Source organism: Thermomonas haemolytica, assembly GCF_004346265.1.
Taxonomy (GTDB): Bacteria; Pseudomonadota; Gammaproteobacteria; order Xanthomonadales; family Xanthomonadaceae; genus Thermomonas; species Thermomonas haemolytica.
The window spans coordinates 1-55461 of sequence record NZ_SMAP01000010.1; the positions used below are offsets into that span (position 1 = coordinate 1).

Annotated in this window: 51 protein-coding genes and 3 tRNA genes (1 of these 54 only partly in view); 8 read left to right on the plus strand and 46 right to left on the minus strand. The window is 71.2% G+C overall.

From position 1 onward, the window contains the following. Positions 1-273: 273 nt before the first annotated feature. The 11 genes from EDC34_RS10790 to uvrB form a co-directional block, all read right to left on the minus strand. Positions 274-350, minus strand: a tRNA-Pro gene (locus tag EDC34_RS10790). A 51-nt stretch (positions 351-401) separates the two neighbouring features. Further along, the gene (locus EDC34_RS10795; protein ID WP_114960886.1) at positions 402-758 is read right to left on the minus strand and encodes a MerR family transcriptional regulator; all 357 of its coding nucleotides are present in this window, start codon (positions 756-758) and stop codon (positions 402-404) included. Then, entirely contained in the window at positions 751-1053 is a 303-nt protein-coding gene (locus tag EDC34_RS10800) for an integration host factor subunit alpha (protein WP_114960885.1), read from the minus strand. Before EDC34_RS10800 ends, EDC34_RS10795 begins: the two co-directional genes overlap by 8 nt. A gap of 12 nt (positions 1054-1065) precedes the next feature. Beyond that, the gene (gene pheT, locus EDC34_RS10805; RefSeq protein ID WP_114960884.1) at positions 1066-3441 is read right to left on the minus strand and encodes a phenylalanine--tRNA ligase subunit beta; all 2376 of its coding nucleotides are present in this window, start codon (positions 3439-3441) and stop codon (positions 1066-1068) included. A 9-nt stretch (positions 3442-3450) separates the two neighbouring features. Beyond that, positions 3451-4461, minus strand: coding sequence for a phenylalanine--tRNA ligase subunit alpha (gene pheS / locus EDC34_RS10810; RefSeq protein ID WP_114960883.1), 1011 nt, complete (start codon positions 4459-4461; stop codon positions 3451-3453). Between the two features lie 146 nt (positions 4462-4607). Next, positions 4608-4967 (minus strand): 50S ribosomal protein L20, encoded by a 360-nt coding sequence (gene rplT, locus EDC34_RS10815; RefSeq protein ID WP_114960882.1) that lies wholly within the window; start codon positions 4965-4967, stop codon positions 4608-4610. A gap of 13 nt (positions 4968-4980) precedes the next feature. Further along, on the minus strand, positions 4981-5178 hold the full coding sequence (gene rpmI / locus EDC34_RS10820) for a 50S ribosomal protein L35 (RefSeq protein ID WP_027083463.1): 198 nt from the start codon (positions 5176-5178) through the stop codon (positions 4981-4983). Positions 5179-5497: 319 nt separating this feature from the next. Then, on the minus strand, positions 5498-6022 hold the full coding sequence (gene infC / locus EDC34_RS10825; RefSeq protein WP_240311128.1) for a translation initiation factor IF-3: 525 nt from the start codon (positions 6020-6022) through the stop codon (positions 5498-5500). Positions 6023-6112: 90 nt separating this feature from the next. After that, positions 6113-8014, minus strand: a complete 1902-nt coding sequence (gene thrS / locus EDC34_RS10830) for a threonine--tRNA ligase (protein ID WP_114960880.1) — start codon at positions 8012-8014, stop codon at positions 6113-6115. Positions 8015-8261: 247 nt separating this feature from the next. Next, positions 8262-8336, minus strand: a tRNA-Val gene (locus tag EDC34_RS10835). A gap of 82 nt (positions 8337-8418) precedes the next feature. Further along, positions 8419-10467: an excinuclease ABC subunit UvrB gene (uvrB, locus tag EDC34_RS10840; RefSeq protein ID WP_114960879.1), complete on the minus strand. Its 2049-nt coding sequence runs from the start codon at positions 10465-10467 to the stop codon at positions 8419-8421. Positions 10468-10643: 176 nt separating this feature from the next. Between uvrB and EDC34_RS10845 the strand changes: the two genes are divergently transcribed. Both EDC34_RS10845 and EDC34_RS10850 read left to right on the plus strand, forming a co-directional pair. After that, a complete protein-coding gene (locus EDC34_RS10845; protein ID WP_162797719.1) occupies positions 10644-11174 on the plus strand; it encodes a GspH/FimT family pseudopilin in 531 nt (176 codons plus the stop codon). A gap of 87 nt (positions 11175-11261) precedes the next feature. Next, positions 11262-11338 (plus strand) — tRNA-Asn (locus EDC34_RS10850). Positions 11339-11413: 75 nt separating this feature from the next. On the opposite strand, the gene recD is transcribed toward EDC34_RS10850, so the two are convergent. The 10 genes from recD to EDC34_RS10900 all read right to left on the minus strand — a co-directional run bounded on the left by recD (position 11414) and on the right by EDC34_RS10900 (position 27064). Then, entirely contained in the window at positions 11414-13312 is a 1899-nt protein-coding gene (gene recD, locus EDC34_RS10855) for an exodeoxyribonuclease V subunit alpha (protein WP_114960877.1), read from the minus strand. Further along, positions 13309-16935 (minus strand): UvrD-helicase domain-containing protein, encoded by a 3627-nt coding sequence (locus tag EDC34_RS10860; RefSeq protein ID WP_114960876.1) that lies wholly within the window; start codon positions 16933-16935, stop codon positions 13309-13311. Before EDC34_RS10860 ends, recD begins: the two co-directional genes overlap by 4 nt. Then, positions 16932-20600 carry an exodeoxyribonuclease V subunit gamma gene (recC, locus tag EDC34_RS10865; protein WP_162797717.1) on the minus strand — a complete coding sequence of 1223 codons (3669 nt, stop codon included), beginning with the start codon at positions 20598-20600 and terminating at the stop codon, positions 16932-16934. Before recC ends, EDC34_RS10860 begins: the two co-directional genes overlap by 4 nt. Positions 20601-20690: 90 nt before the next feature. Beyond that, positions 20691-20882: a DUF2065 domain-containing protein gene (locus EDC34_RS10870; RefSeq protein WP_114960874.1), complete on the minus strand. Its 192-nt coding sequence runs from the start codon at positions 20880-20882 to the stop codon at positions 20691-20693. Between the two features lie 3 nt (positions 20883-20885). Further along, entirely contained in the window at positions 20886-21749 is an 864-nt protein-coding gene (gene hflC, locus EDC34_RS10875) for a protease modulator HflC (RefSeq protein ID WP_114960873.1), read from the minus strand. Further along, on the minus strand, positions 21746-22816 hold the full coding sequence (hflK, locus tag EDC34_RS10880; protein WP_114960894.1) for an FtsH protease activity modulator HflK: 1071 nt from the start codon (positions 22814-22816) through the stop codon (positions 21746-21748). The genes hflC and hflK overlap by 4 nt, the downstream gene beginning before the upstream one ends. Positions 22817-22857: 41 nt before the next feature. Beyond that, positions 22858-24174, minus strand: a complete 1317-nt coding sequence (gene hflX, locus EDC34_RS10885) for a ribosome rescue GTPase HflX (protein ID WP_114960893.1) — start codon at positions 24172-24174, stop codon at positions 22858-22860. Positions 24175-24235: 61 nt separating this feature from the next. Beyond that, complete coding sequence (hfq, locus tag EDC34_RS10890; protein WP_240311126.1) at positions 24236-24511, minus strand: RNA chaperone Hfq; 276 nt, start codon at positions 24509-24511, stop codon at positions 24236-24238. Positions 24512-24653: 142 nt separating this feature from the next. After that, on the minus strand, positions 24654-25616 hold the full coding sequence (gene miaA / locus EDC34_RS10895) for a tRNA (adenosine(37)-N6)-dimethylallyltransferase MiaA (protein WP_114960872.1): 963 nt from the start codon (positions 25614-25616) through the stop codon (positions 24654-24656). An 8-nt stretch (positions 25617-25624) separates the two neighbouring features. After that, the gene (locus EDC34_RS10900; protein WP_114960871.1) at positions 25625-27064 is read right to left on the minus strand and encodes an amino acid permease; all 1440 of its coding nucleotides are present in this window, start codon (positions 27062-27064) and stop codon (positions 25625-25627) included. A 123-nt stretch (positions 27065-27187) separates the two neighbouring features. Here EDC34_RS10900 and EDC34_RS10905 point away from each other — a divergent pair, with 123 nt between their 5' ends. Then, positions 27188-28267: an alkane 1-monooxygenase gene (locus EDC34_RS10905; RefSeq protein WP_114960870.1), complete on the plus strand. Its 1080-nt coding sequence runs from the start codon at positions 27188-27190 to the stop codon at positions 28265-28267. A 4-nt stretch (positions 28268-28271) separates the two neighbouring features. Here the strand turns inward: EDC34_RS10905 and folP are convergent, their stop codons facing one another. The 3 genes from folP to rlmE all read right to left on the minus strand — a co-directional run bounded on the left by folP (position 28272) and on the right by rlmE (position 31813). After that, on the minus strand, positions 28272-29165 hold the full coding sequence (folP, locus tag EDC34_RS10910; protein ID WP_114960869.1) for a dihydropteroate synthase: 894 nt from the start codon (positions 29163-29165) through the stop codon (positions 28272-28274). Between the two features lie 67 nt (positions 29166-29232). Beyond that, complete coding sequence (ftsH, locus tag EDC34_RS10915; RefSeq protein WP_114960868.1) at positions 29233-31125, minus strand: ATP-dependent zinc metalloprotease FtsH; 1893 nt, start codon at positions 31123-31125, stop codon at positions 29233-29235. Between the two features lie 25 nt (positions 31126-31150). After that, positions 31151-31813, minus strand: a complete 663-nt coding sequence (gene rlmE, locus EDC34_RS10920) for a 23S rRNA (uridine(2552)-2'-O)-methyltransferase RlmE (protein ID WP_114960867.1) — start codon at positions 31811-31813, stop codon at positions 31151-31153. A gap of 71 nt (positions 31814-31884) precedes the next feature. Between rlmE and yhbY the strand changes: the two genes are divergently transcribed. Together yhbY and EDC34_RS10930 are read left to right on the plus strand one after the other, a co-directional pair. Continuing rightward, on the plus strand, positions 31885-32190 hold the full coding sequence (gene yhbY, locus EDC34_RS10925; RefSeq protein WP_114960866.1) for a ribosome assembly RNA-binding protein YhbY: 306 nt from the start codon (positions 31885-31887) through the stop codon (positions 32188-32190). A 3-nt stretch (positions 32191-32193) separates the two neighbouring features. After that, positions 32194-32565 (plus strand): Mth938-like domain-containing protein, encoded by a 372-nt coding sequence (locus tag EDC34_RS10930; RefSeq protein WP_114960865.1) that lies wholly within the window; start codon positions 32194-32196, stop codon positions 32563-32565. 93 nt (positions 32566-32658) lie between these two features. Here EDC34_RS10930 and recO read toward each other — a convergent pair whose 3' ends face one another. The 9 genes from recO to rpoE all read right to left on the minus strand — a co-directional run bounded on the left by recO (position 32659) and on the right by rpoE (position 41511). Continuing rightward, positions 32659-33402, minus strand: coding sequence for a DNA repair protein RecO (recO, locus tag EDC34_RS10935; RefSeq protein WP_114960864.1), 744 nt, complete (start codon positions 33400-33402; stop codon positions 32659-32661). 60 nt (positions 33403-33462) lie between these two features. Next, positions 33463-34386, minus strand: a complete 924-nt coding sequence (era, locus tag EDC34_RS10940; RefSeq protein ID WP_114960863.1) for a GTPase Era — start codon at positions 34384-34386, stop codon at positions 33463-33465. Next, positions 34383-35036, minus strand: a complete 654-nt coding sequence (rnc, locus tag EDC34_RS10945) for a ribonuclease III (protein ID WP_240311125.1) — start codon at positions 35034-35036, stop codon at positions 34383-34385. Before rnc ends, era begins: the two co-directional genes overlap by 4 nt. Before the next feature lie 10 nt (positions 35037-35046). After that, positions 35047-35430, minus strand: coding sequence for a DUF4845 domain-containing protein (locus tag EDC34_RS10950; RefSeq protein WP_114960861.1), 384 nt, complete (start codon positions 35428-35430; stop codon positions 35047-35049). 100 nt (positions 35431-35530) lie between these two features. Next, positions 35531-36316: a signal peptidase I gene (lepB, locus tag EDC34_RS10955; protein WP_114960892.1), complete on the minus strand. Its 786-nt coding sequence runs from the start codon at positions 36314-36316 to the stop codon at positions 35531-35533. 145 nt (positions 36317-36461) lie between these two features. Further along, entirely contained in the window at positions 36462-38270 is a 1809-nt protein-coding gene (gene lepA / locus EDC34_RS10960; RefSeq protein WP_114960860.1) for a translation elongation factor 4, read from the minus strand. A gap of 138 nt (positions 38271-38408) precedes the next feature. Continuing rightward, on the minus strand, positions 38409-39968 hold the full coding sequence (locus EDC34_RS10965) for a DegQ family serine endoprotease (protein ID WP_114960859.1): 1560 nt from the start codon (positions 39966-39968) through the stop codon (positions 38409-38411). A 92-nt stretch (positions 39969-40060) separates the two neighbouring features. Continuing rightward, complete coding sequence (locus tag EDC34_RS10970) at positions 40061-40888, minus strand: sigma-E factor negative regulatory protein (protein WP_162797716.1); 828 nt, start codon at positions 40886-40888, stop codon at positions 40061-40063. A gap of 17 nt (positions 40889-40905) precedes the next feature. After that, positions 40906-41511, minus strand: a complete 606-nt coding sequence (gene rpoE, locus EDC34_RS10975; protein ID WP_240311124.1) for an RNA polymerase sigma factor RpoE — start codon at positions 41509-41511, stop codon at positions 40906-40908. 178 nt (positions 41512-41689) lie between these two features. On the opposite strand from rpoE, the gene EDC34_RS10980 reads away from it, so the two are divergent. Further along, on the plus strand, positions 41690-43765 hold the full coding sequence (locus tag EDC34_RS10980; protein WP_114960891.1) for a 3-hydroxyacyl-CoA dehydrogenase NAD-binding domain-containing protein: 2076 nt from the start codon (positions 41690-41692) through the stop codon (positions 43763-43765). A 24-nt stretch (positions 43766-43789) separates the two neighbouring features. Here EDC34_RS10980 and EDC34_RS10985 read toward each other — a convergent pair whose 3' ends face one another. The 13 genes from EDC34_RS10985 to EDC34_RS11045 form a co-directional block, all read right to left on the minus strand. Then, complete coding sequence (locus EDC34_RS10985) at positions 43790-44137, minus strand: PilZ domain-containing protein (protein WP_114960856.1); 348 nt, start codon at positions 44135-44137, stop codon at positions 43790-43792. A 134-nt stretch (positions 44138-44271) separates the two neighbouring features. Then, positions 44272-45291: a DNA polymerase III subunit delta' gene (locus EDC34_RS10990; protein ID WP_114960855.1), complete on the minus strand. Its 1020-nt coding sequence runs from the start codon at positions 45289-45291 to the stop codon at positions 44272-44274. Next, entirely contained in the window at positions 45288-45947 is a 660-nt protein-coding gene (tmk, locus tag EDC34_RS10995) for a dTMP kinase (protein WP_205388078.1), read from the minus strand. The genes EDC34_RS10990 and tmk overlap by 4 nt, the downstream gene beginning before the upstream one ends. After that, positions 45944-46996, minus strand: coding sequence for an endolytic transglycosylase MltG (mltG, locus tag EDC34_RS11000; RefSeq protein ID WP_114960853.1), 1053 nt, complete (start codon positions 46994-46996; stop codon positions 45944-45946). Before mltG ends, tmk begins: the two co-directional genes overlap by 4 nt. Further along, positions 46993-47781, minus strand: coding sequence for an aminodeoxychorismate lyase (gene pabC, locus EDC34_RS11005; RefSeq protein WP_240311123.1), 789 nt, complete (start codon positions 47779-47781; stop codon positions 46993-46995). The genes mltG and pabC overlap by 4 nt, the downstream gene beginning before the upstream one ends. Positions 47782-47923: 142 nt before the next feature. After that, positions 47924-49282, minus strand: a complete 1359-nt coding sequence (locus EDC34_RS11010; protein ID WP_114960851.1) for an aminodeoxychorismate synthase component I — start codon at positions 49280-49282, stop codon at positions 47924-47926. Positions 49283-49337: 55 nt separating this feature from the next. After that, positions 49338-50576 (minus strand): beta-ketoacyl-ACP synthase II, encoded by a 1239-nt coding sequence (gene fabF / locus EDC34_RS11015; protein WP_114960890.1) that lies wholly within the window; start codon positions 50574-50576, stop codon positions 49338-49340. Between the two features lie 157 nt (positions 50577-50733). Continuing rightward, the gene (acpP, locus tag EDC34_RS11020; RefSeq protein WP_114960850.1) at positions 50734-50973 is read right to left on the minus strand and encodes an acyl carrier protein; all 240 of its coding nucleotides are present in this window, start codon (positions 50971-50973) and stop codon (positions 50734-50736) included. A 122-nt stretch (positions 50974-51095) separates the two neighbouring features. Then, positions 51096-51842 carry a 3-oxoacyl-ACP reductase FabG gene (gene fabG, locus EDC34_RS11025; RefSeq protein WP_114960849.1) on the minus strand — a complete coding sequence of 249 codons (747 nt, stop codon included), beginning with the start codon at positions 51840-51842 and terminating at the stop codon, positions 51096-51098. Then, complete coding sequence (gene fabD, locus EDC34_RS11030; protein ID WP_114960848.1) at positions 51839-52783, minus strand: ACP S-malonyltransferase; 945 nt, start codon at positions 52781-52783, stop codon at positions 51839-51841. Before fabD ends, fabG begins: the two co-directional genes overlap by 4 nt. Positions 52784-52969: 186 nt before the next feature. After that, positions 52970-53959: a beta-ketoacyl-ACP synthase III gene (locus EDC34_RS11035; RefSeq protein WP_114960847.1), complete on the minus strand. Its 990-nt coding sequence runs from the start codon at positions 53957-53959 to the stop codon at positions 52970-52972. Positions 53960-54107: 148 nt separating this feature from the next. Further along, positions 54108-54302 (minus strand): 50S ribosomal protein L32, encoded by a 195-nt coding sequence (gene rpmF / locus EDC34_RS11040; protein ID WP_114960846.1) that lies wholly within the window; start codon positions 54300-54302, stop codon positions 54108-54110. A 68-nt stretch (positions 54303-54370) separates the two neighbouring features. Next, on the minus strand, positions 54371-54889 hold the full coding sequence (locus tag EDC34_RS11045) for a YceD family protein (protein WP_114960845.1): 519 nt from the start codon (positions 54887-54889) through the stop codon (positions 54371-54373). 113 nt (positions 54890-55002) lie between these two features. Between EDC34_RS11045 and EDC34_RS11050 the strand changes: the two genes are divergently transcribed. Both EDC34_RS11050 and EDC34_RS11055 read left to right on the plus strand, forming a co-directional pair. Next, on the plus strand, positions 55003-55377 hold the full coding sequence (locus tag EDC34_RS11050) for a hypothetical protein (RefSeq protein WP_114960844.1): 375 nt from the start codon (positions 55003-55005) through the stop codon (positions 55375-55377). Then, a protein-coding gene (locus EDC34_RS11055) for a Maf family protein (RefSeq protein WP_114960843.1) crosses the window boundary here: on the plus strand, positions 55374-55461 show its start. The gene runs 494 nt beyond the window's last position; only the first 88 of its 582 coding nucleotides appear in the window; the start codon lies at positions 55374-55376; its stop codon lies beyond the right edge, outside the window. The genes EDC34_RS11050 and EDC34_RS11055 overlap by 4 nt, the downstream gene beginning before the upstream one ends.

The window sequence follows — 55461 nt, forward strand, 5'->3', positions numbered from 1 at the left end:
GTCTCGCTGAACTTCGACTTCTTCATGGAACCTCCTGGCGGAAAGATGCCAGAAAGCTCTACTTCTCAGGTGTCCGGGATTAGGGGGAGGTTACGCCAGCAACTGCCGACTCGCAAGCTCCAGGCGATCAAGATCAGCCGGGAGGAAGCGGAACCCGGACTGACTGATGCCAAGGGCGATGTACGTCCATCTCCGCCGCGGTTGATGCAGACAGCAAAAACCCCCGGGAGGCCGGGGGTTCTGCGTGGCGACGGCGGATGCCGGCGCGGGAGTTGGTCGGGGTAGCCGGATTTGAACCGACGACCACTTGTCCCCCAGACAAGTGCGCTACCAGGCTGCGCTATACCCCGAAGAGGCCGCGCATTATACCCGATGCGCGTGGCCGTGGATGCCCTGCGGCATCAGCGGCGCAGCAGTTGCAGCACTTCCTCCAGCTCGGCGCGCACCTGGCGCACGATCTGGTGGCTGAGCGCCGACTCCTGCTTGGCGCCCTCGCCTTCCAGCCGCAGGCGGGCGCCGCCGATGGTATAGCCCTGTTCGTACAGCAGGCTGCGGATCTGGCGCACCATCAGCACGTCGTGGCGCTGGTAGTAGCGGCGGTTGCCGCGGCGCTTGGACGGCTCGAGGCTGGGGAACTCGGTCTCCCAGTAGCGCAGCACGTGCGGCTTCACGTCGCACAGCTCGCTGACTTCGCCGATGGTGAAGTAGCGCTTGGCCGGGATCGGCGGGAGTTCGCGGTTGCTGCCGGGGTCAAGCATGCGCCGCCCCCGTATAGGCCTCGACCCGCTCCTTCAGCTTCTGGCCCGGGCGGAAGGTCACCACGGTGCGCGCCGTGATCGGGATTTCCTCGCCGGTCTTCGGATTACGCCCCGGGCGCGGGTTCTTGCGGCGCAGATCGAAGTTGCCGAAGCCCGAAAGCTTCACCTGCCGCCCCTGCTCCAATGCCTGACGCAGTGCATCGAAGAAGGCATCGACGAATTCCTTCGCCTCGCGCTTGTTCAAGCCCACGTCCTCGTAGATGCGTTCGGCCATTTCGGCCTTGGTCAATGCCATCGTCGCCCCCTGTCAGCTCCGGATGACCGCGCCGTGCCGTTCGCCCAGCGCGGCCACCACGGCCGTCACCACGGCGTCCACGTCGCGGTCGGTCAGGGTGCGCGATTCGTCCTGCAAAATCAAGGCCATGGCCAGACTCTTGCAACCGGTTTCGATGCCCTTCCCGGCGTAACGGTCGAACAGTTCGACCTGCCGCAGCAGCGGCCCGGCGGCGGCCTCGACAGTGGCGCGCACGGCCGCCCACGGCACTGCTTCGGCCACCACCACGGCGAGGTCGCGGCGCACCGACGGGAACCGCGACAGCGCGCGCGCGCGCGGCAGCGGACGCGCCAGCAGCGGCGCCAGCTTGAGTTCGAAGGCATACACATCGGCTTCCAGCCCCAGCGCCTGGGCAAGGCGCGGATGCAACTGGCCGATCCAGCCGATGCGCTCGCCGTCGCGGTACACCCCGGCGCTGCGGCTCGGATGCGCGTGCGCCGGCGCCTCCGCGCGGTAGTCGAGCACCGCGCCGCAGAGCGCAGCGAGGCTGTCGAGGTCGCCCTTGAGGTCGTGGAAGTCCAGCGCGCGCGCCGGCGCGCCCCACTGCTCGGCGCGCGCATCGCCGCAGGCCACCGCCGCCAGGCAGGCGGTTTCCAGCGGCGCACCACCGCCGGCCTCGGCGTAGAAGGTCTTGCCGAGCTCGAACAGCCGCACCCGCGCCTGCTGGCGCGCGCGGTTGCGTGCCAGCGCCTGCACCAGCCCGGGCAGCAGCGTGGTGCGCATCACCCCGAGCTCGGCACTGAGCGGATTGGCCAGCGCCACCGCGCCGGCCTGCGCCTGCCAGGTGTCCAGCAGCGCGGCGTCCACGAAGGCGTAGTTGATGGCCTCCAGGTAGTCCCGGGCGACCAGCTGGCGGCGCAGTTCGTATTCGCTGACGCGCGTCTCGCTTGGCTGCACCAGCCGGGTCGCGCCGCCCGGCAGGGTCGCCGGGATCGCGTCATAGCCGTGGATGCGCGCCACTTCCTCGATCAGGTCTTCCTCCAGCGCGAGGTCGAAGCGGCGGCTGGGCGGCGTCACCTGCCAGCCGTCGGCGCAGTCTTCCACCGCCAGTCCCAGGGCGGCGAGGATGCGCGCCACCTCGGCGTCCGTCACCTGCACGCCCAGCACCCGCGCCAGCCGCGCACGGCGCAGCAGGATCGGTCGCGGCTGCGGCAGGTGTTCGGGCAACACCGCCTCCACTACCGGGCCGGGGCGGCCGCCGGCGACATCGAGGATGAGCCGGGTGGCGTACTCCACCGCGAGCCGCGGCAACTCGGGATCGACCCCACGCTCGAAGCGGTGGCCGGCATCGGTGTGCAGGCCGAGCTTGCGGCTGCGGCCGATGATCGCGGCTGGCGCGAAGTGGGCGGCCTCGAGGAACACGCGGCGGGTGTCCGCGCCGACCTTGGTATCGTCGCCGCCCATGATCCCGGCCAGGCCGACCGCGCGGTCGGCGTCGGTGATGACCAGGAACTGCGGGTCCAGGCGCGCCTCCTGCCCATTGAGCAGGCGCAGGGTCTCGCCCTCGCGCGCATGGCGCACGCCGATCGGCCCGCGCAGCAGGTCGCGGTCGTAGGCGTGCATCGGCTGGCCGAGTTCCAGCATCACGTACTGGGTGACATCCACCAGCAGGCTGAGCGGGCGGATGCCGCTGCGGCGCAGGCGCTCGGCCATCCATACCGGGGTGGGGGCGCGCGCGTCCACGTCCTCGATCACACGGCCGACGAAGCGCGGCGCATCCGCGCCGGCCTGCAGCTCCACCGCCAGCGTGGCCGCGCCCTGCGCCGGCACCGGATCGGCCGCCAGCGGCTCCACCGTGCTGCCGGTGGCGGCGGCCACGTCGAACGCGATCCCGCGCACGCCGAAGCAGTCGGCGCGGTTCGGGGTCAGCTTGAGTTCGATGCAGGCATCCGGCAGGCCGAGGTAGTCGGCCAGCGGCGTGCCCACCGGCGCGTCGGCCGGCAGTTCGAGCAGGCCCGACGCATCCGCATCGAGGCCCAGTTCCTTGGCCGAACACAGCATGCCCTGCGATTCCACGCCGCGCAGCCTGGCGGCCTTGATCGTAAGCTCCCCGACCCGCGCCCCGATCGTCGCCAGCGGCGCCACCAGCCCGGGGCGCGCGTTCGGCGCGCCGCACACGATCTGCAGCCGGCCGTGCGCGCCGGCATCGACCTGGCACACCCGCAGGCGATCGGCCTGCGGGTGCGGCACGCACTCGACGATACGCGCCACCACCACGCCATCCAGCGCCTCGCCCAGCACCGTCATCGCCTCGACCTCGAGGCCGATGGCGGTCAGGGTGGCCGCCAGTTCATCGCGGCTCGCCGTGGTCTTGACGTGCTGGCGCAGCCAGCGTTCGGAGAATTTCATCGGCGGTCCTCAGGCGAACTGGCGCAGGAAGCGCACGTCGTTGTCGAAGAAGCTGCGCAGGTCATCCACGCCGTAGCGCAGCATCGCGAAGCGCTCCACGCCCAGGCCGAAGGCGAAGCCGGTGTAGCGCTCGGGGTCGATGCCGACCGCGCGCAGCACGTTGGGATGCACCATGCCGCAGCCGAGCACCTCCAGCCAGCGGGTGCTGCCGTCGGCCTGCTGCCAGGCGATGTCGACCTCGGCCGAGGGCTCGGTGAAGGGGAAGTAGCTGGGGCGGAAGCGCATCTGGAAATCGCGCTCGAAGAAGGCGCGCACGAACTCCACCAGCGTGCCCTTGAGGTCGGCGAAGCTGGCGTGTTCGTCCACCAGCAGGCCTTCGACTTGGTGGAACATCGGGGTGTGGGTCTGGTCGGAATCGCTGCGGTAGACCTTGCCGGCGGCGATCATCCGCAGCGGCGGGGTGCCACCGCGCGCCAGCAGGTCCTGCATGTAGCGCACCTGCACGCCGGAGGTATGGGTGCGCAGCAGGCGCCCGTCCGGGAAGTAGAAAGTGTCGTGCATGGCCCGCGCCGGGTGGTGCGGCGGGAAGTTCAGGGCCTCGAAGTTGTGCCAGTCGTCCTCGATCTCGGGGCCGTCGGCCAGCTCGTAGCCGAGGCGGCCGAAGATCTCGGCCATGCGCTCCAGCGTGCGGCTCACCGGGTGCACGCCGCCGCGGCCGGGATCGCGCCCCGGCAGGGTAACGTCGACCGCCTCGCCGGCCACGCGCGCGCCCAGCACCGCCGCGTCCAGCGCGGCCTTGCGCGCGGACAGGGCCGCGGCGATCGCGTCGCGGGCGCGGTTGATCGCCTCGCCCGCGGCCTTGCGCTGGTCCGCCGGCAGCGTCCCCAGCGCCTTCAGCTGCGCGGTGATGCGGCCGCTCTTGCCGAGCAGGCCCACGCGCAGGGCCTCCAGCGCGTCCGGGGTGTCGGCGGCGGCGATGTCGGCCAGCGCCTGGGTGGAGAGGGATTCGATTTCGCTCATCTGGTTTCCGGCCCCTGGGCACGCCCTGTGGAAAGCACGACCCTGTAAACGAACGTGGGGAAGGACTTGCGCCCTTCCCCACGTCTTGGCGGCTTGCGCCGCCGGTCTTCACCGCCCGCAGGCGGGTTTGCGTGTGGATCGACGGCTTACGCCGCCAAAGCGCCCTTGGCCTTTTCGGTCAGGGCCGCAAACCCCGCCGCGTCGTGCACGGCGATGTCCGCCAGCACCTTGCGGTCGAGGGTGATGCCGGCCTTCAGCAGGCCGTTCATGAAGCGGCTGTAGCTCATGCCGTTGGCGCGCGCGGCCGCGTTGATGCGCGCGATCCACAGGGTGCGGAACTGGCGCTTCTTCTGCTTGCGACCGATGTAGGCGTACTGCTGGGCCTTGGTGACCGCCTGCTTGGCGACGCGGAAGACCTTGCGACGGGCGTTGTAGTAGCCCTTGGCGGCCTTCAGGATTTTCTTGTGGCTGCGACGTGCGACGACGCCACGCTTGACTCGTGCCATGGTCTAGCCCTCCTCAGAGATACGGAAGCATGCGGTCCAGACGGCCCGCGTCCTCGGCACGAACGTGGTTCGTCTGCCGCAGGTTGCGCTTCCGCTTGGTCGCCTTCTTGGTGAGGATGTGGCTCTTGTTGGCGTGGCCGCACTTGTACTTGCCGGAAGCGGTCTTCCGGAAGCGCTTGGCCGCCGCCCGATTGGTCTTGATCTTGGGCATTGGGGATCCTTGCGAAATCTAGAACTGGCCTGGGCGGCGGTATTGCCTTGCGGCGCAACCACGCTTTCCATCCTGCCCGACCGGTGGGTAAGCCCTTGATCCGGAAGGATCGGGGCGGGTCCATGGGGACAACAAACAACATGCCCGGCAAACCGGGCCGGGCATTATCGCCGGCCGCCGCCGGGTTTGCAATCTTTGCCGCGCAAGCGCGGGGGCACCCAAGGCACCGCGACTTCGGAGCAGGTGCCCGGAACCGTGGGCGCCCGGCTGGCATCGGGAAGCGGCGGCCCGGAACCTCCGGCCGCCGCCCTCGCCGGGCTTACTTCTTCTTCGGCGCGATCATCATCACCATCTGCCGGCCTTCCAGGCGCGGACGGGATTCGATCACGATGTCCTCGCCGAGGTCGGCCTCGATCCGCGCCGCCATCTCGCGGCCCAGCTCCTGGTGGCTCATCTCGCGGCCACGGAAGCGGATGTTGACCTTGACCTTGTCGCCTTCGGCAAGGAATTCGCGCATCTTGCGCAGCTTGATCTGGTAGTCGCCCTCGTCCGTGACCGGGCGGAACTTCACTTCCTTGATCTCGACCAGCTTCTGCTTCTTCTTGGCCTCGCTGGCCTTCTTCTGCTGCTCGAACTTGAACTTGCCGAAGTCCATGATCTTGCACACCGGCGGATCCGCGTTGGGCTGGATCTCCACCAGGTCGAGGTCTTCGTCCTCGGCCATGCGCAGGGCTTCGTCGCGCGAGAGCACGCCGATCATTTCGCCGTCGCTGCCGATCACGCGCACCCGCGGGACGCGGATCTCGTGGTTGCGACGGTTCTGCTTGCTGTCGGGGGTACTGATTGTGGCTGTCTCCAAGGGTTGGCCCGTGCGGGCCGGTTCGGCGCGGGATTCCGGAATCCCGTGCCAGCGTCTGCCGCGGGCCGGCAGCCGTCAGCCGGCGCCCTCTTCGCGCAAACGCGCCGCGAAGGCATCGACGGACATGCTACCGAGGTCTTCCCCACCCCGCGTGCGCACCGAGAGCGTGCCCGTCTCCTTCTCGCGGTCCCCGACCACCAGCAGGTACGGCACGCGCTGCAGCGTGTGCTCGCGAATCTTATAGCCGATCTTTTCGTTGCGCAAATCGGAAACCACCCGGAACCCTTGATTCGCAAGGGTTTTCCGGGCCGCCTCGACGGCCTCGGCCTGGGCGTCGGTGATGTTCATCAGCACCGCCTGCACCGGGGCCAGCCAAGTCGGGAACTGGCCGGCGTGGTGCTCGATCAGGATGCCGATGAAACGCTCCATCGAGCCGACGATGGCCCGGTGCAGCATCACCGGGTGCCGGCGCTGACTGTGCTCGTCCACGTATTCGGCACCGAGACGGCCCGGCATCATGAAATCGACCTGCATGGTGCCCAGCTGCCAGGTGCGGCCGATGGCATCCTTCAGGTGGTATTCGATCTTCGGGCCGTAGAACGCGCCCTCGCCCGGCAACTCCTGCCACTCCACCCCGGACGCGCGCAGGGCGCCGCGCAGCGCCTCCTCGGCCTTGTCCCAGGTGGCGTCATCGCCAAGGCGCGAGTCCGGGCGCAGGGCGATCTTGATCTGGATGTCGGAAAAGCCGAAATCCGCGTAGACCTTCAGCGCCTGCTGGTGGAACGCGCGCACCTCGGACTCCACCTGGTCCTCGGTGCAGAAGATGTGGCCGTCGTCCTGGGTGAAGCCGCGCACGCGCAGGATGCCGTGCAGCGCGCCGGACGGCTCGTTGCGGTGGCAGGCGCCGAACTCGCCGTAGCGGATCGGCAGGTCCCGGTAGCTGTGCAGGCCCTGGTTGAACACCTGCACGTGGCCCGGGCAGTTCATCGGCTTCACCGCGTAGGTCCGCTTCTCGGACTCGGTGAAGAACATGTTGTCCTTGTAGTTGTCCCAGTGGCCGGACTTCTTCCACAGCTCCACGTCGAGGATCTGCGGGCAGCGCACCTCGCCGTAGCCGGTATCGCGGTAGACCTTGCGCATGTACTGCTCGACGGTCTGCCAGATGCTCCAGCCCTTGGGGTGCCAGAACACCAGGCCCGGCCCCTCCTCCTGCAGGTGGAACAGGTCCTGCGCCTTGCCGATCTTGCGGTGGTCGCGCTTCTCGGCTTCCTCCAGCTGGTGCAGGTAGGCCTTGAGGTCTTTCTCGTTCAGCCACGCGGTGCCGTAGATGCGGCTGAGCATCTGGTTGTTGTGGTCGCCGCGCCAGTAGGCGCCGGCCACCTTCATCAGCTTGAACGCGCGCAGCTTGTCCGTGGACGGCACGTGCGGGCCGCGGCAGAGGTCGGTGAACTCGCCCTGCGAATACAGCGAGAGCTCCTCGTCGGCCGGGATCGAGGCGATGATCTCGGCCTTGTAGTGCTCGCCCAGGCCCTTGAAGAAAGCGATCGCCTCGTCGCGCGACTTCACGCTGCGGCTGACCGGCAAGGCTTCCTTGACGATCTTCTGCATCTCCGCCTCGATCGCCGGCAGGTCCTCGGGCGTGAACGGGCGCTCGTAGGCGAAGTCGTAGTAGAAGCCGTTGTCGATCACCGGGCCGATGGTGACCTGCGCGCCCGGGTACAGGCGCTGCACGGCCTGCGCCAGCAGGTGCGCGGTGGAATGGCGCAGGATGTCGAGCGCCTCCGGCGACTTGTCGGTGACGATGGCCAGGCTGGCGTCGCGGTCGATGCGGTAGCTGGCATCGACCAGGCGGCCATCGACCTTGCCGGCCAGGGTGGCCTTGGCAAGGCCGGCGCCGATCGAGGCCGCCACCTCCTGGACCGTCACCGGGGCATCGAACTGGCGCTGGGAGCCATCGGGAAGCGTGATCGAGATCATGGGAGCTGCTCTGTCGGGAAGGCCGGGCAAGGGCGGCCGGGCGCGGGATCGGGAACGGACGAAGCGAAAAGGGCGGGGCCGGAAACGCAGAAAGGCGCCGAAGCGCCTTTCGATGATCCACTCAAGCGGGATGGCACGAATGCGTCGGCGGGGTCAGCGCGGGATGCGGGTAGTGTCCATGTCGCACGCTCGGCCGGCGTTTCCGCGGGCCACCTGTCTCCGGATTCGTTGCCACGCGGCATCCGCGTGGTGGGCGGTACAGGGTTCGAACCTGTGACCCCTACCATGTCAAGGTAGTGCTCTACCGCTGAGCTAACCGCCCGTGCTCCCCGCAGTACGGGGGCGCGGATTGTAGCCCGGGAACGCGACCGCCGACAAGCGCCCGGGAACGGGCGAAGCGGGGGTCACAGGCTGGCTTCGCGCAGGCGGCGGATCTGGTCGCGTACGCGCGCGGCCTCCTCGAATTCGAGATCGCGCGCGTGCTGGTGCATCTTCTGCTCCAGCTCCTTCAGGCGGGCCGCCTGCTGGGCCGGCGCCAGCCGCAGGTACTCCTGCTCCGGCTCGGCCACCCGGCGCGCCTTGCCGCGCCCCTTCAATTCGCCCGGCTCGGCGCGCGCGCCCTCCATCACGTCGCGCACCGCGCGCTGCACCGACTGCGGCACGATGCCGTGCTCGGCATTGTGCGCGAGCTGGCGCTGGCGGCGGCGCGCGGTCTCGTCCAGCGCCGCCTGCATCGAACGGGTGATGGTGTCGGCGTACAGGATGGCCTTGCCGCGCAGGTTGCGGGCGGCACGCCCGATGGTCTGGATCAGCGAGCCGGTGCTGCGCAGGAAGCCCTCCTTGTCGGCATCGAGGATGGCCACCAGCGACACCTCGGGCATGTCCAGGCCCTCGCGCAGCAGGTTGATGCCCACCAGCACGTCGAACACGCCCAGACGCAGGTCGCGGATGATCTCGACCCGCTCCACCGTGTCCACGTCGGAATGCAGGTAGCGCACCTTCACCCCGTGCTCCGAGAGGTAATCGGTGAGATTCTCGGCCATGCGCTTGGTCAGGGTGGTCACCAGCACGCGGTCGCCCAGCGCCACCCGCGCGTGGATCTCCGACAGCAGGTCGTCCACCTGGGTGGCCACCGGGCGGATCTCCACCTCGGGATCGACCAGCCCGGTCGGCCGCACCACCAGCTCGATCACCTCACCGCCGGCCTCGCGCAGCTCGTACGGGCCGGGCGTGGCCGAGACGTACACACTGCGCGGCGCGCGCGCCTCCCATTCCTCGAAACGCAGCGGCCGGTTGTCCAGCGCCGACGGCAGTCGGAAACCGAACTCCACCAGCGTCTCCTTGCGCGAACGGTCGCCCTTGTACATGGCGCCGATCTGCGGAATGGTGACGTGCGACTCGTCGATCACCAGCAGCGCGTCCGCCGGCAGGTAGTCGAACAGGGTCGGCGGCGGCTCGCCGGGCGCGCGCCCGGTCAGGTGCCGTGAGTAGTTTTCGATGCCGTTGCAGTAGCCGACCTCGACCATCATCTCAAGATCGAACTGGGTGCGCTGCTGCAGCCGCTGCGCCTCGACCAGTTTGTTGTGCGCGTACAGATATTCCAGGCGCTCACGCAACTCCTGCTTGATGCTCTCCACCGCAGCCAGGGTGCGTTCGCGCGGGGTGGCATAGTGGGTTCTGGGATACACCACATACCGCGGCAACCGGCGCAGGATCTGCCCGGTCAACGGATCGAACATCGACAGTTGCTCGATCTCGCCGTCGAACAGCTCGATCCGCAGCGCTTCGAAATCAGACTCGGCGGGGAACACATCCACCGTCTCCCCGCGCACACGGAAGGTGCCGCGATCGAGCACCATCTCGTTGCGGGTGTACTGCAAGGTGGCCAGGTGGCGCAGCAGCTCACGCTGGTCGATGCGCTCGCCGCGCGAGAGGATCAGCCGCATCGCCAGATAGTCCTCGGGCGCCCCCAGGCCATAGATCGCCGACACCGACGCCACCACGATGGTGTCGCGCCGCGACAGCAGCGCCTTGGTCGCCGCCAGCCGCATCTGCTCGATGTGGTCGTTGATCGCGCTGTCCTTCTCGATGTAGGTGTCGCTGGAGGGGATGTAGGCCTCCGGCTGGTAGTAGTCGTAGTAGCTGACGAAATACTCCACCGCGTTGTGCGGGAAGAAGGCCTTGAACTCGCCGTACAGCTGCGCCGCCAGGGTCTTGTTCGGCGCCATCACCAGGGTCGGCTTCTGCACCCGCTGGATCAGGTTGGCGATGGTGTAGGTCTTGCCCGAGCCGGTCACCCCCAGCAGCACCTGCCTGGCCACACCGTTTTCGAACCCGGCCACCAGCTTTTCGATCGCCTGCGGCTGGTCGCCCGCGGGCGCATACGGCGCCACCAGCTGGAAACCGGCGGACGTGGTGCTCAGGTCGAGATCGGAAGGAACAGACTGGCTCATCGGCAGGCGCGTCGGAAGGCAACCGCTGAGTGTACGCCCGCGCCATGGGCGCGGCCTGCACGGAAAACCCCGGCGCCGCGCGCGGGCATTTTCCGACCTCCGCGGCCTGCGCCGTCCGATCCCGGCCCACCGCGCCGCGGCGCAGCCTGTGCGCATCCCGGAACCGGAGCACCGCCATGCCGCACCGCCCTGCCGGCTTCACCCTGGTCGAACTCGTCCTCGCCTGCGCGATCCTGGTGATCGCCACCGGCGCCGCCCTGCCCTCGCTGTCCGGCCTGCTCGAACACCACCATGCCAACGCGGCGGTATCCGCGCTCACCCGCCAGATGCAGCTGGCGCGCACTGCCGCGATCAGCCGCAACCACCGCACCGTGCTCTGCCCCAGCGCGGACGGCAGCCAATGCCTGTCCGGCAGCGACTGGAGCGGCGGCTGGATGCTGTTCGTGGACGACGACGGCAACCGCCGCCCGGACAGCGGCGAGGACATCCTGCGGGTCGAGCAGGCGCCCACCAGCCGCCACCTGCGCATCGCCAGCAGCGGCGGCCGCCCACAACTGCGCTACCTGCCCGATGGCAGCAGTGCCGGCAGCAACCTCACCCTGTCGGTGTGCAGTCCGCGCGGTGAACTGCTTGCGCGCGTGGTCGTCAACAACGTCGGCCGCCCGCGCAGCGAACGCGCCGCCCCGGGCACCGCCTGCCCCGCGTGACCCGGACACCTCGCCGTGTGCCCCATGCCGCTTACCCACCCGCGAGGCTTGCCCTTCCCGGAAAGGCCGCATACAATGCGCGGCCTCGCCCGAATAGCTCAGCCGGTTAGAGCACTTGACTGTTAATCAGGGGGTCCTTGGTTCGAGTCCAAGTTCGGGCGCCATCTCCAACGCGACACAGGCCCGCTTCGGCGGGCCTGTGTCGTTTCCGGACTGCACGAACCGCTGCGGTCAATTCCTCAGGCACCCGCCGCACCGGGGCTGATGCGTTCCGCCAGCCGGCCGTGGCGACGCAGCGCGGTGGACAGGGCTTTCTCCGCGACATCCGGCAATGCCCACAGCTCGAGTGAGGCGCGCGCACGCGACAGGCCGGTGTAGAGCATCTGCCGCACCAGCAGCGGCGAGCGCGGGTCCGGCGGCAGCAGCAGCGCGACGTGGCGGTACTCCGAGCCCTGGCTTTTGTGCACCGTCAATGCAAATGCGTCCTCGTGCGGCGGCAAGGTGTAGGGATCGAACAGGCGCACGCCTGGCCCGGCGACGTCTTCGCGCGCGCCGGGTGCGTCGGAGGCGCGCTCGAACGCCACCTGCAGCAGCGGCCGGCCGTCGTCGCCGGCGACCACCACGCACAGGCCGACGTCGCCGTTGTACAGGCGCGCGGCGGCATCGTTGCGGGTCACCATCACGCAGCGGCCCGGATACCAGGTGTTGCCGACCCACGGCGCCAGCGCCTCCCATCTGCGCAGGTGCGCGGCAATCTGCGCAGCGGCCGCGGTCGCGCCGAACGGGCCCTCGCGCAGTGCGCACAGCAGCTGCTGCTGGCGCAGCACGCCCAGACGCCCGGCCAGTGCCTCGCCATCGTCGGCGGCGACCGCATCGGCGACACCAGCCGCAGCGAACGCGTCCTGCAGCCGCCGCGCCCAGGCCGCCAGCCGCCGGCGCAGGGCCTCCGCATCCGGCACGGGATGGCGCACCGCGGCCGTGCCCGCGGCGGCGAAGGCGCGGGTGAACGCGGCGGCATCGCCGTCACGCACGGCCGCGTTGATCGGCACCAGGGTGGCATCGGCGCGGAAGCAGTGGTCCAGGCGCACCAGATCCTCGCCGCCGTCGGCTTCCATCGCGCGCACCACGTCCATCATCACCGCGCCGGTGCCGACCGAGGTGAGCTGGTCGGCATCGCCCACCAGTACCAGCACCGCGTCCTCGCGCAGGGCGTCCAGCAGCGCGCGCAGCAGGCCGAGGTCGAGCATCGAGGCCTCGTCCACCACCACGATGTCGGCCGGCAACGGCTCGCCGGCATGGAACGCGGGCCGGATGCCAGCGCCGCGACTGCCCAGCAGGCGGTGCACCGTGGCGGGCTCGGAGGCCAGCACCGCCTGCAGGTGCGGGCGCCATTCCGGCCCCAGCGCCTGCGCGCCGGAGGCCAGCTGCGCGGCACCGGCACGCAGCGATTCGCCCAGCCGCTGCGCGGCCTTGCCGGTGGGCGCGGCGATCCGCAGCTGCGGCGCGCGCGCGTGTCGCGCCGCGTGCTCGCGCGCCAGCCCCAGCAGCATGCGCAGCACGGTGGTGGTCTTGCCGGTGCCCGGCCCGCCGGTCAGCACCATCAGGCGTCGGCCCGGGACCTGGCGCACCGCCGCGCGCTGGCGTTCCTCGGCCTCCTGCCAGCGGCCGTTGAACAGGGCGCGCAGGTCGTCGTCGGTGAGTGGCTGGCAAGGTTTCTGCGCGGCTAAGCGGCGCGCGCGCAGCGCGGCCGCCACCGCCACTTCGGCGCGGTGGTTGCGACGCAGGTAGAGGTGCCCGCCTTCCAGCACCAGCGGACGCGCGCCGTCGGCCGCATCGGTTGCACCGGATGCCCCGCCATCGCGATATTCCACCAGCGCGCTGCCCGCCAGCGCGTCGCGCTGGGCGGCATCCAGCAGCGGCTGGCCGTCGGCATCCACTGCCTCCAGCGGTAGCGCGCTATGCCCCTCGCCCTCGGCATGGCTGGCCCAGCCGGCCGCCAGCGCGGTTGCGGGATCGCCGCCGTGCGCGAGCATCCAGCGCCAGACCGCGCGGTCGAGGTCGCGCCATGCCTCCGGCAGGCCGGCCCGCGCGACAGGCCAGTGGAAGTCGAACGCTTCGCCCGCGCCGCGACCGTTCATGCCACCTCCCCGAGGCGCGCGCCCAGCACCGCCTGCACGGCATCCAGCAGGGCATCGTCGAAGCGATGCCGCCACACGCCGCAGGGCGTGCCGTCGGGCAGGCGCAGCCCCACCGCGCGCACGAACAGGTACCAGCAGTCGCCCAGATGCTGCTTGCGCTGGTACGTGTCACCGAGGCGCTCGCGCAGGTAGCGCTCGAGCGCGACCGTGTAAAGCAGCGCCTGCAGGCGGTAGCCGCTGGCGCGCATCGCCGCCTCCAGCGCCGGCGGGGCGTAGTCCTCGAGCGACGCGCGCGGGCCGCTGCCGAGGCGGTTGCCCTTGTAGTCGAGCACGTGGAAGCGCCCGCCGTGGGCGAATACCAGGTCGATCTTGCCGTTCATCAGCCCGGCCAGCGCCTGCTCGCGCGCGGGCACCAGGTCCGGTTCTCCGTGCGCCACGCAGGCCGCGCGCAGCGCACGCAGGGAGACGCCGTCCAGCAGGTAGTGGAACTCCATCTCGGCGCGCAGGTCGGCTGCGGCCAGCGCGCCTAGGCGCGGGCCGCCCGCATCGCCCAGCGGCGCATCCAGCACCGCCTGCAGGCGGCGCGCCAGCGGCATGGCCAGCCGCTCCAGCGCGCCCTCACGCGGGCGCACGCCGTGCTCGCGCAGTGCGGCCAGCGCGGAGTCCGGCGTGATCGGCCGGCCCGGCACGCGATGCTCGAACAGCGCATGCACGGCGTTGCCGAAATCGGTGCCGGCCACGCCCATCAGCGCGTCCAGCTCCGGATGCCAGGTCGGTTCGCTCGCCGCTGCGTTCGCCGGATCGGTCTCCGTCGCGGCATCCGCCTGCGCCGGCAGCGCCTCGTCCTCGGCAGCCCCCGCTTCCTCGGTGATGCGATGGCGGCCGCCCCCGGCCAGCGTGCTGAAGCTGTGCCGGAGCGGCAGCGGGCCGGGCGGTGGCGGCGGCAGGGCGCGCGCCACGCGCAGGCTTGCGTCGGCCGCCGCCACTCCATCCTCGACGATCTCCGGCGCGTCCCAGCCTGCGCGGCAGGCGATGCCCTCGACCTCTGCGTCCGCTTCCAGCGCGGACAGGTCGAGCGCGTTCAGCGGGACCTCCTGCAGCTTCGCGCGCGCCGGATGCGCGGGCGCCAGCGTGAACACATGGCAGGCGTGGATGGCGCGGGTCAGCGCCACGTACAGCATGCGGTAGCGTTCCTCGTACTCCTGGCGTGCGACCAGGTCCTTCGCCGGCCCTTCCACCAGCACCTTCACGCCAGTCGCGGGGTCGGCCAGCAGCGCCGCGCCCTGCCTTCCGCCGCGGAAGGCGCCGTGCTTCCACAGCAGCGGCAGGAACACCACGCCGAACTCCAGGCCCTTGCTTGCGTGCAGGGTCATCAGCTGCACCCGCCGGGCATCCGATTCCAGCCGCAGCGCGCGCGCCTCGGCCGCATCGCTGCTATCGCCTTCACCCTCCATCTGGTCGGCGAACCAGGCCAGCAGCCGCTCGCCGCCGCCATCGACCTCCCACGCCGCCTGCAGCAGCTCGCCGAGGTGGCGCAGGTCGGTGAGCATGCGTTCGCCCGCCACCGTCTGCAGCAGGCGCGCGGCATGCTGCTCCAGCAGCGCCGCCACCAGCGCCAGCGGGCCGGTGCGCTCCAGCACCGCGTGCAGGGCATGGAAGCGCGCGGCCAGCGCATCCCAGCCGCCGGCATCGCGGCGCAATGCCTGCAGCCCGGACAGCGTGCCGCCCCACAGCCGGGTCGCGTAGGCGGCGCGCAGCGCACGCGGGTCGTCGGCATGCAGCACGGCGTGCAGCACCAGCCGCAGCTCGCGCGCGACAGAGGTGTCGAACACGCTGTCCTGGCTGCCGCGGGTGACGCAGGGAACACCGCGCGCCTTGAGGATCGCCGCCAGCTTCGCCAGCTGCGCGTTGGTGGGCAGCAGCACGGCGATGTCGCCCGGTGCCAGCCGCTCGGTGCCGATGCGGTAGCCCCGCGCGGACAGCGCCCACGCGATGTGGTCCGCGCAGGCGCGCAGGGCCTGCACTTCCAGCACGGGCAGCGCATCCACGTCGTTCTCCGCCGCCAACCGATGCAGCACCAGCGGCTGTGCCACCGCCACGTCTTCCTCACCTACCCGCAATGGCTTGTCGTCGCGGCGCGCGCTGCCCTGCACCGGCTGGTACAGGATCTTCGTCTGCGTGTCCGGCGGCCCAAGCCGCGTACCGACAGCTGCGTAGAAGCGGTTGAGCGCGGCGACATAGCCGCGGCTGGAACGGTGGTTGGTGTCCAGCACCAGGCGGTCGCCCGGGGCGACATCCGCGCTGGCGCGGGCATACGTCTGCACGTCACCGCCGCGGAAGCGGTAGATCGCCTGCTTGGGGTCGCCGATCATCACCAGGCGCCCGCGCGGCGCATCGTTTTTGTCGCGGTAGATCGCATCAAGGATGCCGAACTGCACCGGGTCGGTGTCCTGGAACTCGTCCACCAGTGCCACCGGCCAGGCCGCGAACAGCGCATCCGCCAGCGCCCGCTGCCCGTCGCGCGGCGCCAGCGCATCGCGCACCGCGACCAGCACGGCATCGAAGCTCATCTGCCCGGCCGCTTCCAGCCGCGCCTGCAACGCGGCCTGGCACCAGCGCCGCGCGGCGGCGAGGAAGCGGCGCAGTGGGACGTGGCTGGCGCGATCGAGCTGGATCGGCGGGAGCGCAGCGGCAAGCGCCACCGAGCCGTCCACCAGCCGTTGCACGCGCGGATCGTCCTTGCCCGCATTGTTTACCCCCTTGAACTCACCGGCCTCCGCCAGCGCCTCGTGATGCGCCTGCAGGACATCCCCCAGTGCATCGCCCACGCCCGCCAGCGCCTCCGCCAGCGCGTGCCAGGCCTTCTCCAGCTTGCCGCCAGCGCGCAGCAACTTGGGCATGGCCAGCACCACCTGTGCCTCGGCCTGCCAGAGCTGCACATCGCCGAGCGCGCGCGCTACGGCCGCGCGCACCTCCTCCGCCGGCAGCGGCTCCAGCGCCACCTCCGCCTGCAACAGCACCGGCATGTACCTATCCAGCGTGCGGCGTTCGATACCCGCCGCACGTGCGAGCGCCACCAGCTCGTCCCCGACGTCGCCCTGCGCGATCACCCGCCACAGGTCCGCGGCCAGCGCGGCCTGCAGCGCCTTGTCGTCCACCAGCGCCGGGCTGCGGAACAGCGCGCCGGCGGCGAACGGATGCTCGGCAAGGATGCGCATGCACAGCGCGTGCAGGGTGCAGATCGGGGCGGCATCGAACTCGGCCAGCGCGCCCTGCAGGCGGCGGACGTCGCGCGCGCGGGCGTCGCCGTCCTGCCAGCGCGCATGCAGCCAGCGCGCATCGGCGGCCTCGGTGTTCACATCCGCCGTGGATTTGGCCGCCTCGGCCAGCGCCCACAGCAGCTTGCCGCGCAGGCGCTCGCCCAACTCGGCCGCGGCGGCATTGGTGAAGGTGCTGACCACGATCTGGCGCGGCGAGCGCCCCTGCTCCAGCAGCAGGCGCAGGTACAGCGCCGCGATGGTCCAGGTCTTGCCGGTGCCGGCGCTGGCTTCCACCAGGCTGCGACCGTCGCCGGCCAGCGGCAGCGCGGTCCAGTCGGTCAGCGGCGTGGCAGGCGCGCTCATGCCGCCTCCCCGCGCATATCCGCCGCCGGGCCGTCGTCATCGCCTCCGGCATCCGCCTCCAGCGTGATCAGCGCCAGCACCGCGCGCGCATCGCGCCGCAGCGCCTGCAGCGCCACGGCCTCCGGATCACGCTCGCGGTCCCCGAACACCAGATCGCCTTCCAGCAGGCGCGCATAGCCGGGCGCGTGATCGCGCTCGCCCGTGCCGTCGCCATACGACTTCACCCACAACTTCCGCACGTCCTCGGCGATGGCATCGAGGTTCGCATTCTCCCCAGCCTGCGCCGCCGCCCAGCCGGCCTGCGGATAGAACCGCGCCTGCCCGGCCAGCCCGCGCTGCGCCAGCGCGACGAGGCCGCGCAGCCGCCGGCGCAGGTCGGCCTGCAGCGCCATGCGGGTGGTGGCATCCGCCGCGCAGTAGTGCGCGTCCCATACGTTGATGGCCTCGGCAAACGCGCACGCGTCGGCGGCCAGCAAGGTCAGCCGCACCGGGGCCTCCGCGCGCTGCAGGCGCAACAGCGCCCAGTGCAGGAAAGCCGGCACGCGCTCCTTGAAGCTCAGGGCCTTCGCCGCCTTCAGCCGGGTTTTCTGGTCGCCCGGCGCGGGGTACGCGAACACCAGCTGCACGCCGTCATCCGTACCGGCCAGCGGGAACACATTGCGCAGCAGGCCGCTGATGCGCGCCGGCACGCCGTCCTCACCCGCGCCCTCGCCGGGCAGCCGCAGCGCCACGTCCACCCGCAGCGGCTGCGCACCGGCGGCGGCGCGCGCGTCGAAACGGTCGCGGAAGCCTGCTTCCACGCGCTGCCACAGCGCCTCCACCGCCGCGGCCTCGGCCTCCCACGCCTGCGCGCCGGCTTCTCCCGGCGGCAGCAGGCCGCCGAGCGCCACCCACGCCGGCGGCTGGCGGTCCCAAGCCCATGCAGGATCGCCGCATTTGCGCGGCAGCACCTGCTGCAGGAACACCCGGCGCGCCACCGTGTGCAGGCGCGCGATCCCGTCCAGCGGCTCGTCCTCCGGCAGCCGCGCGTCGTCGTCGAGGGCCGCCAGCGACAGCTGCAGATGGTCCTTCAGCAGGGCCTTCGCCGGGTCTTTGAAATAGCCTTCGAGCAGGCCCAGCGGCAGTGGATCGGGCAAGGGCTCTGGCGGCGCGGCATCGCCATCGCGCAAGCCCGGCAGCGGCACACGCCCCTCCCCGTGCATGCCGGCGAAGGCCTGCGAATACGAGAACAGGGCCGGATGGGTGCCGTCGAAATAGCGCGCATCGAACGGTTGCAGCGGATGCCGCACCCGCCACGGCCGGGGCGCTTTTTCGTCATCGGGTGCATTGCCGCAGCGGGCATCGAGCTCGGCCAGCAGCTCGGCCAGCGGCGCGGCCGGATTGTGCGGCTTGCCGTCGCGCACGCCCTGGCCGATGTACGACAGGTGCAGGCGCTTGCGCGCCGACATCACGGTCTCGAGGAACAGGTAGCGATCGTCGCCGGCCACGTCGCGGTCGCCGATCCGCGGCAGGCGCACCATCAGGTCGATGCCGCCGTCGGCCACCCGCCGCGGGAACGCGCCCTCGTCCAGCCCCAGCACGCACACCACGTCGAACGGGATCGCGCGCTGCGGCACCATGCCGCAGAAGGTAATCCCGCCCAGCAGGAAGCGTTGGCGCTCGGGCGCGGCGGCCAGCGCGTCCTGCAGCACCTCGCGCACCACCGCCAGCCGCAGCGGCGGGTCCTCGCCGTTGCGTGCCGGCTCGGCCGCGAGCTGGGCGATGGCGCGATGCAGGACCGACAGCGCGGCGCGCGCATCGGCATCGTCGGGGTCGATCCGCACCAGCGCGTCGAGGCGCTCGCGCAGCCATGCGGCCCAGCGGCTGGCCGGTTGCTCCACTTCGGCCAGCGCGCGCCAGGCCTGCAGTTCGCACAGCAGGCGGTCGAGGCTGCCGAGCGCGGCGGCGGACGGGCCGTCGATGCCGGCCTGCGGCAGCAGGCGGGTGCCGTCCGCCAGCTGCACCGCCTCCGAGTCCGCGCTGCCCGCGGCATCCGCCAGCAGATAGCCGGCAAGCAGGCGGTCCAGCGCCCAGGCGAAGCTGTGTTCGGCGCGCGGCGGCAGCGCCAGCGCCTGCTTGTGCGCGCCGTCCAGCGCCCATGCCACCCGGCTTTCGCGCAGCCACTCGACCAGGATGTCGGCATCGCCCGCGTCCAGCCGCAGCGCCGCCTGCACCTCGGGCACGCCCAGCAGGTCCACCACCTCCGGCGCGGTCAGGCGCGATGCGCCCAGCCCGAGCAGGGTCTGGAACAGGGTGAACAGGCGATGGCTGCGCGCCACCGGCACGTCCGCCAGGTGGTAGGGCAGCCACGGCTCGCGCGCGGAGCCGGGCTCGCCGAACACCGCCGGGATCAGCCGCAGGTAGGCGCGGATGTCGGGCGCCATCACCACGATGCCGTCGGGGCGCACGCCCTCATTTTCGATCGCATCCAGCAGCGCGTCGCGCAGCACTTCCAGTTCGCGCAGGCGGGTATGGCAGGCGTGCACGCGCAGGCTGGCATCGGCCACGGCGGCGGGATCGGCGGCGTCCTCCCGCAGCAGCTCCGGTTGCAGGCGGCGGATGCTTTCCTGCAGGCGCGCGAGGCGGTTGCCCGGCGCCACCTGCTCGGCATCGGCCCCATGGCGGATGTCCTCGCGCAGCTCCTCGTCCACCAGTGCGGCGAAGAAGTGCTGGCCCAGCCGGCCCCAGCGCGCCAGCAGCGGGTGGCCCTGCTCGCGCCAGTCGAGCGCATCGGGATCCTCGAGGCGCGCCCGTTCGTCTTCGCGAAAGGCTTGCCAACCGGATACATCAGGCTTGCGCCAATCCCCCTGCCCCATGGCCCTGTGCAGGCCGCCCCAGTACTCGCGGCAGGGATCGGGCACGTACAGGAAGACCGGCGCACGGCGGGCGTAGGCGCGCAGCACCGCCAGCTCCGCCGGCGGCAGGTGCGACAGCCCGAACACATGCAGCGGCGCGTGCGGCGCGCTCTCCGCCTGCAGCGCGGCGACCAGCGCCTGCACCAGGCGCGCGCGGTGCTCGCCCAGCGCCCCGACCACGGCCTGCCACAGTGGCGCCAGGCACTCCGCCTCCAGCGCGCGCAGCGCGGGATCGGCGCGCTGCGCGGTGGCGAAGGCGTGCTTGCCCGCCTCCCAGGCCAGCAGCCAGTCGCTGCGGTACACGAGGTATTGCGAATACACCCGCGCCAGCCGGTCGGCCAGCTGGAAGCGGCGCAGCGCGCGCTCGTCGTCGCTGGCCGCGCCCGCGAGGTAGCCGCGCAGGCGCGGGTCGGTGACCCCGTGCGCGGAGGGATCGCCCAGCAGCGCATGCAGGGTCCAGCGCAGGTGCCCGCGGCGGTAGTGCGGCAGCGCCACCGCGCGCTCGCCGAGCAGCCGGGCCGAGAGCCCGTCCAGCCAGGTGCTGGGCAGCTGCACCTCGAGGTTGGCCACGATCCCGCCCGCGCCGCGCTCACGCGCCAGTGCGCCGGACAGCCACTGCTGCATGCCCGGATGCGCGGCGATCACCTGCTGCGGCGCCAGCGGGTGCGCCGGGCGGGTCTGCGCGAGCAGGGTCTCCAGCGGCCCGAGCAGCGCCTCCAGCCGGCTGGCGCGCAGCAGGATCAGGCCCGTTGGCGTTTCGACGTCGTGCACTCGCATCCTCCCCGCGACCGGAGTCCCATTCCAGCGCACCCGCGTCGCATCCGCTGCGACTTCACCCGGCGCGGGCCGCCTGCACTCCGGTCAGCCGCCGCCGCGCACCAGCCACAGGGCGACCAGGCCCAGCATCAGCACCATGCCGCCCACCCGGCGCACCTGCTCGTCGGACAGGTCCAGCATGCGCGCGGCGGTGCGCTTCCAGGCGCCCGGCGCGGCGAACAGGAACAGGCCTTCCAGCACCGCCACCAGGCACAGCGCGGCCCACAGGTCGGCCATCGGTCAGCGGTCGCTGCGCAGGTATTGCAGGAAGGGGTCGTTGCGGTCCAGCACGATCACGCTGTCGCCGCCGGAGAAGGCCTTGCGGTAGGCCTCCAGGCTGCGCTGGAAGGCGTAGAAGCCCGGATCGCGCGCGGCCGCCTCGGCATAGATGCGCGCCGCCTCCGCATCGCCCTCGCCGCGCAGCTTCTGCGCGTCGCGCTCGGCCTCGGCCAGGATCACCTGCTGGTCGCGGTCGGCGCCGGCGCGGATCTCGTTCGCCTGCTCCTCGCCCTCGGCGCGCAGGCGGCTGGCCACCTGCTGGCGCTGGGCGCGCATGCGGTTGTAGACGTCCTCGATCACGCGGCTGTCGGTGGGCAGGTCGAGCTGCTTGATGCGCAGGTCGAGGATGCGGATGCCGAGGGTGGCGGCGCCCTTGTTGATCACCGCCAGCTGGCTCTTGACGATTTCGGTGCGGTCGCCGGACACCGCCTGCTGCAGGGTGCGCGCGTTGATCTCGTTGCGCAGCGCGTCCTTGATGATCGGCGCCAGGCGGTCCACCGCGGCCGATTCGTCGCCGCCGGTGGCGCGGTAGAACGCGCGCGGGTCCTCGATCTTGCCGATCGCGAAGAAATCCACGCTGACGTCCTTGCGCTCGGAGGTCAGGTAGCGCTCGGGTTCGGCCGGCAGCACTTGCAGGCGCTGGTCGAACACGCGCGCGGTCTCCACCAGCGGCCATTTGAAGTGCAGCCCGGGGCCGATGTTGTCGCGCGACACCCGGCCCAGGTTGAGCACGATCGCGGAGTGGCCTTCGTTGACCACGAACACCGACCCCATCAGCAGCACCAGCGCGGCGACCACCGCCGCCATCCATGCCGGGAATCTCATCGCACCACCTCCTCACGGCCGGCGGGGCGGCCAGTGCGCGCCGGGCGCGCCGGGTCGTCGGGGCTGGCCTGCACGGTCGGCGACAGCAGCTCCGGCGCCAGTACCGGCGCGGAGGACGCCGCCGGCGCGGGCTTGCCGGCATCCTGCATCGGCACGTAGATCAGCTGGCGGCCGTCGCCGCCGACCACCTTGCGGTTCTTCGCCAGCACCTCCTGCACGGTCTCCAGCCACAGGCGCTTGCGGGTCACCTCGGGGGCGCCCTTGTACTGCGCCACCAGCAGGCTGAAGCGTTCGGCGTCGCCGGTGGCGCGCGCGATCTCGGCGGTCTTGTAGCCTTCCGCCACGGTGCGCACGCGCGCCGCCTGGCCGCGCGCCTCGGGCACGATCTTGGCCGCGTAGGCGCGCGATTCGGAGATCAGGCGCTCCTTGTCCTGCTGCGCGCTGTTGACGTCGTCGAAGGCCGGCTTGACCTGCTGCGGCGGGCGCGCGTCGGGCAGGTTGAGCTCGGTCACCACCAGCCCGGTGCGGTAGGTCTCCAGCGACTTCTGCAGGCGCTCGCGCGCCGCCACCGCCAGCTGCTCGCGCGCGCCCAGCACGGTGTCGAGGTCGGAGCGGCCGACCTGCTCGCGCACGGTGCTCAGCGCGGCCTGCTTCAGCACCTCGTCGGCATTGCGGGTGCCGAACAGGTACAGCTTGGGATCGGCCACCCGGTACTGCACGTTGACCGCGACCTCGACGATGTTCTCGTCGCGGGTCAGGACCGGCACCCGGTCCTCGTAGTTCTTGATCTGGGTGGCGTTGACCTTGACCACGCGCTCGATCGGCCACGGCAGCTTGAGGTTCGGGCCGGGCTGCATGATGCGGTCGAAGCGGCCGAAGCGCAGGACCACGCCGCGCTGCTGCTCGGCCACCAGCACGAAGCAGTTGAACACCAGCCACAGCGCCAGCAGCAGGGCGACCCAGCGCAGCGGGTTGCCACCATTGAGGCTGGGCAGGCCGTCGAGGATGCGGCCGAAGCCGCCGCCGGGTTTGCCACCGCCACCGCCACCGGGCCGGTTCCAGGCCATCCAGATCGCCTTGGGCCCGCGCGGGCCATCGCTTCGTGTCGTCATGCCGGGGATTCTACGGGATGCTCCGGCGCCGTGGCTGGCAGGAGGGCGCGCAGCGGGGCGCCGTCGGGCTGCGCGGCCAGGCGCGCGGCCTCGGCCAGCGGCAGGTCGATCCGCAGCAGCCAGCCGTCGGCCGCGTGCTGCTCGTCGCGCACCGCGCCCAGCGCATGCAGGCGCGCGCGCAGGCGGCCGGCGCTGGTCGGCAGCTGCGCCAGCCCGACCACCCGGCGCAGGCCCAGGCGCTCGCCCAGCGCCTCGCGCAGGAGGTCGAGGCCAAGCCCGTCGCGGGCCGACAGCCACACCGCCTGGCGGTCGTCGCCGCGGACGTCGATCCGCGGCTGCGCGCCGTCGATGCGGTCGATCTTGTTGAACACCAGCAGCTGCGGCAGGTCGCCGGCGCCGATCTCGTGCAGCACCGCGTCCACCTGCGCCATGCGCTCCTCGCGCAGCGGGTCGTCGGCATCGACCACGTGCAGCAGCAGGTCGGCCTCGCGCGCCTCGCTCAGGGTGGAGCGGAACGCGGCCACCAGCTCGTGCGGCAGGTCGCGCACGAAGCCGACGGTATCGGCCAGCACCACCCCGCCGCCCGGCAGCGCGATCCGGCGCACGGTGGGGTCGAGGGTGGCGAACAGCTGGTCGGCCGCGTAGGCGTCGGCCCCGGTCAGCGCGTTGAACAGGGTGGACTTGCCGGCGTTGGTATAGCCCACCAGCGCCACCCGCGGCAGCTCGCTGCGCACGCGCGCGCGGCGCATCTGGGCGTGCTGCACCTCGACCTTCTCCAGGCGCTTCTGCAGCATCTCCATGCGCTTCTGCAGAAGGCGGCGGTCGGTTTCCAACTGGGTTTCGCCGGGGCCGCGCAGGCCGATGGAACCGCCGCGCTGGCGTTCCAGGTGGGTCCAGCCGCGCACCAGCCGGGTGGCCATGTGCCGCAGCTGGGCCAGCTCCACCTGCAGCTTGCCCTCGTGGCTGCGCGCGCGCTGGGCGAAGATGTCCAGGATCAGGCCGGTGCGGTCCACCACCCGGCGCTCCAGCGCCTTCTCGAGGTTGCGCTCCTGCACCGGGGTCAGGGCGTGGTTGACCAGCACCAGGTCGGCGCCGGTGGCCTCGCAGGCCGCCTTCACCTCGTCCAGCTTGCCGCTGCCGATCAGGATGGAAGGATTGGGGCGGTCGATCCGCGCCGGCACCACCGCGGCCACGCGCGCGCCGGCCGAGCGCGCCAGCTCGGCGAATTCCTCCAGCACGCCTTCGGCCGGCGGGCCGCCGGCATGGGGCTGGATCAGCAGGGCGTTCTCGCCGCCGCGCGAACGTTCGAACAATTGGGTGGGCATCCCGCCTCAGGTGGGGCGCCGGGACCAGGATTGCAAGCCCGCGCCGGGCTTATTCCGCCTCGGCATGCGGCGCCGGGGCCGCGCCCTCGTCCGCCTCCTGCGCGCCGGCCGCGCCCAGGCGCACGTTGCGCGCCGGCACCACGGTCGAAATGGCGTGCTTGTAGACCATCTGGCTGACGGTATTGCGCAGCAGGACCACGAACTGGTCGAACGATTCGATCGTCCCCTGCAGCTTGATGCCGTTGACCAGGTAGATCGACACCGGCACGCGCTCGCGGCGCAACGCGTTCAGGAACGGATCCTGCAAGGACTGCGACTTCGACATGGATTCCCCGTGGCTGTCGTGTGTTGTTGTTGGTATGACGTGAGCCGATGCCCGTGGGCGTTCCCCGACCCCGCGCCCGTCCGGCAGCGGCGGGCCGGTCGATGTTAGCGCAGTCCGCCGCCGCCGCACACCTGCGGCGTGCTCATCCGCCGCGCGGGCCGAGGAAGGCGTCCACCGCCGCATCCAGCGCCGCGGCCTGGCCCGCGGGATCGAACCAGCGCGCGTCCAGCTCCCCGCGCAGCCAGGTGTACTGACGCTTGGCCAGCTGGCGGGTAGCGGCGATGGCGCGCGCGCGGAACTCGGCGGGCGAAGAGGCGCCCTCGAGGTGCTCCCACGCCTGGCGGTAGCCCACCGCGCGCAGCGCCGGCAGCTCCAACGGCTGCGGATGCGCGCGTAGTTCCGGCAGGGCACGCAGGGCGCGTACTTCTTCGAGGAAGCCAGCCGTCAGCATCGCGTCGAAGCGGGCCTCGATGCGCGCATGCAGGAGCGCCCGCTGCGGCGGCGCCAGCACCAGCTTCAGCACCCGCAGCGGCAGCCGCGCCGTGCGCGCGTTGCGCTGCCAGTCGCTGATCGCGCGCCCGCTCAGGCGGTACACCTCGAGCGCGCGCTGGATGCGCTGGGCATCGGTGGCGTGGATGCGCGCGGCGGCCTCCGGATCGACCCGCGCCAGCTCCGCATGCAGCGCGGCCCAGCCGCGTTCGGCGCCCTCCGCGGCCAACGCGGCGCGCACGCCGGGGTCGGCCTCCGGCATCTCCGACAAGCCCTCCAGCAGGGCGCGGAAGTACAGCCCGGTGCCGCCGGCCAGCACCGGCAGCCGCCCGCGCGCGAGGATGCCGTCGATCGCCGCACGCGCCGCCCGCGCGAAGTCCGCCGCCGAGAACGCCTGCCACGGGTGGCACACATCGACCAGATGATGCGGAACCTGCGCGCGTTCGTCCGCGGTCGGCTTGGCCGCGCCGATGTCCAGCCCGCGATAGACCAGCGCGGAATCGACGCTGACGATCTCGCCGCCCAGCCGCTGCGCCAGCGCGATGGCATAGGCGCTCTTGCCCGACGCGGTCGGGCCCATCAGCGCGATCGCAGGCGGGCGGCGGTCGGCGGACATGCGCCGGCTCAGGCGTCGCGGCCCTGGCCCAGCAGGCTGTGGCGGCGCGCGTAGGCCAGGTACACCAGCAGGCCGACGCCGTTCCAGGCCAGGCACCACAGCTGGGTGCGCTGCGGCAGGCTCAGGAACAGGTAGATACAGCCGAGGATCGCCAGCGGGCCGACCAGCCACGCCCACGGGGTGCGGAACACGCGCGGGCGCGCCGGGTCGCGCACACGCAGCACCAGCAGGCACACCGCCACCGCGGTGAAGGCGATCAGGGTGCCGGCATTGGCCAGCGCGGCGATCTCGTCCAGCCGCGCCACCCCGGCCAGGGCGGCGGTCAGCAGCGCGGTGAACACGGTGATCGCCACCGGGGTGCCGCGCGGCCCCACCTTCGACAGCCCGCGCGGCAGCAGGCCGTCGCGCGACATCACGAAGAAGATCCGGCTCTGGCCGTAGAAGAACGCCAGCAGCACGGTCGGCAGCGCCACGATGGCGACGATCCCGATCGCCAGCGCCGCCGTCGGATGGCCCAGTTGGCGCATGATCAGCGCCAGCGGCTCGGCGCTCTTGCCGAACACCGTAAACGGCATCGCACCTACCGCCGCCAACGCCACCAGCAGGTAGATCAGGGTGCAGCCGACCATCGAGCCGACGATCCCGATCGACAGGTTGCGGCCCGGGTCCTTGGTTTCCTCGGCGGCGGTGGAGATCGCATCGAAGCCGTAGAAGGCGAAGAAGATGATCGCGGCCGCCGCCATCACCCCGCGCTCCACCCCGCCCGCGTCCACCGACTTGGCGAAGCCGTAGGGCATGAACGGATGCAGGTTGGCCGGGTCGAACGCCGGCAGCGCCACCGCCACGAACACCGCCAGTGCCACCAGCTTGAGCACCACCAGCACCGCGTTCACGGTGGCGCTTTCGCGGGTGCCAATGAGCAACGCGCCCGCTACCGCGAAGGTGATGCCGATCGCCGGCAGGTTGATCAGCCCACCTTCCACGTGCGGGCCCGCGGCCAGCGCCGGCGGCAGCATCACCGCCCAGCCGGTGTGCTGCTGCACCCAGCCGAGGAACCCGACGAAATACCCGGACCAGCCCACCGCCACCGTGCTCACCACCAGGGTGTATTCCAGCACCAGGCTCCAGCCCACCACCCAGGCGATCAGCTCGCCCAGTACCGCGTAGCTGTAGGTGTAGGCGCTGCCGGCGGCCGGCATCAGTGTGGACAGTTCGGCATAGGCCAGCGCCGCGCAGGCGCAGACCACGCCGGCGATGACGAACGACAGCAGCACCGCCGGCCCCGCCTTGTCGGCACCGACCCCGATCAGGGTGTAGATGCCGGTGCCGACGATCGCGCCGATCCCCAGCGCCACCAGGTGCGGCCAGCCCAGGGTGGGCACCAGCCGCCGCCCGGCTTCGTGCACCGTCACCTGGTCGATGTCCTTGCGTCGCAGCCACGCCTGCATATGCGGTCACCCCTTGGGAAAGTCGCCCGGCAGTGTGCCGGATCGCCCCCGGCGTTGCATCCCGCCCGCGCGCGCCGCGCTGGCGCTAGGATGCGTCCCGGTGCCCTCCAAGGAACCGCCGCCATGCCCGCCTGGAAACGTTATGGCTTCCTCGCCGTGTTCGCGGTCCCCGCCTTGCTGCCGCTGTCGGCCTGGCTGGGAACCCGCAGCGGACATCCCGACCTGCTGGCCTGGCTGCCGCTGTTCGCGCTGTTCGTGCTGCTGCCACTGGCCGACCTCGCGCTCGGACACGATCCGCGCAATCCTCCGCCGCAGGACGCGTCCACCCTAGCGCACGACCGCTGGTTTCGCGGCCTCACCCTGCTGGCCGTGCCGGTGCAATACGCGACGTTGGCCTGGGCGCTGTGGTACTGGACCGACGCCGAGTTCGGCATCGCAGGCCAGCTGGGCTGGCTGCTCTCGCTGGGCGTGGTGGGCGGCGTGCTGGCGATCAATACCGCGCACGAGCTCATCCATAAGGACAACCGGCTGGAACGCCTGGCCGGCGGGTTGCTGCTGGCCAGCGTCGGCTACTACGGCTTCAAGGTGGAACACATCCGCGGCCACCACGTGCATGTCTCCACGCCGCAGGATGCCTCCAGCGCGCGCTTCGGGCAGTCGCTCTGGCACTTCCTGCCGCGCGCCCTGCTGCGCAATACCGCCAATGCCTGGCACCTGGAGGCGCAGCGCCTGCGCCGGCTTGGCAAACCATGGTGGCACTGGCGCAATGAACTGCTCGGCTGGAGCGTGCTGTGGTTGGCACTGGCCGCGGCAAGCCTGGCCTGGCTGGGCGCATGGGGCCTGCTCGGCTTCCTCGCGCAAGGGCTTATCGCCGCCTGCACGCTGGAGATCATCAACTACATCGAGCACTACGGGCTGGAGCGCAGGCGGCTGGCGGACGGCCGCTACGAGCGCACCACCCACCTGCACAGCTGGAACGCCGACTTCGCCCTGACCAACCTGCTGCTGTTCCATCTGCAGCGCCACTCCGACCACCACGCGCATGCGGCGCGCCGCTACCAGGTGCTGCTGCACCATCCGGACAGCCCGCAGCTGCCGGCCGGCTATGCCACGATGTTCGTGCTCGCGCTGATGCCACCGCTGTGGTTCCGGATCATGCATCCGCGCCTGGCGCACTGGCGCGCGGGCCAGGCCGCGGACTGAACGCCTACTCCGGCCAGGCGATCTCCACGCGCGCCGGCGCCTGGCGCGGCGTCGGCACCGCGGCGACGGCGGCCCAGACCTTCAGCGCATCCACAGTCGCGGCCACATCGTGGGTGCGCACCAGCATGGCGCCGTTTTGCACGGCGATCAGATGCGCGGCAAGCGAACCGGGCATGCGCGCGCGCGGGTCCTCGCGCCCGGTCAGCTCGCCGATGCTGCGCTTGCGCGACAGCCCGGCCAGCACCGGCACGCCGAGCTCGGTGAAGCGCCGCAGCTGCGCCAGCAGTTGCAGATTGTGGGCGGTGGTCTTCCCGAAGCCGAAACCGGGATCGACCACGATCCGGCGGCGTTCGATCCCCGCCATCTCGCAGGCGAAGATGCGCTCGGCCAGGAAGCGGTGCACCTCGCCCACCACGTCGTCGTAGTGCGGGGCCTCCTGCATGTCGCGCGGCTGCCCCTGCATGTGCATCAGCACCACCGACACGCCCAGCTCCGCAGCCGCCTCCAGCGCGCCCGCGCCGCGCAGCGCCTGGACGTCGTTGATCATGCCGGCGCCCGCGGCCACCGCGGCGCGCATCACCTCGGCATGGCGGGTGTCGATGCTGATCGGCACCGCGACCTGCGCGGCCAGCTCTTCGATCACCGGCAGCACCCGCCGCAGCTCCTCTTCGACCGGCACCGGCGCGGCGCCCGGGCGGGTGGATTCGCCGCCGACGTCGAGCAGGTCGGCGCCCTCCTCCACCAGGCGCAGGCCGTGCGCGATGGCCGCGCCCGCGTCGAAGTGCTCTCCGCCATCGGAGAACGAATCCGGGGTGACGTTGACGACGCCCATCACCCGCGGGCGGTCGAGCGTGAGCCGGCGTCCGTGGCAATCGAGCTGCGGGCTGGTATCGAACATGGGGTTCTGAAAACGCGAAAGGCCAGAGCGGACTCTGGCCTTTCCGTGGCGTTCCGGCAAGCGGCGGTCAGGTCTGCGGCGCCGGCTCCACCGTCACCGGGCGGCCGGCGGCGGAATCGTCGTTGCCGTCCTTGCGCGGCTTCTCCACCCAGCCCGGCGGCGGCTTGGGCGTGCGGCCCTCCATGATCGCCTTGACCTGCTCGGCGTCGATCGTCTCCCATTCCAGCAGGGCGGCGGTCATGGCTTCCACGATCTCGCGCTTGCTCTCCAGGATCGCGCGCGCGACCGCGTACTGCTGGTCGAGGATGCGCCGGATCTCGGCGTCCACCTTCTGCTGGGTGGCCTCGGAGATGGTCTTGTTGTGCAGGCCGTAGCCGCCCTCGTCATCGGCGTACACCATGATGCCGAGCGCATCGGACATGCCGTAGCGGGTCACCATGTCGCGCACCATCTTGGTCGCGCGCTCGAAGTCGTTGGAGGCGCCGGTGGACACCTGGCCCACGAACAGCTCCTCGGCGATGCGGCCGCCGAACAGGATCGCGATCTCCTCCAGCATGCGGTCCTTGTACTTGCTCAGCGCATCGTGCTCGGGCAGCTGCCAGGTGACGCCCAGCGCCCAGCCGCGCGGCATGATCGTGACCTTGTGCACCGGGTCGGCCTTGGGCAGCGACATCGCCACCACCGCGTGGCCGGACTCGTGGTACGCGGTGGCGCGGCGCTCCTCTTCGCGCATCACCATGCTGCGGCGCTCGGGGCCCATGTAGATCTTGTCCTTGGCGTCCTCGAAGTCGCGCATGTCCACCTGCTGCTTGCTGCGGCGGGCGGCGAACAGGGCGGCCTCGTTGACCAGGTTGGCGAGGTCGGCGCCGGAGAACCCGGGGGTGCCGCGCGCCAGCACGTCGGCGCGCACGTCGTCGGCCAGCGGCACGCGGCGCATGTGCACCTTCAGGATCTGCTCGCGGCCCTTGATGTCGGGCAGGCCCACCATCACCTGGCGGTCGAAGCGGCCGGGACGCAGCAGCGCCTTGTCCAGCACGTCGGGGCGGTTGGTGGCGGCAATGACGATGACGCCCTCGCCGCCCTCGAAGCCGTCCATCTCCACCAGCATCTGGTTGAGCGTCTGCTCGCGCTCGTCGTGGCCGCCACCCATGCCGGAACCGCGGTGGCGGCCGACCGCGTCGATCTCGTCGATGAAGATGATGCACGGGGCGTGCTTCTTGGCCTGCTCGAACATGTCGCGCACGCGGCTGGCGCCGACGCCGACGAACATCTCCACGAAGTCGGAGCCGGAGATGCTGAAGAACGGCACCTTGGCCTCGCCGGCGATGGCCTTGGCCAGCAGGGTCTTGCCGGTGCCGGGCGGGCCGACCATCAGCACGCCGCGCGGGATCTTGCCGCCCAGCTTGGTGAAGCGCGAGGGGTCGCGCAGGAACTCGACCAGCTCGCCCACTTCCTCCTTGGCTTCGTCGCAGCCGGCGACGTCGGCGAAGGTCACCTTCACCTGGTCGTCGGACAGCAGCTTGGCGCGCGAACGGCCGAACGACATGGCGCCCTTGCCGCCACCGCCGCCCTGCATCTGCCGCATCATGAACAGCCAGAAGCCGATGATCAGCAGCACCGGCAGGAAGTTCAGCACCAGCGACCAGAACGAGATGCCGGACTCCGGCGGCGCCTGGTTGATCTCGACCTTGTGCTGGATGAGGTCGTTGATGAGGTCCTTGTCGCGCACCGGCGCGGTGGTGGTGCCTTTCTCGCCGTTGCTGCGGGTGAAGGTAATGGTGCGCTCGTTGCTGGCGATATCGACCTTGCTGATGCGGTCGTTCTCGACATCCTGCACGAACTGCGAATACATCACTTCCTGCGGACCACCGGCCAGCCTGGGCGAGAAGCTCTGGAACACCACCATCAGCACGGCGGCCACCACCACCCAGAGCAGCAGGTTCTTCGCGAGATCGTTCATGGTGTCCTCTGGCCTTCCTTCCGCATCACTTCATCTGCGCCAGCTTGCCGGTGGCCAGCGCGTACACCTCGGGCGAGCGCCTGCGCGACGCCGCCGGTTTGCGGATCACCACCTTGGCATAGCGCCGCCGCAGCTCCCGCAGGTAATCGTCCGAACCCGTTCCCTGGAACAGCTTGATCAGGAACGTACCACCGGTGCGGAGCTGGCCGTCGGCGAACTCCATGGCCAACTCGGCCAGGTGCATCGCGCGCGGCTGGTCCACCGCCTCCACCCCGCTTTTATTGGGGGCCATGTCGGACAACACAAGGTCCACCGCATCGCCGCCCAGCAGGGCCAGCAACTGCGATAGGACGGCATCGTCCCTGAAGTCACCGTGAAGGAACTCGACCCCGGCCAGCGCCGGCATCTCCAGGATGTCGCTGGCGATCACCCGGCCGCGGCGGGCACCGGGCGGCAGGGCCTGCTCCAGGCGGTCCAGCTCCTGGCGCACCCACTGCGACCAGCCGCCGGGCGCGGCGCCGAGGTCCACCACCACCATTCCCGGCTTGAGCAGGCGGTCGCGCTCGGCCAGCTCCTCCAGCTTGTAGGCCGCCCGCGAGCGCATGCCCTCGGCCTGCGCCTTCTTCACGAAGGGGTCGGAAAAATGCTCTTTGAGCCAGCGCTGGCTGGATTTGCTGCGGGTGGCCATGGCCGCCGACGGCGCGGGGGAAGGTGCCGCATGATACCCTGCACGCCCCTGATTATCCGCCCGCGTGCCGCATGCCGATTGCCCTGACCAATGCCCAGATCCGTTTCCTGCGCGGGCAGGCGCACGACCTGAGGGCGATGCTGCAGGTCGGCGGCAAGGGCATCCGCGACGCGCTGGTGGCGGAAGTCGGGCTGGCGCTGGAGCACCACGAGCTGATCAAGGTCAAGGTCACCGGCGAGGACCGCGACGCGCGCGACGCCATGATCGCCGACCTGGTCGCGCGCACCGACGCGGTGCTGGTGCAGCGGATCGGGCATACCGCGGTGCTGTACCGGCCGTCCAAGGAGAAGCGGCAGATCGTGCTGCCGCGCGCCTGAGCCATGCAGCTGAACCTGGAACGCCCGGACTACCAGTATTTCCTGCGCGGGGCCGATGGCAGCGCCGCGTTGGTCAACGGGCGCCGGCTGCAGGCCAGCTTCGTGATCGCCCCGGAGGCGCTCGTCGAGGACTGGCCGGTGCGCGATGCCCGCGCGCTGGTGCCGGCCGACCTCGACCCGATCCTTGCCCTGGCCCCGGAACTGGTGGTGCTGGGCACCGGCGCCACCCAGGTGTTCCCGCCGCCGGCGGTGCTGGCCGCCTGCCTGCAGCGCGGGATCGGGCTGGAAGTCATGAGCAACGCCGCCGCCGCGCGCACCTACTCGGTGCTGGCCGGCGAGGGCCGGCGGGTGGTAGCCGGCTTCCTGTTCGGCTGATCCGATCCGACCCGATCTGACCCAATCCGATCCGGACCGCTCCGGCCGTCCTGCCGCCCCGGCGATTCCACCGCAGCGGCGCGGCCGCTGGCTTCAGGCCTGCGCGGACGCCGGCGCGGCGGCCAGTCGCCCCAGTTCCCCGAGCATGTCCCACGACTTCAGCCCGCGCCCGCCGAGGTGGTGCAGCAGCACCGCGCGCAGCGGCAGGCGCAGGCTGGCCAGGTCTTCCGCTTCGGGCAAGGTGTCGGCCGCCAGCGCCAGCAAGGCCCGGCCGGTGGCGGTATCGCGGCGCTCGCCGGCGCGCTCGCTGCGCAAACGACGCGGCCCTTCCTCGGGATCGAGGCGGTAGCGCGCGGCAGGATCGACCCGCCCCCCCTCGGCATCCAGCGCGAACGCCAGGCCCACGCCCAGCGCCTCCAGCAGGTCGCGCTCGAACCGGCGCAGGGTCCATGCCAGCCCCTCGCCCGCGCGCAGGCGTTCGCGCACCTGCGCATAGGCCGCATGCAGCTCCGGCTGCGGCACGTGGCGCGGGGCCAGCCGCAAGCACAGCTCGTTGACGTAGAACGCCGCCAGGGCTGCATCCCCGTGCAGCAGCGGCGCCGCATCCACCGCCTCGGCCGCCGACAATTGCGCCAGCTCGCCCTTTTGCACGGCATCGAAGCGGATGGACTGCAGCGGCTGCAGCGCCGCCCGCAGCGGCTGCCGCTTCGGCCCCTGCACCCCGCGCGCGACCAGCCCGATCCGGCCGTGGTCCGCGCTCAGCACCTCGACCAGCAGGCTGGTCTCCCGCCACGGGCGGGCGTGCAGGACGAAGGCGGGCTCGGCGGCATAGCGCATGCCGGCATTGTAGGAGCACCGGGCGGGCAGTGACGGGGTGCCGCACGGCACCCGCCGGGATCAGTCGTGGTAGCCCAGCGCGCGCAGCGCGGCTTCGTCGTCGCTCCAGCCCTCGCGCACGCGCACCCAGGTCTGCAGGAACACCTTGGCGCCGAACAGACGCTCCATCTGCTCGCGCGCGCGGGTGCCGATGGCGCGCAGGCGCTCGCCGCCCTTGCCGATCACGATCGCCTTCTGGCCCTCGCGCTCGACCCAGATCACCGCGTCGATGCGGTACATCACCCCGGCCTGCGGCGAGGGTTCCTCTTCGAACTTCTCCACTTCCACGGTAGTGGCATAGGGCAGCTCGGCGCCGAGCTGGCGCATCAGTTGCTCGCGCACCAGCTCGCCGGCGAGGAAGCGCTGGCTCTTGTCGGTGATCTCGTCCTCGCCGAAGGCGGGCTCGCCCTCCGGCACCAGCGCCAGCAGGCTGGCGACCAGCGGCTCCAACCCGCTGCGCTTGAGCGCGGACAGCGGATGCACGGCGGCGAAGGCGCGCCCTTCGGTCACCTTTGCGATGAACGGCAGCAGCGCAGTCTTGTCCTTGAGCTTGTCCACCTGGTTGATCGCCAGCACCACCGGCAGGCCGGCATCGCGCAGGGCGTCGAAGGCCAGGCCGTCCTCGTGGTCCCAGCGGCCGGCCTCGACCACCAGCAGCGCGGCGTCCACGCCCTCCAGCGCCCCGCGCGCGGCGCGATTCATCATCCGGTTCATCGCCTTGCCGGAGCGCTTGCCCTGCTCGCCGTGGATGCCGGGCGTGTCCACCAGCTGCAGCTGGCCACCGGGGAAGGTGGCGATGCCCAGCAGGCGGTGGCGGGTGGTCTGCGGGCGGTTGGAGGTGATGCTGACCTTGGCCCCGACCAGGGCGTTGACCAGGGTGGATTTGCCGACGTTGGGGCGGCCGATCACGGCCACCGCGCCGCTGTGTTGGGGGAGTGCGTTCATGCGTCCTCGATCTGGCTGAGTGCAGCTTCGGCCGCCTGCTGCTCCGCGGCGCGCCGCGAGCTACCCTCGCCCTCGGTGCGCAGCGCCGGCACGGCCAGGGTGCAGCTGACCCGGAACACCCGGGCATGGTCCTCGCCGCCCTCGTGCAGCAGCGCATAGGCCGGCAGCGGGTGCTGGCGCGCCTGCAGCCATTCCTGCAGGCGGGTCTTGGCGTCCTTGCCGACCTTGTTCGGCGGCGGCAGGGCGGCGATCAGCGGCGCAAACCAGGGCAGCACCACCGCGCGGCAGGCCTCGAAGCCGGCATCCAGGTAGATGGCCGCCACCAGCGCCTCCAGCGCGTCGGCCAGGATGGAGTCGCGGCGATGGCCGCCGGTCTTCATCTCGCCCGGCCCGAGCAGCAGCCGCGGGCCGAGCTCCAGGCTACGGGCGATGCCGGCCAGCGCGGACTCGCGCACCAGCTCGGCGCGGGCGCGGGTCAGCGCGCCTTCGTCGGCCTTCGGCCAATGCCGGTACAGCGCCTCGGCGATGAACTGGTTGACCAGCGCATCGCCCAGGAATTCGAGCCGCTCGTTGTTGGGGCTGCCCACGCTGCGGTGGGTCAACGCCTGCGCCAGCAGCTCCGGGGCCGCGAAGGCGTGCCCCGCGAACACCCGCGCTGGCTCAGTTGGCGCTTGCGCCACGCGGCAACACCTGCTCGGCGTGGAACTTGGCGACCACGTCGAGGTTGGCCATCAGCGGCTCGCGCCGCTCGTAGTCCACGACCATCTTCAGGCCGCCGTCGGTCGAATCGAACTTCAGCGCGTCCATCTTCTTGACGTGGTCGGCGTAGCTCATCTCCAGCCGGCGCAGGTACAGCTGCCGGATCTTGTCCTTGGGGGCATTGGCCAGCTCGCTGTCGTTGGCCAGCCCTTTGAGCGCCTGCTTCACCGAGTAGAACTCGATATACATGGGCACGATGGTCATTGCGATGTAGGCGAAGAAGATCACCACGCACAGGGTGATCAGGAAGCCCAACATGGTCATACCGCGCTGCGACTGCTTCATCCCACTCTCCCCTCTTGGTTGAACCGCCTGATGGGTGGAACCGCCCTATTGCCCGATCAATTGCCGGCCGGCAACACCGCTGCCGGCACGCCCGCCATCCTCAGGGAATACGGTGCCCGATGCGGGAACCGTCCACCCAGTGGTCGGCGCTGGTATCGAAGTTCATCCATACCAGCATGGCCTTGCCGCGCAGGTTGGACTCCGGCAGGAACCCCCAGAACCGGCTGTCCTCGCTGTTGCCGCGGTTGTCGCCCATGACGAAATAATGCCCCGGCGGCACCGTCCAGTCACCCTCCGCGACGCTGAACTCGCGCTCCAGCACCGGGTGCGGGCGCCCGGGCAGGTCCTCGGTCAGCAGGGTGTCGCCGGTCTCGCCGATGCCCTGGCCGACGCCGGTGTACACCCCGTCCACCCGGTACGGCAGCACCCGGCCGTTGATGCTCACCTTGTGGTCGTGGTAGCCGATGGTGTCGCCGGGCAGGCCGATCACCCGCTTGATCCAGTCCTCGCGCGGGTGGTGCGGCGGGCGGAACACCACCACGTCGCCGCGCTGCGGCTCGCCGATGGCCAGGAACTTCTGGTTGGTGATCGGCCAGCGCAGGCCGTAGGCGAACTTGTTGACCAGGATGAAATCGCCGATCAGCAGGGTCGGCATCATCGAGCTGGACGGGATCCGGAACGGCTCGGCGACGAAGCTGCGCAGCCCCAGGACCAGCGCCAGGATCGGGAAGAACGACTTGGCATAATCGACCAGCAGCGGGTCCTTGGCTTCCTCCAGCGCGCCCGCCGCGGCCGCACGGCGCTTGGCGAAGAACAGCCTGTCGAGCAGCCAGACCAGGCCGCTGAGCAGGGTCAGGACCACCAGGATCGTCTCGAACCACACCATCATGCGATGTTCTCCATCGGTTTCAGCCCCGCCCCCTCGGGAGAGGGATTGGAAGCGAGGGTTCGGCGCAAGGAGCGGGAGCGCGAAGCGACGCGCCCCTCATCCGCCGGTCGAGCACCTTCCCCCGGGGGAGAAGGAAACGCGACTACTTGTTGTCCACCTGCAGCACGGCGAGGAAGGCTTCCTGCGGGATCTCCACCCGCCCGACCTGCTTCATCCGCTTCTTGCCTTCCTTCTGCTTCTCCAGCAGCTTCTTCTTGCGGGTGGCGTCGCCGCCGTAGCACTTCGCCAGCACGTTCTTGCGCAGCGCCTTGACCGTGGTGCGGGCGATGATCTGGCCGCCGATCGCGGCCTGGATGGCCACGTCGAACATCTGCCGCGGGATCAGGTCCTTCATCTTCTCGCATAGCTCGCGGCCGCGGCGGTCGGCGTGGCTGCGATGGACGATGATGGACAGCGCATCCACCCGGTCGCCGTTGATCAGGGTGTCCACCCGCACGAACGGGCCGGCCTCGAAGCGCAGGAAGTGGTAGTCCAGCGAGGCATAGCCGCGGCTCACTGATTTCAGCTTGTCGAAGAAGTCCAGCACCACCTCGGCCATCGGCAGCTCGTAGCTCACCTGCACATGGCTGGCCATGTAGGTGATGCCGATCTGCACGCCGCGCTTTTCCTCGCACAGCTTGATGATGTTGCCGATGTAGTCCGGCGGGGTGAGGATGTTGGCGCGGATGACCGGCTCGCGGATCTCCTCGATCTGGTTCACCGGCGGCAGCTTGGCCGGGTTGTCGATCGGGACCACGGTGCCGTCGGTCTTGAGCACTTCGTACACCACCGTGGGCGCCGTGGTGATGAGATTGAGGTCGTACTCGCGCTCCAGGCGCTCCTGCACGATCTCCATGTGCAGCATGCCGAGGAAGCCGCAGCGGAAGCCGAAACCCATCGCCTCCGAGCTTTCCGGCTCGAAGCGCAGCGCGGCGTCGTTCAGACGCAGCTTCTCCAGCGCTTCGCGCAGCGCCGGATAGTCCTCGGCATCCACCGGGAACAGGCCGGCGAACACGCGCGGCTGCATCTCCTGGAAACCCGGCAGCGGGCTGGGCGCGGGGTCGCCCGCCAGCGTGAGCGTGTCGCCCACAGGCGCGCCGTGCACGTCCTTGATGCTGGCGGTGATCCAGCCCACCTCGCCGGCCTTCAGGCTGGGCAGCACCTTGCGCTTGGGAGTGAACACGCCGACCGCGTCGACCTGGTGGGTGCGGCCGGTGCTCATCACCAGCATCTTGTCGCCGGGCTTCAGCTCGCCCTGCATCACGCGCACCAGCGAGACCACACCGAGGTAGTTGTCGAACCAGGAATCGATGATCAGCGCCTGCAGCTTGTCGGTGTCGCGCGGCTTCGGCGGCGGAATGCGGTGGACGATGGCTTCCAGCACCTGCTCGACGTTCAGGCCGGTCTTGGCGGAGATGGCCACCGCGTCGGCGGCATCGATGCCGATCACGGCCTCGATCTCCTCCTTCACCTTGTCGATGTCGGCGGTGGGCAGGTCGATCTTGTTCAGCACCGGCACCACTTCCAGCCCCTGCTCCACCGCGGTGTAGCAGTTGGCCACCGACTGCGCCTCCACGCCCTGTGCCGCGTCCACCACCAGCAGCGCGCCCTCGCAGGCGGCCAGCGAGCGGCTGACCTCGTAGCTGAAGTCCACGTGGCCGGGGGTATCGATGAAGTTCAGGAAGTAGGTGTTGCCGTCCTTCGCGGTGTACGGCAGCGACACCGACTGCGCCTTGATGGTGATGCCGCGCTCGCGCTCGATCGGATTGTTGTCGAGCACCTGCGCCTCCATCTCGCGCTCGCTCAGGCCCCCGCACAGCTGGATGATGCGATCGGCGAGGGTGGACTTGCCGTGATCGACATGGGCGATGATGGAGAAGTTGCGGATGAACCGCATCGGGTCGTGCTGCATGGAAACTCTGCGCTGGCGGCGACGGACGCGGGGTGCGGCCGCTCGTGTGACAAGCCGCGCATTATCGCACAGCGCCGCCCGCCTCCCGGCGGGAGGCGGGGGTGCCAGCCGGCCCTGCGCGTCCGCGCCGATGCCGCGTCACTCCGGCTTCGGGTTGACCGCCACGTAGCGGGTGCCGCCGCCGCGACGCACCAGCAGCATCACCGGCTTGTCGGTGCCGGCCGCGCGCAGCTGGGCGTCCAGCGCGGCCGCGCTGCCCACGTCGTTGCGGCCCACCGCCAGTACCACGTCGCCCGGCTGCAGGCCGGCATCGCGGGCGGCATCGCCGGTGATGCGCGCGATCAGCACGCCCTCCTTGCCCTGCAGCCCCAGCCGCTGGCGCTGCTCGGCGGTCAGGTCCTGGCCGACGATGCCCAGCGCGTTGCCTTCCGCGCGCGCCGGGGCCTTGCCGGCGCCGCCCGGCATCCCGCCGGCCGCGGCGGTGGCCTCGTCCAGTGCGTTCAAGGTCGCCACCAGCGTGCGCGGCTTGCCGTCGCGCACCACCTCCAGCGTCACCTTGGTGCCAGGCGCCATCGCGCCAATGATCGGCGGCAGGTCGCTGGAATCGTAGATCGGCTGGCCGTTCACGCTGCGGATCACGTCCTGCCGCAACAGGCCGGCGCGCTCGGCCGGGCTGCCCGGCTCCACCGCGGCCACCAGCGCGCCGCTGGCCTCGGCCAGGCCCAGCGCCCTGGCGGTATCGCGGTCCATCGCCTGCACCTGCACGCCGAGCTGGCCGCGCACCACCTTGCCGGTGGCCTTGAGCTGCTGCACCGCGTTCATCGCCACGTCGATCGGGATCGCGAAGCTCACGCCCATGTAGCCGCCGGAGTTGCTGAAGATCTGCGAGTTGATCCCCACCACCTGGCCGCGGGTGTTCAGCAGCGGGCCGCCGGAATTGCCGCGGTTGATCGCCACGTCGGTCTGGATGAAGGGGACGTAGCGCTGGTCGGCGCCGGGGTTGGCGCGCCCCACGGCGCTGACGATGCCGGCCGTCACCGAATGGTCCAGGCCGAACGGCGAGCCGATCGCCACCACCCACTGCCCGGGCTTGAGCGTGCGCGAATCGCCGATCCGCATCACCGGCAGGCCCTTGGCATCGATCTTGAGCAGGGCCACGTCCGACTGCGGGTCGCTGCCCACCACCTTGGCGGTGAACTCGCGGCGGTCGGACAGCTTCACCGTCACCTTGTCGGCGCCATCGATCACGTGGTGGTTGGTCAGCACGTAGCCGTCGCTGGAGATGATGAAGCCGGTGCCCAGCGACACCCCGCGCGGGCGCATGCCGGGATTGCCGGGCATCCCGGGCATGCCCGGCATCGGGGTCAGGCCGGGGCCGAAGAAGCGGCGGAAGAACTCCGGGATCTGGTCGTCGCCGCCGTCGTCATCGCCGTCCTGCGGCATCTGCTGCAGGCGCCGCGCCTGCGGCTTGCCGCCGATCTCGGCCTGCACGCTCACCACCGCCGGGCCGGTCTCCTCCACCAGGCGGGTGAAGTCCGGCAGGTTGCCGACCAGGTCCGGCGCGGGCGCGGACGGCGCGCTGGCCACCGGGGTTTGCGCGCTGGCGGTGTTCTGGCCGCTGCAGGCACCGACCCCGGCCACGGCCAGGGCGGCCACCAGCAGGGCAGGACGCAGGCGGATCAATCGTTTTGCAGACATGGACGGGGAACTCCTCGTTCGCGTGGATCGGGGGACTATCGGGGGACAGGGCGAAGGCGCGGCGCGCGCCGATGCACGCGCCGGCACGCGACTCAGGGCTGCGCCGGCTCGGCCTGCGGCGGCGTTTGCGCCGGCGGCAGGAAAGTCGGGGCCGGCAGCGCCGGGAACGGGTTGAACGGCGTCGGCGCGGCCTGCACGTGCTCGCCGAAGCCGACCGTCAGGCCACTGTCGCCGCCGTATTGCGGCAGGATCCGGCGCGGCCAGGGACGGCCGCCAACGGTATCAATGGGCGCGGCCGGCAGCGCCTGCGCCAGTTCGATCACCGGCGGCGCGCTCGCCGGCGCGGCGATGGGCAGCGGGTGCGCGCGCTCGCGACGCGCGGCCTGGGTACCGGCCGTCGCGGCGAGGGCCTGGCCGGTGGTGGCCACGGCCGGTACCGGGGTGGCGGCCTTCTCGACAGCCGGCGTGACGGGTGCCGCCGTGGGCGCGACCACGGCCGGCGCGGCCGCGGCGAGCGACGGGGCCGGCGCCGGGGCGGAATCCGGGGCATCCTGCGGCCAGCGCACCACTGCCAGCAGCGCAAGCGCCGCGGCCAGCGCCGCGCCGCCGCCCCAGTACCAGCGCCGGGCGCGCGCGGTCGCCGCGTCCGCAGCCAGCGACGGGCCTTGCAGCGCCGCCGCCACCCGCAGGGCGAAATCCGCCGGCAGGTGGCGCGCCGGGGCCAGGCCGCGCATCACGTCGCTGGCGATGCGCCAGCGCTCCCAGCTGCCGGCCAGTTCGGCATCGTGCTGCAGGCGGCGCAGCAGGAAGCGGGTCTGGTCCTCCGGCAGCATCCCGTCCATCAGCGCGGACAGCTGCTCGCGGCTCGACAGCTGGGTCAGGCCGATGCAGTAGCGGTCGGTGTCGGGAGTGGTCTCCATGGGCTTGTCCGTCGATGTCATGACGCTTTGGAGCGCTTCGGGGTTTGGTCGTGGTCCAGCAGCGGGCGCATGCGCGCATCGATCGCCTCGCGCGCCCGGAAAATGCGCGAACGCACCGTGCCGATCGGGCAGCCCATGCGTTCGGCGATCTCCTCGTAGCTCAGGCCGTCCACCTCGCGCAGGGTGATCGCCTCGCGCAGGTCCTGCGGCAGGGCTTCGACCGCATCCAGCACGGTTTGTTCCAGCTGCTGGCGCATCAACTCGCGCTCGGGGGTGTCGTTGTCGCGCAGGCGCAGGCCGGATTCGAACTGCTCGGCATCGCCGGCATCGATGTCCTCGCCGGGCGGGCGCCGGCCGTGCGCGGCCAGGTGGTTCATCGCGGTGTTCACCGCGATCCGGTGCAGCCAGGTGGAGAACTGGGCATCGCCGCGGAACCCGCCGATCGCGCGGTAGGCGCGGATGAAGGTGTCCTGGGCCACGTCCTGCACCTCGGCCCAGTCGTGCACGTAGCGCGAGATCACCGCGGCGACCCGGTGCTGGTACTTGCGCACCAGCAGGTCGAAGGCGGCCGTATCGCCGCGCTGCACGCGCGCCACCAGGTCCTGATCCAGCGCTTGCGACACCCGATCCTCCGTCATTTGCGCCGCGGCCTCGCTGTTGGCCCGGTGCTTCCGGGCGGTGTGACAGGGGGTGGCCGGGAAAGTTCCGCGGCCCCGCCCGTGGATGAAGGCGATTAGACACGTATTCAAGTCCGTGCGGGCTACGATACCCGCCTTCCCTCCCGATACGGATGGCATGCGCATGGCCGACTCCTCCGCACACGGTTTCGACGGGCTGCGCCTGTCGCACTGGCGCCCGCAGCGCCGCGACGACGGCGTGCTGGTGCTGTACTTCGACCGCGCCGACACCGCGGTCAACGCGTTCTCGCAGGATGCGCTGATCGAACTGGGCAGCGCGCTGGAGCGGATCGCGCTGGATCCGCCGAAGGCGCTGGTGATCGCCTCCGGCAAGGCCGGCGGCTTCATCGCCGGCGCGGACCTGAAGGAATTCCAGGAGTTCGACCGCAAAGGTACCGTCAACGACGCCATCCGCCGCGGGCAGGACACCTTCCAGCGCCTGGCCGAGCTTCCCTGCCCCACCGTCGCCGCCATCCACGGCTTCTGCATGGGCGGCGGTACCGAGCTTGCGCTGGCCTGCCGCTACCGCGTGGCCAGCACCGATGCATCCACCCGCATCGGCCTGCCGGAAGTGCAGCTGGGTATCTTCCCCGGCTGGGGCGGCAGCGCGCGGTTGCCGCGCCTGGTCGGCGCGCCGGCAGCGATGGACATGATGCTGACCGGCCGCGCGCTGGGCGCGAAGGCTGCACGCGCGATCGGGCTGGTGGACGCCCTCGCCGAACCGGCGATACTGGTGGACACCGCCGCCGCGCTGGCGCTGAAAGGAACGACGCGCCCGTTCAAGCAGCGCGCGCTGGGCTGGCTGACCAACACCTTCCCCGCGCGCAAGCTGCTGGCACCGCAGATGCGCAAACAGGTCGCACGCAAGGCGCCCAAGGCGTTCTATCCGGCCCCTTATGCGCTGATCTCGACCTGGGAGCACAGCGGCGGCAAGCCGATCGGCGCGCGCCTGGACGCCGAACGCCGCGCGGTGGTGAAGCTGGCCAGCACCCCGACCGCGCGCAACCTGATCCGCATCTTCTTCCTCACCGAGCGCCTGAAAGCGCTGGGCAAGGGCGAGTCCGGCATCCACCGGGTGCACGTGGTCGGCGCCGGCGTGATGGGCGGCGACATCGCCGCGTTCGCCGCCTACAAGGGCTTTACGGTGACGCTGCAGGACCGCGAGCAGCGCTTCATCGACGCGGCATTGCAGCGCGCGCAAACGCTGTTCGAAAAAAAGGTGAAAGATGCAGGCAAGCGTCCGGCGGTGGCCGCGCGCTTGAAGTCGGATCTCGACGGCGCCGGCATCCCCGAGGCCGACCTCGTGATCGAGGCGATCATCGAAAACCCGGAGGCCAAGCGCGATCTCTACCAGGCCGTCGAACCGCGTATGAAGGCGGACGCGCTGCTGGCCACCAACACCTCGTCGATCCCGCTGGACGAACTGCGCCCGCACATCGCGCGCCCGGCGCAGTTCGCCGGCCTGCATTACTTCAACCCGGTGGCGCAGATGCCGCTGGTGGAGATCATCCGCCACGACGGCATGGCCCCCGAAACCGAGCGCCGCCTGGCCGCGTTCTGCAAGGCGCTGGGCAAGTTCCCGGTGCCGGTGGCCGGCACCCCGGGCTTCCTGGTCAACCGCGTGCTGTTCCCGTACATGCTGGAGGCCGCCACCGCGTATGCGGAAGGCATTCCCGGCCCGGCCATCGACAAGGCGGCCACGCGCTTCGGCATGCCGATGGGGCCGATCGAACTGCTCGACACCGTGGGCCTGGACGTGGCCGCGAGCGTGGGCAAGGAACTGGCGCCCTTCCTCGGCCTGGACGTGCCGGCGGCGCTGGCCACGGTGGAAGCCGGTAAGCGCGGCAAGAAGGACGGCCAGGGCATTTATAAATGGGAGAACGGCAAGGCGGCGAAACCCGACCTTCCGGCCGGCTTCGTGGCGCCGGACGACCTGGAAGACCGCCTGATCCTGCCGCTGCTCAACGAAGCCGTGGCCTGCCTGCACGATGGCGTGGTGAGTGACGCCGACCTGCTGGACGCGGGGGTGATCTTCGGGACCGGCTTCGCGCCGTTCCGCGGCGGCCCGATCCAGCACATCCGCGCGGTCGGCGCCGACGCCCTGCTGGCGCGGCTGGAGGCCCTGCGCACGAAGTACGGCGAGCGCTTCGCCCCGCGCGCGGGCTGGGACAACCCGGTGCTGCGCGAACCGGTGGCCTGAGCACAGGCCACCGCGCCCGCCCCGTCACATCGTCTGCGTGGGCTGGTCCGCGTTCAGGGTGCCGGCGAGCGTGGTCTCGATCTTGCTGCGCACCGCCTCGCCTTCGGCGGTGTCGGCGAACTGCACGCCGATCCCGGCCACGCGGTTGCCCTGCGCGCCGGCGGGGGTCACCCACACCACCCTGCCGGCCACCGGCAGGCGCTCGGAGGAATCCGGCAGGGTCAGCAGCAGGAAGACTTCATCGCCGATGAAGTAGCGGCGGGTGGTCGGCACGAAGATGCCGCCGTGGCGGATGAAGGGCATGTAGGCGTTGTACAGGCCCGCCTTGTCCTTGATCGCCAGCGACAGGATGCCCTGCCGTGCCCCGCCCATTGGATTGCTCATCCCGACTCCCCGTGTGTTTGCCGTGTGCGTCTTGCCCAGTGCGTGGATCGGCCCGCACGCGCCGTCGCCATTCTCAACCGTCCGGGCCGTCCGCCACAACCGGGGCGGTGTGGCCGCATGGATCAGCCGCCGGCGGCACGCGCCGGCAGCCACGGCAGCAGCGCCTCCAGCACCGCCAGGTCGGCGCGCACGGTGGTGCGCAGCAGGCCGCGCGCGCGGTTGGCAGCCTCGAAGCAGAGCGACAGCCCGCGCACCGCGGGCGCCTGCGGCTGCTCCGTCGCCGCGCGCAGGGCGTACTCGGCCAGGTGCCGCAGGCGCTCCTCCGCGCGCCCGTCGGCCACCCAGCGCTGGGCGATGTCGGAGGGCACCGCGCGCCCACGGCGCAGCGCGGCGACCGCCTCCACCACCTCGCGGCGCAGCGCCAGCCCGTCGCCGGCGGCCCAGGCATCGGCCAGCCCCGGATGCCCGCGTGCGGCGTCCAGCGCTTCCTCGGCCAGCGCCGCGGAATGCCCGCGCGCGCGCAGCCAGGCCAGCGCCTCGGCGCGCGGCGGCAGGCGCAGCTCCAACCGCTGGCAGCGGCTGCGGATGGTGGCCGGCAGTTGCGCGGGGCTGGAGGCCAGCAGCCACAGGTAGCGGCCCGGCTGCGGCTCTTCCAGGGTCTTCAGGATCGCGTTCCAGGCGCTCCAGTTCACCGCATCGGCGGGATCGACGATCACCACCTGCGCACCGCCCAGCTGCGCGGTCAGGCCCATCGCCGCGGTCAGTGCACGGATCTGGTCGATCACGATCTCGGCCCGCGGCTTGCCGGTCTTGGGATGGTTCTCGTAGCCCAGCAGCAGCAGGTCCGGATGCGCGCTGTGGCCCCAGGGGTGCGCCAGGCTGCCGTCCGGCCGCAGTTCCGCCGCTTCCATCTGCGCGCGCGCGGCGAACAGGCTGCAGGCCTTGCACGTGCCGCAGGGCGCGCCGTCCGCGCACGGCGTCAGGCACAGCACGCGCTGCGCCAGATGCTCGGCCAGCAGGCGCTTGCCGATCATGGCCGGGCCGGTGATGAGGGTGGCGTGCCCGAAATGGCCGGCGGCCAGGGCCTCGGCCGCCTGCGCGTAGGCACGCTGTTGCCATGGGGCCAGCGCCGGCAGGTTCATGCGCCCTCCGCGCGATAGCCGGCCAGCGCGGCCAGCGCGGACGCCGCGACCCTGGCCGGGTCGGGGCTGGCATCGATCACCCGGATGCGTCCGGGCTGCTGCGCCGCGCGCTGCAGGAATCCGGCGCGCACGCGCTCGAAGAAATCGTCGCGCTCACGCTCGATCCGGTCCGGTGACGCACCGCCCAGCAGGTCACGCCCACGGGTGCGCTCGCGCGCATGCGCCACGCCGAGGTCCAGCAGCAGGGTCAGGCCGGGCTCGATCCCGACCGCGCGCCGTTCCAGCTCGGCGATGAAGTCCACGTCCATGCCGCGCGCCGCGCCCTGGTAGGCGTAGCTGGAATCGGTGAAGCGGTCGCTGATCACCCAGGCGCCGCGCGCCAGCGCCGGCAGCACCACCTCCTGCACGTGCTGCGCGCGCGCGGCGAACATCAGCAGCAGTTCGGTGTGCGCGTGCACCGGCTCGTCGCCGTGCGCGAGCAGCAGCTCGCGGATGCGTTCGGCCAGCGGCGTGCCGCCCGGCTCGCGGGTGCTGACCACTTCAAAGCCATCGGCCAGCAGCGCCTCGCGCAGGGCGCGCAGCACCGTGCTCTTGCCGGCGCCCTCGCCGCCCTCGATGGTCAGCAGGCGCGGTTCGCGTCGCAATCCCATGCTCACCGCCGCACCGCCTCCTGCGCCGTGGCCTGGCGCTGCGCACGCAGGCGCTGCAGATAGGCCGATACCGCGGCATTGTGTTCGTCCAGGCTGCGGCTGAACACGTGGCGGCCGCTGCCGTCGCCAACCGCCACGAAGTACAGCGCATCCCCGGTCGCCGGGCGCGTGGCCGCTTCCAGCGCGGCCTTGCCGGGCATTGCGATCGGGGTCGGCGGCAGGCCGTCGCGGGTGTAGGTGTTGTAGGGCGTGTCGGTGGTCAGGTCGGCGCGGCGGATGTTGCCGGCGTAGCGCTCGCCCATGCCATAGATCACGGTGGGGTCGGTCTGCAGGCGCATCCCGGCCTGCAGCCGGCGCACGAACACCCCGGCGATGCGCGCACGCTCGTCGGCTACGCCGGTTTCCTTCTCCACGATCGAGGCCAGCACCAGCGCCTCGTCCGCGCTGCGCAGCGGCAGGCCGGACGCGCGCGCCTGCCAGGCCGTGGCCAGCGCCTTGTCCATCGCCGCATGCGCGCGCCGCAGCAGGTCGAGGTCGGAATCGCCGCGCACCCAGGCATAGGTCTCGGGCAGGAAGCGCCCTTCCGGATGCTGGCCCGGATGCCCGAGCGCGGCCATCAGCGCGGCATCGTCCATGCCCGTCGTGCGATGAACCAGCATTGGCACTGCATCCAGCGCCGCACGCAGTTGCCGGAACGTCCAGCCCTCGACGATGGTGAAGCGGCGCCGCAGCACTTTGCCATCGCGCATCGCCACCAGCAGCGCGCGCGGGGTGATGCCGGCCGGCAGCGCGTACTCGCCGGCCTGGATATGGCCGGCGGCACCGGTCTGGCGCGCCAGCAGCTGCCAGTACAGCGGGGTGCCGGTGGCGACCCCTTGCGCGCGCAGGTGGCGCAGGATCGCCGGCAGCGCATCGCCGCGCGCGACCACCACGCTGGCATCAGGCCCCACACCGGCCAACGGCGTATCGGCGAAGCGCTGGTAGCGCTGGCACTGCCAGCCCAGCAGTGCCAGCGCCAGCAGCACGAGCAGCAGCAGGCCGCGGCGGAGGCTCATGGGCGGGCCTGCCCGGGAACGGAAAACATTGGATACGCCATCGCCAATCGTGCCTGCAGTTCGGTGGTGGCCGGATGCGCGCGCCATCGGCGTGCACCCAACATCGCGACCGGCAGGATACCGCGCACGGCGTTGCACAGGGCCAGCGCCTCGGCGGACGCCACGTCCTCCATCGACAGCGCCGCCTCCTCCAGCAGCCCCTGTTCCAGCAGCCAGCCGCGCAGCACACCGGCCACGCCACAGCGATCGACTGCGGGCGTCCGCCAACCTTGTCCGTCGAACACCAGCAGATTGGCCGCAGTGGCGCACACCGGGCGCCCGTCGGTGTCGCACAGCAGGCCTTCGTCGCAGCCGGCGCGCTCCACCTCGGCGCGCGCCAGCACCTGCTCCAGCCGGTTGCAGTGCTTGATCCCGGCCAGCGCCGGCTGGATCGCCAGACGGATCGTGCAGGGATGCAGGCGCAGCGCCGCGGGTGTGGCCGGCAGCGGATGCAGCGCCAGCATCCAGGTCGGCGGCGCATCGACCGGCGGTGCATAGCCGCGCCCGCCCTCGCCGCGGGTCAGCAGCAGCTTGAGCACGCCGGCGTCGATGCCGGCGATCAGCTCGGCGATACGCGCTTGGACGAAATGCAGATCCGGCAGCGGGATGTCGAGCCGGGCCGAGCCATCCCGCAGGCGCGCCAGATGCCGCAGCCACAGCGGCACCTCGCCTCGGTGCACGCGCAGGGTTTCGAACAGGCCGTCGCCGTAGTGCAGCCCGCGATTGGCAAATGGGACCGTGTCCACGCGCGCAAGGCCCCGGAACAACGCGGATGCCCCGGCATTCAACGCAGTCGCTCCCCGATACTCGCTTTGTGCGTCGAATGCCGGGGCATCCGCTTCCGGCTTTCCACGCGCGCCACGGCGCTGCGAATCGCGGCTCCGTGCATCACTCCACCCCCAGCGCACGCAGCATGCCGCGCGCCTTCGCCCGGGTTTCCTCCAGCTCGCGCTGCGGATCGGAGTCGATCACGATGCCGGCACCGGTGCGGAAGCGCAGCACTTCGCCCTCGACCTCCGCGCTGCGGATCAGGATATTGAGGTCCAGCTCACCGTCATGGCCCAGCCAGCCTAGCGCGCCGGTGTAGGCGCCGCGGCCGGTGCCCTCCAGCTCGGCGATGATCTGCATGCAGCGCACCTTCGGGCAGCCGGTGATCGTGCCGCCGGGGAACACCGCGGCGATCGCCTGCCCCGGGGTCACGCCGGCGCGCAGCGCGCCGCGCACGTTGCTGACGATGTGGTGCACGTGGGCGTAGCTTTCCACCGTCATCAGCTCGTCCACCCGCACGCTGCCGGGGGCGCACACGCGACCGAGGTCGTTGCGCTCGAGGTCCAGCAGCATCACGTGCTCGGCGCGCTCCTTCGGGTGCCCGACCAGCTCGCGGATGCGCGCCGCGTCGTCATCGCCCGCAAAGCGCGCGCGGGTGCCGGCGATCGGGCGGGTCTGCGCGATGCCGGCGCGCAGCGACAGCAGCCGCTCCGGCGAGGCGCTGACCACGCTGCCCCATGCACTGCGGAAGATGCCGGCGAACGGCGCCGGGTTGTGGGTGCGCAGGCGGGCGAACAGCGCGGCCGGGTCCAGCGCGCGCGCGAACCTTGCCCGCCATCCGCGCGACAGGTTGGCCTGGAACACGTCGCCGGCGGCCAGGTACTCCAGCACCCGCGCCACGCCGTCGAGGTAACGCTGCGGCGGGTCCTCGTCGATGGCGATGGGCGGCGTCCATGCCGGCAGCGGCGGCAGCGCGCCGGCGCGCCCCGCATCATCGGTGATGCGCTGCAGCCACGCTTCGGCACCCGCCTCCGCCACCGCGATGCAATCACCGCTGGCGCGATCACGCAGCAGCGCCGCCGGACAACGCAGCGCGATCGCGACCGGCAGGCCACCCTCCGCCGCCGGCAGCCGCAGCACCGGCTCCACCTGCGCGGCCAGCTCGTAGCCCAGCAGCAGCGCCCAGCCGCCACGGAACGGCAGCGTTTCGCCCGATGGCCCGTCACCCACCGCTGCGCGCGCATCCCGCCAGTGGGCATCCAGTACGTCGAGGAAGCGACCGGCGAGCGGTGCACCGGCGAGCGTGCGCACGCAGCCATCGCGGTGCAGGGCAAAGCCTTCGCCGGCGTGCGCCAGCAGCAGGTCATGCCGGCCCAGCGGGCCGCCGCTGCTGGATTCCAGCAGCACCGGATAGCGCGCCGGATCGAGCCGGTGCAGGGCGAGCAGGTCGGTGGCTGCGGGAAGGTCGCGCAGGATCATCGGCGGAACACCCCCTCCCCGGCCTTCCCTTGCGGTGCAAGAGAAGGGGTGATCATCAGATCCGCTTGAACACCAGCGTGCCGTTGGTGCCGCCGAAGCCGAAGCCGTTCGACACGGCCACGTCGATCTTCGCCTCGCGGGCGACGTTGGGCACGTAGTCCAGGTCGCAGCCCTCGCCCGGGTTCTCCAGGTTGATGGTCGGCGGGATCACCCCGGTTTCCAGCGCCTTGATCGTGTAGATCGCCTCCACGCCGCCGGCCGCGCCCAGCAGGTGGCCGGTCATCGACTTGGTGGAGCTGACCAGCGTCTTGTAGGCGTGGTCGCCGAGCGCGCGCTTGATCGCCAGCGTCTCGGCCACGTCGCCCAGCGGGGTGCTGGTGCCGTGCGCGTTGAGGTAGCCCACGTCCTCCGGGTTCACCCCGGCATCGCGGAACGCCATCGCCATGCAGCGCGCCGGGCCTTCGCCGTTCTCGCTGGGCGCGGTCATGTGGAAGGCGTCGGAGGACGCGCCGAAGCCGGCCAGCTCGCAGTAGATGCGGGCGCCGCGGGCCTTGGCGTGCTCGTACTCCTCCAGCACCAGGATGCCGGCGCCGTCGCCCAGCACGAAGCCGTCGCGGCCGGCATCCCACGGCCGCGAAGCGCGCGTGGGATCGTCGTTGCGGGTGCTCATCGCCTTCATCGCGCAGAAGCCGCCCATCGAGGTCGGCGAGCTGCCGCGCTCGGCGCCGCCGGCGAACATCACGTCGGCGTCGCCGTACTGGATCATGCGCATCGCCATGCCGATGCTGTGGTTGGAGGTGGCGCAGGCGGACACGGCCGAGAAGGTCGGCCCCTTGATGCCGGTCATCAGCGACAGCTGGCCCGGGAGCATGTTGATGATGGTGCTGGGGATGTAGAACGGGCTGATCTTGCGCACCCCGCCCTCGTGCAGCTTGACCGCGGTTTCCTCGATCCCCCAGATGCCGCCGATGCCGGCGCCGATCAGCGCGCCGATGCGCTCGGCGTTGGCCTCGGTGACCTCCAGCCCGGCGTCGTCCTTCGCCATCAGCGCGGCGGCGATGCCGTAGTGGATGAAGTGGTCCATCTTCTTCGCGTCCTTCGGGTTCACCCAGCGGGTGACGTCGAAGCCGCGGATCTCGCCGGCGATGCGGGTGGGATAGGTGCTGGCGTCGAAGCCCTCCACCGGGCCGATCCCGGAGCGGCCGTGGGTGATCCCGTCCCAGTTGCTGGCCAGGTCATGGCCCAGCGGCGAGACGATGCCCATGCCTGTCACTACCACGCGGCGCTTGCCCATCATCCTGTCCTCCACGCATTGGTCACGTTCGATGCAAACACAGGGGGCCGCATGCGCGGCCCCGTGGGTCCCGCGGCCACGCGCCGGCAGGCGGCGCGTCCACGGGTGTGCCGGGTGGGCGCCGGCACGCGGCCGGGCGTCCGCCCAAGGAAGACCATCACGCCTTGACGTGGGCCTTGATGTAGTCGATCGCCGCCTGCACGGTGCCGATCTTCTCGGCATCCTCGTCCGGGATCTCGCACTCGAACTCTTCCTCGAGCGCCATCACCAGCTCCACGGTGTCCAGCGAATCCGCGCCCAGGTCGTCCACGAACGACGCGCTGTTGGTGACGTCCTCTTCCTTGACGCCCAGTTGTTCGACGACGATCTTCTTGACGCGCTCTTCGATGGTGCTCATGTTGCGTTGCTCCTCATGGGGCTGTTCGGGCCGTAATGGCCTAGTTTAAGGGAAAATCCGGGCGCTGCATGGCCGTGCCTGGGCGCCCGCGGGGGATGCGTGGAATGCCGCCGGGGCGGCGCTCACGGCATGTACATGCCGCCGTTGACGTGCAGGGTCTCGCCGGTGATGTAGCTGGCATCGGGCCCGGCGAGGAAGGCCACCGCGCGCGCGATGTCGGCCGGCTCGCCGAGGCGTCCAAGCGCGATCTGCGCCAGCATCGCCTCCTTCGCCGCCTCCGGCAGGTCGGCGGTCATGTCGGTGGCGATGAAGCCCGGCGCCACGACATTCACGGTGATCCCGCGCGAGCCGATTTCCTTCGCCAGCGACTTGCTGAAGGCGATGATGCCGGCCTTGGCCGCCGCGTAGTTGGCCTGCCCGGCGTTACCGGTGACGCCGATCACCGACGCGATGTTGACGATGCGGCCCTTGCGCGCCTTCATCATCCCGCGCATCACCGCCTTCGAGGCGCGGTAGACGCTGGTGAGGTTGGTGTCGAGGATGGCCTGCCAGTCCTCGTCCTTCATCCGCATCAGCAGGTTGTCGCGGGTGATGCCGGCGTTGTTGACCAGGATCGAGATGCCGCCGAACTCCGACGACACCGCATCCACCAGCGCCTCGATCGCGCCGGCTTCGTTGACGTTGAGGCGGCGGCCGTGGCCACCGGCGGCGGCCAGTCGCTCGCCGATCGCCTGCGCGCCGGCGTCCGAGGTGGCGGTGCCGATCACGGTCGCGCCCCGCGCCGCCAGCTCGTCGGCGATCGCGGCGCCGATGCCGCGCGATGCGCCGGTCACCAGCGCGACTTCACCCTTCAACGGCAACCCACTCATGCGTTCCACTCCTCGATGGCGCCGGCGAATTCCGCCGGGGTGCCCAACGCGCGGGCGTCGAGCGACTTGTCGATGCGCTTGACCAGGCCGGCCAGCACCTTGCCCGGGCCGCATTCGCCGATCCGGGTGACGCCGCGCGCGGCCAGCGCCTGCACGCAGCCGGTCCACTGCACCGGCAGGTAGAGCTGGCGCACCAGCGCGTCGCGAATGGCCTCGATGCTGTCGTGCGCGCGCGCGTCCACGTTCTGCACCACCGGCAGCGCCGGCGTCCGCCAGTCCAGCCCGGCCATGGTTTCGGCCAGCCGGTTCGCGGCCTCGCGCATCAGCGGGGTGTGCGACGGCACGCTCACGGCCAGCTTGACCGCCTTGCGCACGCCCTTTTCCTGCAGCAGCGCCAGCGCGCGGTCCACCGCCGCGGCGTCGCCGCCGATCACGATCTGGCCCGGCGAGTTGTAGTTGGCCGGCACCACCACCTGCGCACCGGAGGCCTCCGCGCACACGGCCTCGACCAGCGCGTCCTCGGCGCCGAGCACGGCCGCCATCGCGCCGGTGCCGGCGGGTGCGGCGTCCTGCATCAGCTGGCCGCGGATGCGCACCAGGTGCGCACCGTCGCGCAGCGACAGCGCACCGGCGGCGACCAGCGCGGTGTATTCGCCCAGGCTATGCCCGGCCAGCACGGCCGGCTGCGCGCCGCCTTGCGCCTGCCACAGGCGCCACACCGCCACCCCCGCGGCCAGCAGCGCCGGCTGGGTGAATTCGGTGCGGTTGAGCATTTCCTCCGGGCCGCCCTGCGAGAGCGCCCACAGGTCCACGCCGGCGCCCTCGGAGGCCTCCTCGAACGTGGCCTTCACCGAAGGGTGGAGTTCCGACAGCTCGGCCAGCATGCCGATGGATTGCGAGCCTTGGCCGGGGAATACCAGAGCAAGCGACGATGTGGACATGGGCGACTCGTTCACGCGGTGGATTCAGGCCGAGCGCGCAACGGCGCCGGCGGCGGGCCGGGCATGATACGGGCAATCGCTCCGGCCCGTCTGTACCGGGGCGTATGCAGGTCCGCCAGGCGACTCCACGGAATCAGGCGCAGCGCATGTGCGGGCGCGCCATCACCCGCCCGTCGGATCGCGGCCTCAGTAGCGCAGCAGCGCCGAGCCCCAGGTGAAGCCGCCACCGAAGGCCTCCAGCAGCAGCAGCTGGCCGCGCTGCACGCGGCCCGAGCGCACCGCCTCGTCCAGCGCCAGCGGCACCGATCCCGAGGAGGTGTTGCCGTGGCGATCCACGGTGACCACCACGCGGTCCATCGGCATCTCCAGCCGCTTGGCGGTCGCCTCGATGATGCGCAGGTTGGCCTGGTGCGGCACCAGCCAGTCGATCGCGGTGCGCTCCAGCCCGTTGGACTCCAGCGCCTCCTCGACCACCGCATCCAGCGCCTTCACCGCGTGCTTGAACACCTCGTTGCCGGTCATCATCACCCGCACCCCGGCGTTGTGCTCTCCCGGCTTGAACCCGGCGGACACGCCCACCGGATTCCACAGCAGCTCCTTCTTGCTGCCGTCGGCGTGCATGTGGGTGCTGAGGACGCCGGTCTCGGCATCGGCCTTCAGCACCACCGCGCCGGCACCGTCGCCGAACAGCACGCAGGTGCCGCGGTCGCTCCAGTCCAGCATGCGGGTGAGGGTCTCGGCGCCGATCACCAGCGCCGTCTTCGCCGCGCCCGAACGGATGAACTTGTCGGCGATGGTCAGCGCGTAGATGAAGCCCGAGCACGCCGCGTTGACGTCGAACGCCGGGCAGCCGGCGATGCCCAGCTTGTGCTGGATCAGGCAGGCGGTGGACGGGAAGATCAGGTCGGGCGTGGTGGTGCCGACCACGATCAGGTCGATCTCGTCGGCGCCGATACCGGCGGCCTCCAGCGCGCGCAGCGCGGCCTGGTGGCCGAGGTCGGAGGTGGTCTCGCCTTCCGCGGCAACATGGCGCTCGCGGATGCCGGTGCGCGCGGCGATCCACTCGTCGCTGGTGTCCACCATCTTCGCCAGGTCGTCGTTGGTCAGCACTTTCTCCGGCAGGTAGCTGCCGGTGCCGGCGATGCGGGCGAAGATGCGGTGTTCGGTCTGGCTCATGCGGTGGGGTTCTCCCTGGCGATCAGACAAGAGTAGCCGATCGCCGGATGCGGGCGGCGCGCGCAAAACGCGACGGCAAAAAACGCCGACGGCCGCACCATCGGGTGCGGCCGGGCGGCGTCAGCGACAGCGGCCTTGCGGCCGGCGATCACTCTTCGTCGACGACCTTGGTCTTCGGCGCCACGACCTGCTTGCCGCGGTAGTAGCCGTCGGCGGTGACGTGGTGGCGCAGGTGGGTCTCGCCGCTGGTCGGATCGGTGGCCAGCTGCTTGGCGGACAGGGCGTCGTGCGCGCGGCGCATGCCGCGGCGGGACGGGGAAACGCGGGACTTCTGAACGGCCATGGGACAACTCCAAAAAACGATACGTGATGCTGGATGCGACGATCGGCGGTGAACTGCGGATTATCGCACTATTCCTTCTTCCACCCCGACAGCGCCGCGAACGGACTGGCCTGGGCCACCTCTTCGGCGGTCGGCGCGAAATCGCGCTCCACCGCCTCGGCATCGGGCGACACCGGCACCACCGGCAACGCCAGAATCAACTCGTCCTCGACCAGGTCGGCCGGCCGCAGCAGGCCATCCGGCGCCACCAGCAGCGCCTCGTAGCCGGCCGGCAGGGCCGCCTCGTCGGCCTCGTCGCGGATCAGGCCCAGCCGCTGCTGCAGGCGCACCGGCAGCAGGAAGCGCTGCAGGCTGCGCTGGCATTCCAGCGGCAGGTCGGCCTCGATCCGCAGCTCGGCATACGGCAGCTGCATCGCGTCGGTGCCGAACGCCAGCACGAAGCGGGCCTCGCCACCCTCGTCGAACAGGCTGCCGCGCAGGCGCGACATCGCCGCCAGCGGCACCCGGCCTTCGAACTCGCGCCGGGCCGCCACCATGCGCCAGGCATCCAGAACCTCGGGAATGCGGCTGGCGGATGGCTCGAACATAAGGCGCGGCATCCTACGGATTCGCGGCTTTTCTGTCAAATCAACACGATAGCCGCAGCCTGCCGCGCGGCGCCGGGTTTGCGCCCTCCGGCGTCCTCGCGCAGACTGCGCCGATGTCGCCCGGACTGATCGTGCTCCTCGTGTTCGCCGCCTTCGCCGCGACCAGCCTATGGCTGGCGCTGCGCGTGCATCGCCGCAGCCGCCACCGCCAGCTCGCCATCGGCCGCGTGCTGGATGCCGCCGATGCGCTGGAGGACCGCCTGCGCGCAGCGCGCAGCGAGCTGGAGACGGTCGCCGCCGACGCCGACAACCCGGTGCTGGGCGCGATGCAGGAACTGCTGCGCCAGCGCCTGTGGCTGCAGCAGCATGCGCAGTCGGCCAGCCTGGAATCGCTGCAGCAGATCCGCGAGTCGCTGGAAACGGCGCGTGACCGCATCGACGTGCAGCTGCGGCGGGTGGATCGCGCCCGCGCGGAGGCATCGCCATGAGCCGGCTGGTGCTGGCCTCCACCTCGCGCTACCGGCGCGAGCTGCTGCAGCGGCTGCGGCTGCCGTTCGACACCGCGCGCCCGG

Bases quoted from the DNA above. Each gene is read 5' to 3' on its own strand.
- EDC34_RS10795 (WP_114960886.1), bottom strand. From the start codon at position 758: ATGCTTGACCCCGGCAGCAACCGCGAACTCCCGCCGATCCCGGCCAAG.
- EDC34_RS10800 (WP_114960885.1), bottom strand. From the start codon at position 1,053: ATGGCATTGACCAAGGCCGAAATGGCCGAACGCATCTACGAGGACGTG.
- pheT (WP_114960884.1), bottom strand. From the start codon at position 3,441: ATGAAATTCTCCGAACGCTGGCTGCGCCAGCACGTCAAGACCACGGCG.
- pheS (WP_114960883.1), bottom strand. From the start codon at position 4,461: ATGAGCGAAATCGAATCCCTCTCCACCCAGGCGCTGGCCGACATCGCC.
- rplT (WP_114960882.1), bottom strand. From the start codon at position 4,967: ATGGCACGAGTCAAGCGTGGCGTCGTCGCACGTCGCAGCCACAAGAAA.
- rpmI (WP_027083463.1), bottom strand. From the start codon at position 5,178: ATGCCCAAGATCAAGACCAATCGGGCGGCGGCCAAGCGCTTCCGGAAG.
- thrS (WP_114960880.1), bottom strand. From the start codon at position 8,014: ATGATCTCGATCACGCTTCCCGATGGCTCCCAGCGCCAGTTCGATGCC.
- uvrB (WP_114960879.1), bottom strand. From the start codon at position 10,467: ATGAGCCAGTCTGTTCCTTCCGATCTCGACCTGAGCACCACGTCCGCC.
- EDC34_RS10845 (WP_162797719.1), top strand. From the start codon at position 10,644: ATGCCGCACCGCCCTGCCGGCTTCACCCTGGTCGAACTCGTCCTCGCC.
- recD (WP_114960877.1), bottom strand. From the start codon at position 13,312: ATGAACGGTCGCGGCGCGGGCGAAGCGTTCGACTTCCACTGGCCTGTC.
- EDC34_RS10860 (WP_114960876.1), bottom strand. From the start codon at position 16,935: ATGAGCGCGCCTGCCACGCCGCTGACCGACTGGACCGCGCTGCCGCTG.
- EDC34_RS10870 (WP_114960874.1), bottom strand. From the start codon at position 20,882: ATGGCCGACCTGTGGGCCGCGCTGTGCCTGGTGGCGGTGCTGGAAGGC.
- hflC (WP_114960873.1), bottom strand. From the start codon at position 21,749: ATGAGATTCCCGGCATGGATGGCGGCGGTGGTCGCCGCGCTGGTGCTG.
- hflK (WP_114960894.1), bottom strand. From the start codon at position 22,816: ATGGCCTGGAACCGGCCCGGTGGCGGTGGCGGTGGCAAACCCGGCGGC.
- hfq (WP_240311126.1), bottom strand. From the start codon at position 24,511: ATGTCGAAGTCGCAGTCCTTGCAGGATCCGTTCCTGAACGCGTTGCGC.
- miaA (WP_114960872.1), bottom strand. From the start codon at position 25,616: ATGTCCGCCGACCGCCGCCCGCCTGCGATCGCGCTGATGGGCCCGACC.
- EDC34_RS10900 (WP_114960871.1), bottom strand. From the start codon at position 27,064: ATGCAGGCGTGGCTGCGACGCAAGGACATCGACCAGGTGACGGTGCAC.
- EDC34_RS10905 (WP_114960870.1), top strand. From the start codon at position 27,188: ATGCCCGCCTGGAAACGTTATGGCTTCCTCGCCGTGTTCGCGGTCCCC.
- folP (WP_114960869.1), bottom strand. From the start codon at position 29,165: ATGTTCGATACCAGCCCGCAGCTCGATTGCCACGGACGCCGGCTCACG.
- ftsH (WP_114960868.1), bottom strand. From the start codon at position 31,125: ATGAACGATCTCGCGAAGAACCTGCTGCTCTGGGTGGTGGTGGCCGCC.
- rlmE (WP_114960867.1), bottom strand. From the start codon at position 31,813: ATGGCCACCCGCAGCAAATCCAGCCAGCGCTGGCTCAAAGAGCATTTT.
- yhbY (WP_114960866.1), top strand. From the start codon at position 31,885: ATGCCGATTGCCCTGACCAATGCCCAGATCCGTTTCCTGCGCGGGCAG.
- EDC34_RS10930 (WP_114960865.1), top strand. From the start codon at position 32,194: ATGCAGCTGAACCTGGAACGCCCGGACTACCAGTATTTCCTGCGCGGG.
- recO (WP_114960864.1), bottom strand. From the start codon at position 33,402: ATGCGCTATGCCGCCGAGCCCGCCTTCGTCCTGCACGCCCGCCCGTGG.
- era (WP_114960863.1), bottom strand. From the start codon at position 34,386: ATGAACGCACTCCCCCAACACAGCGGCGCGGTGGCCGTGATCGGCCGC.
- EDC34_RS10950 (WP_114960861.1), bottom strand. From the start codon at position 35,430: ATGAAGCAGTCGCAGCGCGGTATGACCATGTTGGGCTTCCTGATCACC.
- lepB (WP_114960892.1), bottom strand. From the start codon at position 36,316: ATGGTGTGGTTCGAGACGATCCTGGTGGTCCTGACCCTGCTCAGCGGC.
- lepA (WP_114960860.1), bottom strand. From the start codon at position 38,270: ATGCAGCACGACCCGATGCGGTTCATCCGCAACTTCTCCATCATCGCC.
- EDC34_RS10965 (WP_114960859.1), bottom strand. From the start codon at position 39,968: ATGTCTGCAAAACGATTGATCCGCCTGCGTCCTGCCCTGCTGGTGGCC.
- EDC34_RS10970 (WP_162797716.1), bottom strand. From the start codon at position 40,888: ATGGAGACCACTCCCGACACCGACCGCTACTGCATCGGCCTGACCCAG.
- EDC34_RS10980 (WP_114960891.1), top strand. From the start codon at position 41,690: ATGGCCGACTCCTCCGCACACGGTTTCGACGGGCTGCGCCTGTCGCAC.
- EDC34_RS10985 (WP_114960856.1), bottom strand. From the start codon at position 44,137: ATGGGCGGGGCACGGCAGGGCATCCTGTCGCTGGCGATCAAGGACAAG.
- EDC34_RS10990 (WP_114960855.1), bottom strand. From the start codon at position 45,291: ATGAACCTGCCGGCGCTGGCCCCATGGCAACAGCGTGCCTACGCGCAG.
- mltG (WP_114960853.1), bottom strand. From the start codon at position 46,996: ATGAGCCTCCGCCGCGGCCTGCTGCTGCTCGTGCTGCTGGCGCTGGCA.
- EDC34_RS11010 (WP_114960851.1), bottom strand. From the start codon at position 49,282: ATGATCCTGCGCGACCTTCCCGCAGCCACCGACCTGCTCGCCCTGCAC.
- fabF (WP_114960890.1), bottom strand. From the start codon at position 50,576: ATGGGCAAGCGCCGCGTGGTAGTGACAGGCATGGGCATCGTCTCGCCG.
- acpP (WP_114960850.1), bottom strand. From the start codon at position 50,973: ATGAGCACCATCGAAGAGCGCGTCAAGAAGATCGTCGTCGAACAACTG.
- fabG (WP_114960849.1), bottom strand. From the start codon at position 51,842: ATGAGTGGGTTGCCGTTGAAGGGTGAAGTCGCGCTGGTGACCGGCGCA.
- fabD (WP_114960848.1), bottom strand. From the start codon at position 52,783: ATGTCCACATCGTCGCTTGCTCTGGTATTCCCCGGCCAAGGCTCGCAA.
- EDC34_RS11035 (WP_114960847.1), bottom strand. From the start codon at position 53,959: ATGAGCCAGACCGAACACCGCATCTTCGCCCGCATCGCCGGCACCGGC.
- rpmF (WP_114960846.1), bottom strand. From the start codon at position 54,302: ATGGCCGTTCAGAAGTCCCGCGTTTCCCCGTCCCGCCGCGGCATGCGC.
- EDC34_RS11045 (WP_114960845.1), bottom strand. From the start codon at position 54,889: ATGTTCGAGCCATCCGCCAGCCGCATTCCCGAGGTTCTGGATGCCTGG.
- EDC34_RS11050 (WP_114960844.1), top strand. From the start codon at position 55,003: ATGTCGCCCGGACTGATCGTGCTCCTCGTGTTCGCCGCCTTCGCCGCG.